This window comes from Pseudomonas sp. KH_040, from assembly GCF_057839305.1.
This window is the reverse complement of sequence record NZ_CM174487.1, coordinates 172,417-228,986: the sequence shown is the minus strand read 5'-3', so window position 1 is coordinate 228,986 and position 56,570 is coordinate 172,417. Positions and strand designations below refer to the sequence as shown.

Here is a 56,570-nt window from a genome sequence, read left to right as displayed (position 1 = left end):
TCTCCCGGAGGGAGAGGGGACTGACCGAGGTGTCTTTCGTCAAACATCGACCTGAAAAATCGGGTCGATTATGGATTCGACAAAGCTCTTTCACTTCGGTGTAACTCCTCAATATCCCCGGGTCGGTCCCCTCTCCCTATGGGCGGTCCGACGTTTCGGGAGGGCTAGGGTGAGGGCAACTCGTCAGGCCTCCACCGCCTCACCAGACACCGCAACTTCATCCCGACGAACAAACCGGTTCGCCCGCCCAAACGTGCCAAAATCATTAAACCGCACCCCCATCTCACGCATCACCTTATGCGCCACCGGCACGGTCATCTGGCGAATATAAAACGGCTCCTTCACGACAAAATGATGGATCCCGTGACTGCTGCCAAAGTTGAAGCAGAACGCCTGCAACGGCCACAGCCACCAAGGATTCAACACCTGACACTGCTGCAGCACATTACCCAGTTCAATATCGCCGTAGTAATGCATGTTCGAGCTGATGAAGTGCAGACAAAAGGTGCGCAACACATTCGGACCGATAATCACCACAGCAGCGATATCGATCACCTGCATCACCGACAACGTCGTCGCAGACCATTCAATCGGCGCCCCCAGCAGGTACGCAATGCCATTGGCCGCATGAAAACCGAGAAACACATACCACGCGCCCCAATGCACCAGCGCCAGCGGCGCGTAGACCTTCAACGTGCGCTTGATGATGCTGAACTTATGCGCCCAGGTCTTGGCCCGCAGCATGCGGATAAACGCCGACATCACGTTGTCGCCGACCATCAGCAAGCGCGCAAAACCCCACGGCTCGCCGTTGGTGATCGCGCGTTCTTCCATGTCGGTTTCAGTGCCGGAGACCTTGTGATGATTGAGGTGCAGATGCCGACGAATCCACGGATTGATCGTACTCGGCCGCGCCAGCCACACCAGGCCCATCATCAGGTTGTGCGGCACGCGCTGTTTGCGGAAATACATGCTGTGGATCAGGTCGTGCTCCAGCTCATGGGTCAGCGACGCGAAAAACGCATTGAGCAGCAGGCAAACCCACCACGCCATGTGGCCGCTGATGTACAGCGCCGCCGAACCCATCATCCCGATCAGGGCAAACGCCAGAATCCCCGCACCCAGCGCATCCTGATGCTTGAGAATCGGGTAGCGCTCGCGCAGTTCGACGCCTTTGGCCAGCACCACTTGGCGAATATGCGCTGATCGCTGGGCCGCATTGTGTCGCTGGGGACTTGCAGAAGTACCGTCCATGCTTCCATCCTCGGGTCTATGATGTTCGCATCGTGCCTCGCCAAGGCTTCATTTGCGGTAGCCAAGAACGCCAACCTGTTGACCGGAAGCGCCAATCAGCATGAAGGAACCGACCTCCCTCGCCAGCTGGACCCGTGCCTTGCGCAAGCAACTCGATGCGCTCGGGCTGGACAGCATTGCCCTGTGCCAGCAGGCCGGGCTCGATCCGAATTTGATGGACGACCCCAACGCGCGCTATCCACTGTCCGGCACTACGCGCCTGTGGGAAATTGCCGTGCAGGTGAGTGGCGACCCGGCGATTGGTCTGCGCGTGTCGCGGTTCGTCAGCCCGACCACGTTCCATGCGCTCGGTTATGCGCTGGTCGCCAGCGGCAGTTTGCGCGAGGTGTTCGAGCGCATCGTGCGCTATCACCCGGTGGTCAGCGATGCGCTGGAACTGGAACTGAGCCGCAGCGACGACCGCTATCAATTCCGTCTGAAGATTCCGTCAGGCAATCCGGCGCCAGCCTTCGAAGCCATCGACGCGTTCACCGCGATCTACGTGCGCACTTGCCGCAATCGCCTCGGCCGCGATTACGCGCCACTCGCCGTGTATCTGCGCCGTCCGGAACCAACCGATGTGCACCAATGGCACAAAGTCTTCCGCGCCCCGGTGCATTTCGGCTGTGCCGAGGATCGTCTGGAGTTCGCCCTCGCCGATTTCGACAGCCACCTCGACGACGCCAACCCGGAACTCGCTGAACACAATGAAGCCGTGCTCAAACGCACCATGGCTCAGCTCCAGCCGTTGACCTGGGAGCGCAAGGTGCGCGATGCCATTGAAGAACAACTGCCGGAAGGTGAACCCAGTGCAGAACGGATTGCCCAGGCGTTGCACCTGAGTTTGCGCAGCCTGCAAAGGCATCTGGCGGATGAGGGTTGTCGCTTCGACACATTGCTCAATGAGAGCCGCGAAAATCTGGCGCTGCTGCACCTGCGCGATCCGCAGTGTTCGTTGAGTGAGGTGAGTTATCTGCTCGGGTTTGCCGACACCAGTAGTTTCAGCCGTGCTTTCAAGCGCTGGACGGGGATGACGCCGGGGCAGTTTCGCGATGGCTTGCGCTGATCGTCAGCCTTTAGCCAGACTGCGTTCCATACCAGATGACCATTGTTCGATCATCGCAGCACCCATCGCGGCGAACGCCGGATGACTGGCGCCGTACTCCGCCATTTCGCCCATTGCCACCTGCATACCGTTAGCGACTTGCTGCAGTAATTCATTGCAACGCGCCTCCGTCAGATTGCAGGCCGTACGACCGAACCGCATCAGCATTTTGTGCTTGGGCCAAGCCTTCGAGCCACCCAAGAGCAACGCCATACTGTCGTTCTTTATGTAGACCGATGTGGTGATGATGTCGTATGCGGGCGCGAGTCTGATTGTCGATTCCTCGCCGCAGCTTTCGTAAAGCACGCCGAAGTTTTTGAGATGAGCGTCGCCGTTTTTCACGCCTGCGGACAAAGCCACAATCTTGAAAAATGCTTCCAGCGCCAGATTGAGCAATGCAGGCGAAACAAACGCTTTGATCTGCCGGGCCGCGCCTTCGTAAGAGCCGTCGTATTTGGCTTTCGACGGCCAACCGTTGAGTACGCAGAAGTCCTCAAAACCCAGGTAGCCCGTAGCGCTCAAATCAAAGCGCTCGATAACCAGAAACCTGCCATGTTCGCTGAGCTCGAAGTTCGGCACGTCTAGCCCGCAGTGTTGCGCGGCACGCATGCAGAAGTATTCGTTGGTCGCCAAATGCGGATATTCATCAGCCCGAAAAGCTTTGACCAAATGGGTCGATCCCCGATGCGTCAGACGATCAATCGCAGCCGCACTGTCACGTACCAGCACTTTAGGCTGCACCCCAGACACTCCGGAATACTGGCCATAGGTTTGCAACAGATCCTCGAACAAGCCTTGCGCACCATCGTGCACCAGCAGATCGGCCAGCGACGTTTCAGGCGGGCGATCCGTCATCGATGGGCTGGCAATGGATAACCGACCGAGCTGATAGGGGCCGACAATGGCCAGCAATGCAAAGTCATCGAAGCCGCGAACCGCTTTGCTGAAACGCCGAACCAACTCATCACGAAGGGCGCCTTCGGGCAGATTCATCTCGAAAACCGGATGAATGCCATGCTCCCAAAGATAACTCTCCAGCCGGGACGGCATTGTCAGTGACACGGCATTTCCAGCACTGGTTTCTTCGCGGTAACTGAAGACGCTGTCGACTCGATCTTGCCCGCGCGCCAACGTTCCCACCGCTTGCCCGCCGACACAGACATTTAATCGATCTGACGACTCAGTCATGGAAGTTGACCTTTTGCAGCGTATCGAGTGTCGGTCGACGAGACTGACGCGGAACCGCAGTCAGCTCATAGCCAAACCCGTTGAGGATCGCTTCGACTTTGCGCAGGCCGATTTCCGAAATGGTGTTGTTTTCGATCCCCGAAATCGTCGCGCGGCTCATTCCGTATTGCTGAGCCAGTGCCTGCTGGGTCATTTTGTTCGCCTTGCGCAGGGCTTTGATCAACTCGCCAAGCTGTTCCATAGGGCTTCCTGCATCAAATATGGTGCAAATTTAGATATATATTTTATTTGCATCGCATTTGATGCACTCAATGAACAAGATTAGCCTAGTTCCCAGTGATCACGAAGCAATCACTTGCTCACCACAAACGCCAGCTCAAAAACAGTGCCGTCAGCATCACTACTCACCCGCACCTGTCCCCCATGCAACTGCATGATCGACTGCACGATCGCCAGCCCCAAGCCACCCGAATCCCCCGGCTCTGCCCGTGAAGGATCGACGCGGTAGAAGCGGTCGAACAGTCTGCTCAGATGTTCATGCGCAATCGCCGGGCCATGGTTGTGCACTTGCAACCAGCACTCACCCGACTCGTCGCGGCGACGCAGACTGATCACCGATCCTTGATCGGCATGACGCACGGCATTGGCCAACAGATTGCCGAGCGCTCGTTGCAACAGTTGCTGATCGGCAAGCAGTTCACCGTGCAGTTGATTGTCCAGCCGCACGTCACGGTCATCCGCCAAGGCTTCAAAGTAATCACACAGCTCACCGCCAACGCTGTGCAAATCCAGGATTTGCAAATTCAGCGCCCGCTCGGCCTGCTCGGCACGGGCGAGGAACATCAGGTTTTCCGCCATGCGCTTGAGCCGTTCGAACTCTTCCATGTTCGAGGCCAGGACTTCCTGATACTCCGCCGTGCTGCGCGGATGATTCAGCGCCTGGCCGTTACTGGCGAGCAAGGTGTGCAACGGCGTGCGGATTTCGTGGGCGAGGTCGGCGGAGAACTGCGACAGGCGCTGCACGCTATCGTCCAGCCGCGCCAGCATGCCGTTGAGCGCCTGCACCGGTTCAAGCAGTTCAGTCGGCGTACCGGCGGCGGGCAAGCGCTGATCGAGGCTGCGCAGATCGATGCCGCGCACTGCTTCGCTCAACTGCCGCAACGGTCGCAAGCCCCGGCGCAGTAACAGCAAGCCCAGGGCAAAGGCGAGCAACGCGCCGAGGCCGACGGCCAGATACAAGCGCAAACGGTAACTGGCGAGCATCTGCTCGCGCTCGCTCAGCACCTTGCCGGCGATGACCGTCAGTGGCTCGCCGTTCGGCCCTTGCGCTGCACCTGATAACAGCGCCAGTGCAGCACCGTCCGGCGCTTGCCACGTCAGCACGTCGCGGCGCCGCGGCGCTTGCTCGCGGGGGATTGCGTTGAGCGTCGGCAGATCGCGTTGACGGGGATTGATTGCGATCACGCTGGAACCATCGGCGCGGCGCACCAGCAACAGACTGTCGAGATTGCCGAGCATGTTCTGATACAGCCGTGGCCGTGCCTGCAAAGCGTCGAGGCTGTCGCTGTCGGCGAGCAACGCGCGCACTTGCTCCAGTCGTCCAAGCAAAGCGAGGTCGTCGCGGTAGGCGATTTCCGAGGCCAGCGAGCGGTAGAGAAACACGCCAATCGCGCTCAGTACCAAGGCGCAAACAATGGCGAACGCCAGCGCCAGTCGCCAGGCGATCGACTTAGAGCGCATCGTCCGGCGCTTCCAGTTGATAACCGACACCGCGCACGGTGTGGATAAGTTTCGGCATGTACGGATCATCGACTTTCGAACGCAAACGCCGCACGGCGACTTCGACCATGTTGGTGTCGCTGTCAAAATTCAGGTTCCATACCTGTGAGGCGATCAGCGTGCGCGACAGCACTTCGCCCTGACGGCTGGCGAGCAATTGCAACAAGGCGAACTCCTTGTTGGTCAGGGCAATGCGCTGGCCGCCGCGACTGACACGGCGGCGCAACACATCGATTTCCAGATCGGCGATGGTGTACGACTCGGCTTCGCGCATCGGCCCGCGCCGTAGCAACGTGCGTACCCGTGCGAGCAGTTCGGCGAAGGCGAAGGGCTTGAGCAAGTAATCGTCAGCGCCCAGTTCGAGGCCGCGCACGCGGTCTTCAATGGCGTCCTTGGCGGTCAGGAACAATACCGGCGTGGCGCCGCGCTGGCGGATCAGCTGCAGCAATTGCCAGCCGTTGAGCCCGGGGAGCATCACGTCGAGGATGATCAGGTCATATTCCTGTTGCTCGATAAAGTAACGGCCATCGAGGCCATTGAGCGCCACGTCCACGGCAAAACCCGACTCGCCCAAGCCTTTGGCGAGGAAATTCGCGGTTTTGGCTTCATCTTCTACGACCAGCAAACGCATGGCACACCTCGATTGATCAGGCGTACAGGCTAGGCGCCTTCGCCGGCGTTGCCCATTACAAACTTGTAATCAGACTGACGAGGTTCTGACGAAGGACGGCGATTAAGGTGACGGCCTTCGCTTTTGGAGCCTGTCCATGACCGTCAAATACCTTGTAGCCAGCCTGGCCCTCGGCCTCAGTGCCAGCGTGTTCGCAAGCCCGGAACTGCCGCGTCACGCCGATCTCGACCTGAAAACCGCACGGCTGCTCGCCGACACGGCAATGGCCAACTGCACCGGCACGGTGTCGGTGCTCGATCGGGGCGGCAATCTGTTGGTGACCCTGCGCGGCGACGGTGTCGGCCCGCACAACACCGCCGCCAGCCAACGCAAGGCCTACACCGCGCTGTCGACCAAAACCGCCACGCGGCTATTTGCCGAACGCGCTCGCAGCAATCCGCAAACCGCCAACCTCAACACTCTCGACGAATTGTTGTTGCTCGGCGGCGGTATTCCGCTGTTCGCGGCTGATGAACTGGTCGGTGCGATGGGGGTGGCCGGTTCCGGCGGCGGTGAGCAAGACGAAAACTGTGCGATCAAGGCGGCCGAAAAAACCGGTCTAGCCGCTACCCGTTCCCAATAAGGAGTTCCATCCATGACGACTTTGCGCATGACTTTCGCCGCGCTCGGCCTGAGCGCTTTTTCCAGCCTGGCCCTGGCTGCCGGCAACCCGCTGAGCGTGCACGTGCTCAACCTGGAAAACGGCCTGCCGTCGCCGGGCATCAACGTGACCCTGGAGAAACATGTCGGTCAGGACTGGCAGCCGCTGGCTCAGGGCACCACCAATGAACAAGGGCGGATTGCCGAACTGTTCCCGGCCAAGCAGCCTTTTGAAGCGGGTGAATACCGGGTGGTGTTCAAGACTGGCGAGTACTTCAAGAAGGTCAAGCACGACACGTTCTTCCCGGAGATTCCGGTGATTTTTGAAGTGAAGCAGACCGATCAGCACTATCACATCCCGCTGCTGCTGAGCCCGTACGGTTTCTCGACCTATCGCGGTTCGTAAAATCAACACAGATCCCCTGTAGGAGTGAGCCTGCTCGCGATAGCGGTATGTCAGTCACCCATTGGCTAACTGATAGATGGCTATCGCGAGCAGGCTCACTCCTACAGGTCTGTGCTTTGCTCCAGATATCACGAACACCAAAAAAACCTGTGGGAGCCTGGCTTGCCAGCGATGGCGTCCGTACAGCAGACATCGATGTCGGCTGATGCACCGCTATCGCTGGCAAGCCAGCTCCCACAGGGGCTGGGGTGCATTGTCAGATCGTGGCCAGGGCGCGCAATCGCGCGGGGTCGAGGATTTCGATCTCGCCATACCCAAGCCCGATAATCCCCTGCCCCTGCATATCCTTGAGGATCTGGTTGGTGGTCTGCCGCGACAGCGACAGCATCGATGCCAACTGCTCCTGCGGCAGTTGCAGTACACGACGCGGCGCGTCGAGTTCGCCGTAGCCCTCGGCGATCATCAGCAAGCGATGGGCCAGACGCGCCGGCGCTGGCAGCAGGCTCAGTTGTTCGAGGTTGATGAAGGCCAGGCGCAGTTTGTGGCTCATCAGCAGCGCCAGATGCCGCCAATACACCGGATGTTCGTCGAGCAGTTTCAGCAACGTCGCCTGCGGAATATTCAGCAACGTGCACGGCCCGACTGCGTAGGCGTCATGGGTACGCGGCTGACCATCGAACAGGCAGATCTCGCCGAACCAGTGCGGCGCTTCCACCAGACTCAACAACGCCTCCTTGCCCTGCTCGCTCACCGCACCGATGCGCACGGCGCCATCGAGCACTGCGTACAAACCGCACGGCGCATCACCACGCTGAAACAAGCGCTGCCCCGCCGTCAGCCGCCGCTCTCGCGCTGCCGCCAGCAAGCTATCCTGAAAAGACACCGGCAGATGACTGAACCACTGGCCACTCATCAGCCGCGAACGTATTTGCATAAACACTCCTGGATTGTCGCCTGCCTGACAGAGCGAACCCTGATCCCGAGGGATGATGCGATCAACCCTACCGGAGGAACAACAATGAAAAGCCTCGTCGACCACCTCAGTCAATACGCCGCCTACCACCGTGATCCGCGCAACATCGCCAGCCACTTTATCGGCATTCCGCTGATTGTGGTGGCGGTGGCGGTTTTGTTGTCGCGTCCGCAATGGTCGCTGGGTGGCTTGTGGATATCTCCAGCCGTTGTCGTGGCGCTGGCCTCGGCGTGGTTTTACCTGCGCCTGGAAGTGAAGCTCGGGGTGTTTATGACCGTGCTGATGGGTTTATCCGTCTGGGCCGGGCATGTGTTGGCGCAGCAGAGCACCATGGTCTGGCTGAGCAGCGGCCTGGCGATGTTTGTGGTGGGCTGGGTGATCCAGTTTGTCGGGCATCACTATGAAGGGCGCAAACCGGCGTTTGTCGATGACGTCAGCGGGCTGATTGTCGGGCCGTTGTTTGTGGTGGCCGAGTTGGCGTTCATGCTCGGGATGCGGCATGAATTGAAAGAGCAGATCGAAGCGCGGGCGGGGGTGGTGCAGGTCAATCCGAACAAAAAAGCGGCGGCTTAGGCCGCTTGAAAGATCGCAGCCTACGGCAGCTCCTACAGTGGGTTTGGTCGATCACAAAATGTGTGACCAACCGAAACCCCTGTAGGAGCTGCCGCAGGCTGCGATCTTTTGGTCTTAGAGGCCTGCGACTTTCTGCCAGACCTTCGGCTTGAAGAACAGGGTCTCACCCTTGGCCAAGCCGATCAGGCTGTCGTGGTCTTTCACCACTTCGGCCTCGATCAAATCCGTCTGGCCCTCAACCTTGAGCGTCACCCGCGTGGTCGCGCCCAACGGGCGGATGTCACGGACTTCAGCCGCATGGTGATCCTCCAGCTCATGCCTGGACAACGACACTTCATGCGGGCGGAACAGCACGTGATTGTCGTCGCTCAACAGCAAGCGGTTCGAATCGCCGAGGAAGTGATAAACGAAATCGCTGGCCGGGTTTTCGTAAACGTCGCCCGGTGAGCCGATCTGCTCGATCACGCCCTTGTTCATCACCACGATACGGTCGGCGACTTCCATCGCCTCTTCCTGGTCGTGGGTCACGAACACCGAGGTCAGGTTGATGTCTTCGTGCAACCGCGCCAGCCAGCGGCGCAGCTCTTTACGCACCTTGGCATCGAGGGCGCCGAACGGCTCATCGAGCAGAAGCACTTTTGGCTCGACCGCCAAGGCACGGGCCAAAGCGATACGTTGACGCTGACCACCGGACAACTGCTCCGGATAACGATCCGACAGCCAATCCAGCTGCACCATGTTCAGCAGTTCATGCACCTTGACCGCGATCTGGCTTTCGTTCGGACGCTGGTTTTTCGGTTTCATGCGCAGACCGAACGCGACGTTATCGAACACGGTCATGTGGCGGAACAACGCGTAATGCTGGAACACGAAACCGACGTTGCGATCACGCACGTCGTGGCCGGAGACGTCTTCTCCGTGGAACACAATATTGCCGTTATCCGGGGTTTCCAGGCCGGCAATAATGCGCAGCAAGGTGGTCTTGCCGCAGCCCGACGGGCCGAGCAGCGCGACCAGCTCACCGCTGTGGATGTCCAGGCTGATGTTGTCCAGCGCCTTGAAGGCATTGAAATTCTTGCTGACGTTACGCACTTCGATCGACATGAATTATTCCTCCGCGGCGCTGGCGCGCAGGCGGTTGATACGGTTTTCGCTCCACTGCTTGAGCAGCAGGATGAAGAGCGCCAGGATCAGCAACAGGCTCGCCACGGCGAACGCGGCCACGTGGTTGTATTCGTTGTAGAGGATCTCGACGTGCAGCGGCAAGGTGTTGGTCACCCCGCGAATGTGCCCGGAGACCACCGACACCGCACCGAACTCACCCATGGCCCGCGCGGTACACAGCACCACGCCATAGATCAGGCCCCACTTGATGTTCGGCACGGTGACATGCCAGAACATCTGCCAGCCATTGGCGCCGAGCAGACGCGCGGCTTCCTCTTCCTGCGTGCCTTGTTCCTGCATCAACGGAATCAGTTCACGAGCGACGAACGGCACGGTGACGAAAATCGTCGCCAGCACGATGCCCGGCAGGGCGAAGACGATCTGGATGTCGTGATCCTGCAGCCACGGCCCGAACAAGCCTTGTGCGCCGAACATCAGCACGTAGACCAGACCGGCGATCACCGGCGATACCGAGAACGGCAGGTCGATCAGCGTCACCAGCATGCTCTTGCCACGGAACGAGTATTTGCTCACGCACCACGCCGCACTGACGCCGAATACCAGGTTCAGCGGTACCGAAATCAGCACGGCGAACACGGTGAGTTTCAGTGCCGAAAGCGCGTCCGGCTCAAAGATCGCGGTGAAGAAAGCGCCGAGGCCATTCTTCAAACCCTGCGATACGACGATGAACAACGGCAGCAGCAGAAACAGGAAAAAGATCAGCCAGCCCAGGCCGATCAGGATTCTGCGCGAAGTGGCGCTGCCACGGCGTGCAGCGTTGGCCGAAGAGGCGGCCGCAATAGACGATTGGGACATGTTCGCGCCTCCTTATGGGGTTTCGATGCGCCGCTGCAGCAAGTTGATCAGCAGCAACAGGACGAAGGAAACCACCAGCATCAATACGCCGATGGCGGTGGCGCCGGTGTAATCGTATTGGTCGAGTTTGACCATGATCAGCAGCGGCAGGATCTCGGTTTTCATCGGCATGTTGCCGGCGATGAAAATCACCGAGCCGTACTCGCCGACGCCACGCGCGAACGCCAGGGCAAAACCGGTCAGCCAGGCGGGCAGGAGTGCCGGAACCAGAATGTGGCGAAACACCTGCCATGGCTTCGCACCGAGGCACGCGGCGGCTTCTTCGACTTCACGGGGAATGTCGGCCAGCACCGGCTGCACCGTGCGCACCACGAACGGTAGGGTGACGAAGGTCAGCGCCAGAGTGATACCGAGCGGGGTGTAGGCGATTTTGAAACCGAGGTCAGCGGCGAATTGGCCGACCAGACCGGCCGGCGCATACAGCGCGGTCAGCGCGATACCGGCCACCGCTGTCGGCAGGGCGAACGGCAGATCGATCATCGCGTCGATCACCTTGCGCCCCGGGAAGGTGTAGCGCACTAGCACCCAGGCCAGCAGCGTGCCGATGATGCCGTTGATGATCGCCGCACACAGCGCGGTGCCGAAGCTCAGCTTCAACGCGGCCAGCACCCGTGGTGCGGAAATGATCGTCCAGAACTGATCCCAGGTAAGTTGCGCGGCGTGGACGAACATCGCCGCCAGCGGGATAAGCACAATCAGGCTGAGGTACACCAAGGTGTAGCCCAGCGTCAGCCCGAAGCCGGGTATGACGGGGGAGATACGACGCGACATAAAAGTCCTTGGTTAAAAAACGCGCGAAGCCCCGAAGGTAAATCCGGGGCTTGTTTATGGCTATGAAAACTTACTGCGCCTGATAAATCTGGTCGAACACGCCACCGTCGTTGAAGAATTTCGGTTGCGCGGCTTTCCAGCCGCCGAAGTCCTTGTCGATGGTCACCAGTTCCAGTTTCGGGAACTGCTGGGCGTACTTGGCAGCCACGTCCTTGTCACGGGGACGGTAGAAGTTTTTCGCGGCAATTTCCTGACCAGCCGGGCTGTACAGGTGCTTCAGATAAGCTTCGGCGATCTGCTCGTTACCCTTCTTCTCGGCGTTCTTGTCAACCACGGCCACCGGTGGCTCGGCGAGGATCGACAGCGAAGGTACGACGATGTCGAACTTGTCGGCGCCGCCATCTTCTTTCAGCGCCAGGAACGCTTCGTTTTCCCAGGCCAGCAACACGTCACCCTGACCGTTGTTGACGAAGGTGATGGTCGAACCGCGCGCACCGGTGTCGAGGATCGGCACGTGCTTGAACAGGGTCTGCACATATTCTTTGGCTTTGGCTTCGTCACCGCCGTTGGCTTTCAGGCCGTAGGCCCATGCGGCGAGGAAGTTCCAGCGTGCGCCGCCAGAGGTTTTTGGATTAGGGGTGATTACCGAGACGTCGTTCTTGACCAGATCGCCCCAGTCCTTGATGCCTTTCGGGTTGCCCTTGCGCACCAGGAAGACGATGGTCGAGGTGTACGGCGTGCTCGCTTCCGGCAGACGCTTCTGCCAGTCGGCAGGCAGGGTCTTGCCGAGTTTGGCGATTTCGTCGATGTCACCGGCCAGGGCCAGGGTCACGACGTCAGCGCGCAGACCGTCGATCACCGCACGGCCCTGTTTGCCCGAACCGCCGTGGGATTGCTGGATTTTCACCGTGTCGCCAGCGTGGTCTTTCTGCCAGAACTTGATGAATTCAGCGTTGTAGTCCTGATACAGCTCGCGCGTCGGGTCATACGACACATTGAGCAGTTCGTAATCCTTGGCAACCGCGGAACCGGCAAACACAGCACTGGCCAGGGCGGCCAAAGCGTAACGGCGAATCGACGACATGGTGAAAGCTCCTGGAATTCTGGGTGGTGGCTTTTTCTTATGAATATCTGGAATCGGGTGTGCCGGCTAAAGATCGCAGCCTTCGGCAGCTCCTACACACAGCCCCCTGTAGGAGCTGCCGCAGGCTGCGATCTTTTGATCTTCAACTCAGCCCGGTTGTTTACCCGGTTGCTGCAAACGGAATTTCTCTTTGCGTTCGATCTGTACGACTTGCGCGTTGTGCACAGTGATCTCCACCGCGCCGAAACGCAGATCGCGCAGGGCGCTCTGGATTTCACGCAAAATGGTGCTTTCGTCCTGACCGTCAACGCTGCGAAGGGATGCGCTCATGGTGCTGCTCCTTTGAATGGGATTTGCCTGGCAGTGGGCGGCACTGCGTTCGGCGTGGAAGCAATATAAGAGAGGCGCGGATATTCTTAAAAAGACTATTTAAGAATGTTTATATAACCAGAAAACATTATGTGGCACGGCAAGGGTTTGCGCGTTGGTGGAGCAAAAGATCGCAGCCTTCGGCAGCTCCTACAGGGATCGGTGCAGGAGCTGCCGAAGGCTCGGGCCGCGATCGGACGATCTTTTGATCTTTTAACCAATCACCGGTGTTCTTGCCCAATCAATCTCCTGCGCTTGAACCGGCCGCCCAAACCAATACCCCTGCCCCAGATCACATTCCTGCTCCAGCAAAAACGCCGCCTGCTCAACCTGCTCGATACCCTCGGCATGCACCTGCATGCCCATGCTCCGGGCCAGCGCGATGATCACCCGCACGATCGCTGCGTCATCCTCGTCCCAAGGCAAGCCGGCAACAAAACCCTGATCGATTTTCAGCTTCTGCACCGGCAAGCGCTTGAGCCGCAACAGCGATGAATACCCGGTACCAAAATCATCGATGGCCAGACGAATACCCAATTCACGCAAACGATGCATCTGCTCCAGCGCCACTTCCGGATCGTCCATTACCGCGCTTTCAGTGACTTCAAGCTCCAGATACGCCGGATCCAGCCCGGTGTCGTGCAGCACCTGCGCCACCTGCTGGTACAACTCGCGCCGGGCGAACAACCGCGACGAAACATTGACCGCGACAAACGACAGCACCACCCCGGCCTGTTGCCACTCACACATCTGCCGACACGCCTGCTGCATCACCCACGCGTCGATTTCGGCAATCAGCCCGGTGCGCTCGGCAATCGGGATGAATTCCGCCGGCGACACCAGACCGCGCTGCGGATGCTGCCAACGCACCAAGGCTTCAACACCGATCAAGCGACTGGTCTTCAAGTCATGTACAGGCTGGTAGAACACCCGCAATTCCCGTTGCTCCAGCGCCCGGCGCAGTTCGAAAGCGATTTCCACCCGTTGCTGGGCGTGGGCGGTGAGTTCTTCGGTGTACAAGGCGTACCCGTTGCGGCCGCTGCTCTTGGCCTTGAACAACGCCGCGTCGGCATTGCGCAACAGTTGTTCGGCGCTCAACGCGTCACTGGGGAACAGGCTGATGCCGAGGCTGCCGTTGATGAACAACTGATTGCCGTCAATGCTGAACGGCTCCTTCAGTGCATCGAGAATCCGTTGCGCCAGCGCTGCGGCCTGCACCGGCTGTGGACAACTTTCCGCCAGTACGGCGAACTCATCACCACCGAGACGCGCCAGCGTAATGCCGGGGCCGAACAGCGCCTGCAAGCGCGCTGCCACGGCCTTGAGCAAGCGATCGCCGATGTTATGGCCGAGGCTGTCGTTGATCATTTTGAAGTGATCGAGATCAAGCATCAGCAGTGCACAACCGCGCTTGTGGTTTTGCGCCGAGGCCAGTGCCTGTTCAGCGCGATCGCTGAACAGCAGCCGATTGGGCAGATCGGTCAGCGGATCGTGGTGCGCGAGGTGTTTGAGCTCATGCTCGGAATCCTTGATCGCACTAATGTCTGAAAACACCGCGACGTAATGGCTGCGCCGGCCCTGATCATCGTGAATGACCCGAATGGTCTGCCACTGTGGATAAATCTCGCCGCTTTTTCGGCGGTTCCAGATTTCGCCGCTCCATTCGCCCTGCGATTCCAGAGTGGCAAACATCGCCTGATAAAATCCCGGCGGATGATGGCCCGACTTGAACAGGCTCGGCTGCTGCCCGAGGACTTCTTCACGCTGATAACCGGTGATCTCGATGAACGCACGATTGACGTGCACGATCAGCCCCTGATGGTTGGTCACCAGCACCCCTTCGCGGGTGCAATCGAAGACCGCCGCCGCTTGACGCAGGCGTTCGCGGTCGGCGTGGCGTTCGCGCAAACGCGCACCTATTCCGAGAAACTCGCACAATCGCGCCCGCGCCAGGAAAATCAGCCCGGCGCTGAACGCCGCGAAGACGTAACCGTTGATCAGTTGCCATCGGGCAAGATCGACGGAGTTATCGAAGAAATTGTTTAATAAATGATCAGTGCCCTGCAGCCAGACAGCAGCAAGCACGAGATAAAGCAGCGCTGCACGCAAAGCATCGCGGTAAGTGGCAGGCATTCGACTGTCCATGTCCCTACAAAAAGGTTGGAATTATAGGTCAAGAAACATCCAGCGACTCTTATCTGAAAGGGCGACTGGTTTTATCTGTGTGCTTGGTGATAATGCAACGGCTGTTTTTATCTTTATCGAGGGCCCTATAGCCTATGTGGTACGAAGGTTTTCTTGGCTTGTCGGCCTGGTCTCTGGTCGCAGTCACCCTGCTGATGACCCACGTGACAATTGTCGCCGTCACGGTCTATCTGCACCGCTACTCGGCCCATCGCTCGCTGGAGCTGAATGCTGGCCTGAAGCACTTTTTCCGTTTCTGGTTGTGGCTGACCACGGCGCAGAACACCCGCGAGTGGACCGCCATCCACCGTAAACATCACGCCAAGTGCGAAACCGAAGACGACCCGCACAGCCCGGTCATCAAAGGCCTTTCCACCGTGCTGCGCACCGGCGCCGAGCTGTATCGCGCCGAAGCGCAAAACCCGGAAACCCTGCGCATCTACGGCAAGAACTGCCCCGAAGACTGGATCGAGCGCAACGTCTACAGCCGCTACCCGCTGTTGGGCGTGGCGATCATGGGCGTCATCGACCTGCTGCTGTTCGGCACCATCGGCATCACCATCTGGGCGATCCAGATGATGTGGATCCCGGTGTGGGCCGCCGGCGTGATCAACGGTCTGGGCCATGCGGTCGGCTATCGCAACTTCGAATGCCGCGACGCAGCCACCAATCTGGTGCCGTGGGGCATCCTGATCGGCGGCGAAGAACTGCATAACAACCATCACACCTACCCTAACTCGGCCAAGCTGTCGGTGAAGAAGTGGGAGTTCGACCTCGGTTGGGCGTGGATCAAAGTCTTCAGCTTCCTGCGTCTGGCCAAGGTTCAGCGCGTGGCGCCGATCGCCCACCGCGTCGAAGGCAAGGGCAATCTGGACATGGACACCGCCATGGCCATCCTCAACAACCGCTTCCAGATCATGGCCCAGTACCGCAAATTGGTGATCGGCCCGCTGGTCAAGCAAGAGCTGGCCAAGGTCGATCATTCGGTGCGTCATCAGTTCCACCGCGCCAAGCGTCTGCTGTCGCGGGAAACCAGCCTGCTGGAAGATCGTCATCACTTGCGCATCCAGACCATGCTCGAGCACAGCCAGGCGCTGAAGGTAATTTACGAGAAACGCTTGGCCCTGCAGCAGATCTGGGTCAAGACCAGCGCAAATGGCCACGACATGCTCGCCGCCATCAAAGAGTGGATTCACGAGGCCGAAGCCAGCGGTATCCAGTCCCTGCGTGAATTCGCCGACCAGTTGAAAACCTACTCGCTGCGCCCTGCAGCCGCCTGAGACCGTTGATCGGTGCACCCGGCTCCCGGGTGCACCCTTCGGAACTTCGCTAAAAATCGCCTATCTCAAAGACACTTCGCCATCCCGGCGGGCTGTACTGTGGCCGTTGTCGAATTGCGGCACGCCTTTGAGATCTGTGCCGATGGTCAATAACAATCAAAAAGACTCATCCTTACCGAAGTGGCCCGAGGCTGCACAAACGCTCATGGCGTTGATGCATGCCCAAGGCGAAGTCGCCCGTTTGAGCGAACGCGAACAGCTGTTCAGCTCCTTATTGGTCAGCGTCAACGCTGTGCTCTGGGCCTTCAACTGGGAAACCCGGCAGGTGCTGTATGTCAGCCCCGCCTATGAACGGATTTTCGGCCGCTCCGCCGGCCTCCTCCTCGCCGACTACAACCAATGGCGCGACAGCATCTACCCCGACGATCTGGAATACGCCGAACGCAGCCTCGCCGAAGTCCTGCACAGAGGCGCGGTGGAAGATCGCGAATACCGGATCATCGCCGCCGACGGCCAGGTGCGCTGGCTCAGCGATAAGTGCTTCATCAACCGTCAGGACGAGCCGGGGCAACCGGTGATCATCGTCGGCATCGCCGAAGACATCACCGACAAGAAGCAGATGGAAACCGAGTTGCACCGTCTGGCGACCACCGACGTGCTGACCCAAAGCAGCAATCGCCGGCACTTCTTCGAGTGCGCCAATCGCGAGTTCGAAGTAGCGAAGGTGCAGGGCGCACAAATGGCCTTTCTGCTGCTGGATATCGATGATTTCAAAATGATCAATGACACCTACGGCCACCCGGAGGGCGATAATGTTCTGCAGCGGATTGCCGAGTGCGGACGCGGCTCGTTGCGCCGGGGCGATCTGTTCGGGCGGATTGGCGGCGAAGAGTTTGCCGCAGTGTTTCCCGGTTGTGCGCCGGACATGGCCATGCAGGTGGCCGAGCGGCTGCAGCAGGAGATTCAGCGTTTGAGCTTCAGCCATGACGGCCAGACGTTCGGCATCACCGTGAGCCAGGGGCTGACCAGCCTTACCGGGGAAGACGAAAACCTCGACAGCCTGTTCGCCCGCGCGGATGCGGCGATGTATGAGGCCAAGCGACAGGGCAAGAACCGCATCATTTCTGCCTGACCCGTATCTCAGCTACACAGAGATCCATTGCGGGGTTTGCGTAAGTCAGGTTATTTGCGCATCCGCATCAACTCCGGCAGCCCGATCTTTAGCAACCGCGCCGTGCGGCTCTTCGCCAACTCCTCAACGCCCTCATGCTCGGTCAAGCGGGCCATCTGCGCCGCCATGTTCATCACCAGCGCCTCACGGGAATACACCCCGCCGCCGAGCTGGTACACCGACGCAATCAGCTCACGCAGCTCCAGCGGCAATCGCCAGCGGGTGCGCAACGCCGAACCATAAGCCGCGCCAAACTCCGCCAGCGCCTCGCCGACCTCCTCCCACTCATCCAGCGCACCGCCGGCCTGCTGCCACTCCTGCAGACAACGCAGCAACGCCAGATCACCCAGGCGATGGAGCATACCCGCGCAGTAACAGCGCTCCTGATCGAGATCGAGTAAGCGTGCCAAGGTGCGCGCGTATTCAGCGGTGTGCAGAGACAAGCCCCAGTAACGCTCGGCGTAGTCCGCCAGACAAGGATCGCTGAGCTTGGCGCTGCGCTTGAGTGCCAGCCCCAGAATCAGGTTCATGCTCTGCCCGGTGCCCAGGCGATGCAGGGCTTGAGCGAGCGTTTGAACCGGTGCACCGTGGTGCTGCGCCGCGCTGTTGGCCGCAGCGATCAGCACTGCAGTGATTTGTGGGTCGGTTTTGATCTCATCTTCCAACAGTTTCAGATCGAGGCCATTGGGATTGAGGCTGCGCTTTACCGCCACCTGCACATCGGTCATCAACGGCGCGCCGTCGGCCTGCTCGCGGCGGCGTTCAAGGAATATCGACAAGGTCATGCCCGGTGCCAATGCCGGCACCTCACAGAACACCTCTTCACCGGCATTCAGCAGTAAACCCTGCAAACGCTCGGTCAGGCTTTCCATGTTCAGTGGTTTGGTCAGGTAGGCCGTGGGCGCCAACGGAATCGCTTCACGCACACTGGCGCTGTCGTTGCGGCTGCTCATCAGGATGAACGGCAACGGTGGGTTGCGTTTGCGCTGACGCACGCTGCGCAGCACGCTCAAACCGTCGATGCCGGGCAACTCCCAATCGACGATCGCCAGGTCATACGGCACTTCACTGAGCAATGACAGGGCTTGCTGCCCGTCGGCGCACAAGTCTATCCGCGCATCGCAACGCACGTTCAGAAGCACTTGTTTGAGCAGGTCCCGGGACCACGGATCGGCCTCGGCAATCAGCACTCGGGGTACGGCGGGTAAATCAACGGCAGTCATGCGCGCTCTCCCTTGCAATGCCTGAACCTTAGCCAATGCTGGCCTTTCGATACAGCGCAAAAGCAATTGATATGTTCACGGGGCGAAAAAAAACCCGCCGAAGCGGGTTTTTTTGTCTATCCGATCACACAGTGCGCGGCTTACAGCTCCGAGAAGCACTCTTCGATGATCGCCAGACCTTTGTCCAGTTGCTCGTCCGGCGAAGTCAGCGGTACGAGGACGCGCAGAACGTTGCCGTAGGTGCCGCAGGACAGCAGGATCAGGCCCTTGTCGCGCGCCTTGGCCACCACCGACGCTACAGCAGCAGCGTTCGGCTTGTGGCTGTCGCCGTTTTCGAATAACTCGACCGCGATCATCGCGCCCAGCGCACGAACTTCGCCGATGACCGGGTACTTGGCCTGGATAGCTTTCAGGCCAGTGACCAGACGCTCGCCGACAGCCTTGCAGCGGTCCAGCAGTTGCTCTTCTTCGAACACTTCCATTACGGCCAGGGCCGCGGCGCAAGCGATCGGGCTACCAGCGTAGGTGCCGCCCAGGCCGCCTGGTGCGATGGCGTCCATGTATTCGGCCTTGCCGCAAACACCGGCCAGCGGGAAGCCGCCAGCGATGGATTTGGCGAAGGTGGTCAGGTCGGCAGCAACGCCCATCTGCTCCATGGCGAAGAACGTACCGGTACGGCCAGCGCCGGTTTGTACTTCGTCAGCGATCAGCAGAATGCCGTGCTGGTCGCACAGGGCGCGCAGGCGCTTCATGAATTCTTTCGGCGCGACGTAGAAACCACCTTCACCCTGAACAGGTTCGATGATGATCGCGGCGATGTCTTTCGGCTCAGCGTCGTTCTTGAAGATGCGCTCGATGGAAGCGATCGAGTCGTCGATGCTCACGCCGTGCAGTTCGTTCGGGTACAGCGCGCGGAAGATGCCGCCAGGCATCAGGCCCATGCCGGCCGAGTACGGCACGACTTTACCGGTCAGGCCCAGGGTCATCATGGTGCGACCGTGGTAAGCGCCGGTGAAAGCGATCACGCCAGCGCGGCCAGTGGCGGCACGGGCGATTTTTACGGCGTTTTCCACGGCTTCGGAACCGGTGGTGACCAGCAGGGTTTTCTTGGCGAAATCACCTGGCACCTTGGCGTTGATTTTTTCGCACAGCTCAACGTACGGCTCGTAAGCCAGCACCTGGAAGCAAGTGTGGGTCAGCTTGTTCAGCTGTTCGGTCACGGCGGCGATGATTTTCGGGTGTACGTGGCCGGTGTTCAGTACCGCGATGCCGCCAGCGAAGTCGATGAACTCACGACCTTCAACGTCAGTCACGGTAGCGTTCTTCGCGGACTCAGCGAAGATCGGGTGAATCTGGCCAACACCACGTGGAACAGCTGCGGTACGACGGGCCATCAGTTCAGCGTTAGTCTTGCTCATTACAGTCCTCATTCGCCGCTCATCGGGCGGCGTGGTTCAAGGATTAAGCGGGAGAAATCGACGGTGGCAGCATGCGATGATCGACTGCCACGGCGTTCCTGGCCGCAGAGAAAATTCCGGTTTGAAACGACGCAAAGGGACAGCGCTCTCGTGCCCTTTGCGTTTGCAGCGATCCTTGTCCGAGGTTAGATGCCCAGGCAGAGGTATTTGATTTCCAGGTAATCTTCGATGCCGTACTTGGAGCCTTCACGGCCCAGGCCCGAGGCCTTGATGCCGCCGAACGGCGCGACTTCGTTGGAGATCAGCCCGGTGTTGACGCCGACCATGCCGTATTCCAGCGCTTCAGCGACGCGGAACACACGACCGAGGTCGCGAGCATAGAAGTACGAAGCCAGACCGAACTCGGTGTCATTGGACATCGCGATCACTTCGGCTTCATCTTTGAAGCGGAACAGCGGCGCCAGCGGACCGAAGGTTTCTTCCTTGGCTACGGCGGCGTTTTTCGGCACGTTGGTGAGGATGGTCGGCTCGAAGAAGTTGCCTTCCATCGCCTTGCCGCCAGCCAGCACGGTGGCACCTTTGGCTACAGCGTCAGCGATGTGCTCTTGCACCTTGGCCACGGCTTTTTCGTCGATCAGTGGGCCAGTGGTGGTGCCGTCTTCCAGACCGTTGCCGATCTTCAGTTTCGCCACAGCCACTTTCAGCTTCTCGGCGAACGCGTCGTAGACCGAATCCTGGATGTACAGACGGTTGGCGCAGACGCAGGTCTGGCCGTTGTTGCGGTACTTGGAAATGATCGCGCCTTCGACGGCCTTATCCAGGTCCGCGTCGTCGAACACGATGAACGGCGCGTTGCCGCCCAGTTCCAGCGAGACTTTCTTGATGTCCTTGGCACATTCCGACATCAGTTGACGACCGATTTCGGTCGAACCGGTGAAGGACAGTTTGCGCACGATCGGGTTGCTGGTCAGCTCGCTGCCGATATCGCCGGCGCTGCCGGACACTACGCTGAACACGCCCGCAGGAATGCCCGCGCGCTGAGCCAGTTCGGCCAGGGCGAATGCGGAGAATGGAGTTTGCGAAGCAGGCTTGAGCACCATGGTGCAACCGGCAGCCAGCGCTGGACCGGCCTTGCGGGTGATCATCGCCGCCGGGAAGTTCCACGGGGTGATGGCCGCAGTAACGCCGATTGGCTGCTTGATAACGATCAGACGCTTGTCTGGCTGGTGACCCGGAATCACGTCACCGTAGATGCGCTTGGCTTCTTCGGCGAACCATTCGATGAACGAAGCGGCGTAAACGATTTCGCCTTTGGCTTCGGCCAGCGGCTTGCCCTGCTCGAGCGTCATCAGGCGAGCGAGGTCGTCCTGGTTCTCGATGATCAGTTCGAACCAGCGACGCAGCTTGTTCGCACGATCCTTGGCGGTCAGTGCACGCCAGGCCGGCAGCGCTTTGTCAGCGGCTTCAATGGCACGGCGGGTTTCGGCAGCGCCCATCTTCGGCACGGTGCCGAGGATTTCGCCGGTGGCCGGGTTATTGACCTTGATCGTCTGACCGTTGTCCGCATCGACCCAAGCGCCATCAATGAAGGCTTGCTGGCGGAACAACTGGGTGTCTTTAAGCTGCATGTCGGCTTTCCTTAACAGCACCGCGGCCTGCGCGGAGCAAATTATGATTGTAGAAAGGCGCCTCGCAAGGCTGCCGTCAGGGAAATCAGTGACCGGGTGTGGCGCATCGACAGTGCACGATTCGAAACACCGGCGCCTCAACGCCCGGTCAACGAGCGTTTGAAATCTCAAACGGATCGTAGGATCAAAGGGGTTAAAGGACAATAGGTCGTTCGAAAAAAAGAACAAAAACGCCGCGTTTGTGGAATTTTTCAGATCAACGAGCCAAAAGCCCTCGCGGCAACAGAACCATAGATCAGTCCCGTGAAAGCGCCAAGCGAGGGTTTTGCAGGACGTTACCGCTTTATGGAATGCAGCGATTTGCGCCGACACGCGCACTGACAATCCGTGCCAAAACCCAGCATGGACGCCCCGAGCCGACCTAGGTATGATGTCGCCCGCTGCACCAGTAGCTCAGCTGGATAGAGTACTGCCCTCCGAAGGCAGGGGTCGTGGGTTCGAATCCCGCCTGGTGCGCCATTGATTTAAACGAGAAAGCCCCGGACTGTGATGGTCCGGGGCTTTTTTGTGAGCGATGCAAAAAGGGCTGGAACGACGTCACTCCGTCGTCCAGTCAAACTCATCGTAATCATCGTCGTCTTCCTCCTCAACCTCCTCAAAAACGTCGTCTTCATCAACGACATCTTCTTGCGACTGGTTAAGCAGAAATTCCTTACGTGCCTCAGTAATCGCGCGCCGCATCTCTTCACCCTTGTCCGGGCAGTTGAGGAGTTGGGCGATGCGGTCAATTTTTGCTGCCACGTTGTCCTCCAGCGCATTGGCAATAGCCCGATAGTGCGCGTTTTTGCAGGGTAATGCCAAATGGCTGGGGGATCAGGCGGTCATTTTTTCTGCAACTGTTCGAGTCGGGCGTCGAGATCGGCGTTCGGGTAGCGTTTGTGCAGGTTGTTGAACAGGCTGTCGGCGGCTTGTGACTGGCCGGCTTCGCGCAGGCGCAGGACTTCGCGCAGTTGTGCGTCGAGGCCATTGGCCGGGGCGGTGGCGCGTTTGCTGAGTCTGGTTTCATCGGCGCTGATCGCTTGATCTTGCATCGGCGCGGCCATTTCCATCATCGGCACAGGTGCCGGCATGGCGCCGGCCGGGGCGGACAATCGGTGCAACTGCGCTGAGTCCGTTTCGGTCATGGGTACAGCAAGCCTAGGGGCGGGGGCGAAGTCGAATTGCGCTTGCGGCTCGGGGGCGCGCTGGACCAGTGACAACATCAGGGCGACGCCAACAAGACTGGCGAATGCGACTTGCCAACGTGGTTTGCGGCAGACATCCAGCCAGCGTTGCCACACGGTTGGTTTCGGCGCCGGGGTTTGACGCTGCGCAGCGTTGAGGATCAACGCATCAATGTGCGCTGGCGGTTCGGCATTGTGCTGTTCGCGTACATGCTTGATCAGCGGATCTTCGGGTGTCTGGCGGGCGTCAGTCATGTCAGTACCTCCTCGGCCAGCAGCCGACGCAGTTTTTGCTGGGCGTAGCGCAAACGGCTTTTAACGGTTTCCAGCGGTGCTTCGGTGAGGCTGGCGATTTGTGCCAGGTCGAGGTCGCCGTGGGCGCGCAGCAGGAACACTTCGCGCTGGTCGGCGGGCAGGGTTTGCAGGGCGCTGTCCAGGCGTTGGCTGTCGCGGCTGAGAGTGAACAGTTGTTCGGGATCATTCGCCTCATCGCTGACCGCGTGATTTTGCTCGTCATAGCTGTCGTGCAGCGGTTGTCGGGCGCCGTGTTTGCGCCAATGATCGATCAAGCGATTGCGGGCAATCTGGAACAGCCATGTACGAAATGTCGCCCGGCCTTGCGGCTGACTGGTGCTGCGGATCAGGCTCAGCCAGGTCTCCTGAAATACTTCGTCGGCCAGTTCCGGTTTGCCGCTCAACCCGAGCAGAAACCGGTACAGGCCTTGGCGATGGCGCGCGTACAAAATCTCGAAAGCGGCGCCGTCGCCCTCGCGATAACGCGCCAGCAGCGATTCATCGCTGCTGGCGGTTGAGCTGTCTGCCGAGGCAAACAGCTGGCTGATGAAGCCTTTCAGACGACTCACTTATTCAATCCGTCGTTCAGTGGCCAGCGCGTTCGAAGCACTCGATGTGCGCAGACTTTGCGCCAATTCGACCAGTTGCACGAACTCGTTGCGCAGACCGAAGCGATCATCGCCACGAGCGCCACGGGCCAGTGCTTCGGTGTCTTTCAGGCTGAAGTCGCCGGTATAGCGACCATCCTTAAGCTGTTGGGAAAACGCAGCAACGGCAGCGGCAAAGCGCAAGTCTTCGCTGGCCGGTGCAACCTGATTGGTAATCGGCCGTTCGATCAGCAGACTTTTCCCACCTTCGGGCTGTTGATAACGCACACGCAGCATTGCCAATTCTCCGCTCTTTGTCGAAACAGCGGCGTCAGATTTGCCGTAACGCAGCGGCTCCAGCCAGCCTTTCTCACCCGCCGGAACAATTTCGTACAGCGCGGTCACCGTGTGTCCTGCGCCGATTTCGCCGGCATCGACTTTGTCATTGCTGAAATCCTCACGCTTCAACGCACGGTTTTCGTAGCCGAGCAGTCGATATTCACTGACCTGTGCCGGGTTGAATTCCACCTGCAGTTTGACGTTTTGCGCCACCACGGCGAGGGTCGAACTCAACTGATCCACCAGCACTTTGCGCGCCTCGCGCAGATTATCAATGTAGGCGTAGTTACCGTCGCCGGCGTCGGCCAGTTGTTCCATCAAGTGCTCATTGTAGTTATCCACACCAAAACCCAGGGTCGTCAGCGAAATTCCGCTTTGGCGTTTATCCACAGCCATTTGCTTGAGGCTGTCGAAGTCGCTGACGCCGACATTGAAGTCGCCATCGGTGGCCAAGAGGATGCGGTTGATGCCTTTGGGGATGAAAGCTTGCTGTGCCATTTGGTAGGCCAATTCGATACCGGAAGCACCAGCGGTCGAACCGCCGGCAGTCAATTGTTCAATGGCTGTACGAATTTTCGCTTTCTCCCGTCCGGAAGTAGGCTCCAGCACCACTCTCGATTCGCCGGCATACACCACCAAAGACACGCGATCTTGATCGCGCAACTGATCGACCAACAATTTCAGCGTGCTTTTGACCATCGGCAGGCCTTCGCGGCGATCCATCGAGCCGGACACGTCGACCAGAAATACCAGATTGGCCGGGGCCAGTTCCGCCACGGCTCGGTCGGAGGCCTTGATGCCGATGCGCAGCAAGCGCGTGTGCGGGTTCCACGGTGAAGCGGCCAGTTCGGTGGTCACGCCGAAGGGCGAGCCATCACTGGGCAGCGCGTAGTCGTAGGGGAAGTAATTGACCAGTTCCTCCAGCCTCACCGCGCCTTCCGGCGGCAGTCGGCCCTGATTGAGCAAGCGGCGGACGTTGGCATAAGCGCCCGTATCGACGTCGGCACTGAAAGTCGAAACCGGCGTCTCGGCGACGCTGTGGATCGGGTTATCAGCCAACGTCTGATACTGCTCGCGCTGCTCGTCGCGATAGCTCTGTGGATAACTTTCACTCAACGGCATCGGCGCGCTGCCCGCATTGGGCATCCTGTACAGCGCGCGTTTGGCCATTGAGCTGTCAGCCATCACGGCTTCCTGTTGAACCAGCACCTCAGGCTGCGCAGGCGCTGGCACAGCAGCGGAATCGGGCGTGGACGAAGCACCGCAACCGGCGAGCGCCAGCAGCACAGCAACCGCAACAGGACGCAAAAAAGGAAGAGACATGGGGGCTGACCTCGGGATGAAATTGAGCATTCATCCACTGAGACGGGCAGCCCTTTCAGTTCGGGTTAAACGCCGCTAAAAATATTTTCAGCGGTGATAACGCCGCACCGCACTGCTGTTACGCAGCACATGGCCTTTGATTTTTTCCATCAGTTCGGCGCGAGTCAAACCGGCCGGCAAGGCGTCCGGGGCCAGATCCAGCGCGTAGATCTGGATAATGTAATGGTGCGCGCTGTCGCCCACTGGCGGGCACGGCCCCATGTAATGGGTGTTGCCCTTGCTGTTGGTGCCACCGACACCTTCGAACGCGGATTTGGCGCCGACGCCCGCCGCGATCTGGTGCGTGGTGGCTTTGATGCCGTAATGAATCCAGTGATCGACGCCCAGGCCTTTCTGGCCGTCCGGATCGTGCATGACGATCGCGTAACTCTGGGTGCCGGCAGGTCCTGCGTTCCAGCTCAGCGCCGGCGACTGGTTCTTGCCGCCGCAACCGGGCGCATCGCTGGCCGCTGCCGAGGTGAACAGGCGGTTATCGGAAACACCCGGGATGTTCAGGGTGAAACGCTCCTGGGCCTGCGCCGGAAACTGCACGCAAAGGGTGACAGCAAGGGCCGCCAGCCAGGGGTTGAGAGAGGTCAATCGGGTCATTCCGGGAGCACCTTGTGCAGTGGGGCCGTCGTCGGCTTGCAAACTATAGCTGTACCGTTCGTGCCGTGGCAGTGGCAAATGGCTGAACCTCGCACTACGACGCAAACTCACAAGAGAAATGCCTGCGAGGAAGTCGAACATGTCCCTGCACCGCGTCGCCCGTTTCGCCGATGTCCCTGAAGACCGTGGCCTGCAAGTTGAAATCGGCGACTGCAAGATTGTGCTGTTGCGCGCGAACGGCCAGTTACGTGCGTTTCAGGGCGAATGCCCACATGCCAGCGCGCCGCTGGCTGACGGAGCGTTGTGTCACGGACGCCTTATCTGCCCGTGGCACAAGGCTGCGTTTCGGGCGGAGGATGGCGCGTTATGCGAGCCACCGGCCCTCGACAGCCTCAAGCGATATCCACTGGAGCTGCGTGGCGAAGAGGTTTGGGTCGACGATCAACCGTTGCCCGACCCTCATACGCCTCCGGCGGATGATTCGCGTACGTTTGTGATTGTCGGCGCCGGCGCAGCAGGTACGGCATGCGCGGCGGCGTTGCGGGAGAAGGGTTTCGGTGGCCGTATCGTGATGATCGATCGCGAGCCGGAGGCGGGTTACGACCGTACGGTGCTGAGCAAATTTGTCCTCGCCGGGGACATGCCCCCGCGAGAAATACCGCCGTTGCGTGAAGATGACTTCTATAAAGAGCAGCGCATTGAACGCCAACGAGGTGAAATCAGCTCAATCAATGCCTCGGCCAAATCCCTTCACCTCGAAGACGGCCAGTCGCTGCGTTACGACGCGGCGGTGCTCGCCACTGGCGGCGAGCCCAATCCGCTGGATTTACCCGGCGCAGATCTTCCACAGGTATTCGTGCTGCGCTCAAAAGCTCAGGCAGAACGGATCATGAACACTGCCAGACCGGAACAACGTGCAGTGATCATCGGCGACAGCTTCATCGCCCTCGAATGCGCCTCGGCCCTGCGCCAATACGGTCTCGACGTCACGGTGCTGGCTCGGCACGCAATTCCTTTCGCTGCCCAGTTCGGTGAGGCTGTGGGCAAGGCGATCCGCGCGCTGCACGAACAGAACGGCGTGAAATTCATTACCGAGCACGCAGCCACCGAAATCATCGGCGATGGCAAAGTCGAGACAGTATTGCTGGACAATGGCCTGCGTCTTTCGGCGGATCTGGTGCTGGCCGGGGTCGGCGTGCATCCGGCCACCGAAGCCTTTGCGTCACTGCCGAGGGAAAAAGATCAGTCATTGCGCGTCGATGACGGCATGCGTGTCACCGAAGGCCTGTGGGCGATCGGCGACATCGCCACCTTCCCGCTCCACGGCCAGCCGCAACGCATCAAGCACTGGCGCCTGGCTCAGCAACACGCACGAATCGCCGCTGCCAACATGCTCGGTGGCGACGAACATTACCTCAACGTGCCGTTCTTCTGGACTTGGCACTTCGGCAAGAACTACGACTACCTCGGCCACGCCGAACATTGGGATGAAGTGCAGTTTCATGGCGAGCCCGAACAACCGCCGTTCATTGGCCTGTTCGGTAGAAACGGTGTACTGGTCGCCGCTGTGGCTTGCGAGAAGGAACGGGCGATGGCGCTGCTGGCCGAGCGCATGAAGCAACCTCTGCCAATGGAAGAGGCTTGGGAACTGATCCGCGCTTAGCGGCCGATTGATCGTTCCCACGCTCCTGCGTGGGAATGCAGCCCGTGACGCTCCGCGTCACTGGACGCGGAGCGTCCCAAGAGGCATTCCCACGCAGAGCGTGGGAACGATCAAAGCCGGGTAAGGGGTTCGCGATTATCGTCATCCTCGGCATGCAGAAAGATCACCCGTGGATGCTCCAGCGGTGCCAGCGGCGGTGGCAATTCTTCCTGCTGCACCGGCCAGAAATGCGTCACCACATGGCTGATGTCGCCTTCCTGATCGTTGTGAATGGTCATCACCCCGGGCGTGCGCAGTTTCTGCAAGCGGTCATCGCAAAGCTTGAAACTCTTGCTCAAGCCTTCATCGTCGATCACCGGCGACGGCAAGCGGCGCTGGGCAAAACTGCGACTTTTGCGCTGCTGATAACGCGCCCAGGAAATCAGAATCACCGCGTTGACCAAGGCAATCCACAGATAAATCTGCAGGGTGCCCAGCGCGTCGAACGCCGAGTGATCGATGCGAGGCCCACCCGCATAGGTTTCAATCAATGGCCATAGCCCACGGATCAGCAAGAACAACAGCCCCACCCACGCCACTACGGTAAGCACCACATCGACCACGACCAGAAAAGGCCGTTGGCGGGTCCGGATGATTTTCATTTGATGACCTCCTCTTCGTCGTCGCCGATCGGTTTGATGCCCCGATCAGGACTGACCCAACGCGCGCGTTTCTGATGTTGGCCGAACAGCACTTTCGGGAAGCTGACCAGCGTCGTCAGCAAACTGACAAACCAGAACGCGATCGGGTACCAGACCACCCAGAACATGGTCTTGCCCAAACCTGGCTCGTAGCGACGGTCGATGATGATGCTGACGGCGAACTGCACCAGACAGACGAACGCCAGCAACAGCCCGGTGAACGCCGGTGGCATCAAGTGATCCACCGCGATGGCCTCCGGCATGACCACGAACTTGCCGACGCCCCAGAAAATTACCGACAGCAGGAAGGTGAATGCCCAACCGGTCGACAGGCAGTATTCAAACAGCAGCGGCCACAGATAACGATGGCGGTACTGCCAGATGCCACGGATGTTTTTGAACAGCACTTCGGCGCCGCCCTGCGCCCAGCGCAAACGCTGCTTCCACAAACCACCGAGGGTTTCCGGCATCAGGATCCAGCACAGCGCGCGCGGCTCGTAGAAGATGCTCCAGTGATCGAGTTGCAGCTTCCAGCTGATGTCGATGTCTTCAGTGATCATGTCCGGGCTCCAGTAACCGACGCGGTTCAGCGCGCTACGGCGGAACGCGACGATTACGCCGGAGACGGTAAAGATCCGCCCGAACACCCGTTGCGTGCGTTTAATGAGCCCGATGATCGAGGAGAACTCGCCGACCTGCACCCGCCCGACCAGCGTCGAACGCGTACGAATCCGTGGGTTGCCGGTCACTGCGCCGAGGCGTGCGTTATCCAGCATCGGTGCAACCAGATACGCCGCGGTGTTCGGCGCCAGCAGTGCGTCACCGTCGATGCACACCAGATATTCACTGCGCGCCGCGATGGCACCCATGCGCAATGCGACGGCTTTGCCCTGGTTTTCCGCCAGATGCAGCACGCGCAAACGTGGATCTTCCTTGGCCAGCGCATCCAGCACTTCGGCGGTGTTGTCCTTGGAGCCGTCGTTGATCGCGATGACTTCGATGTTCGGGTAGTGCTGGGCCAGCGCCGCGTGGATGGTGTCGGCGGCGTTGTCACCTTCGTTGTAGCAAGGGATCAGAATCGAGATCAGCGGCTCGCCTTCCAGTGGCGGCGGTAGCGTGTCGTCCTGCCACGGCCAGTGGCGCTCCCAGTGCAGCCAGAAATACAGGCCGCCGGCAATCCACAACCCGGACATGAACAGCGGGTAGAAGAACACGAAGTCCATCAGGAACTGCCCGGTCACCAGGAAGATCAGGCCCAGCGGCACGCCGAGGACGAGCGCCAGAACAAGCAGGGCTAACAGTCTATCCAGCATGTTATGGATTCCATTTGTTGGAGAGCGCAGGCCTTACGGTTTTCAGGTCCGGCAGGTTGTCGAGGAAGTTGTCCGGGTAGTAGCCGAAACTGGTCGCGCCTTGGCGCTTGAGGCGGCTCATCCAGTCCGCCAGATGCGCGCCGTCGATATCGGCCTGATCCTTTTTCGTCCAATCGCGGGCCTGCAATTCGAACACCGTGCGGTTCAGGGCTCCGGGGCGCTTGCTGACGGTTTGCACCAAGGTTTCCAGCCACGGGCCGGACTCGGCCTGGGTCTGTTTTTCCATGAGCGGCATGGCCATCGGTGCGGTCCAGTCGTAGGTTTGCAGGAAGTCGTCGAGGTTCTGTGCGTACCAGGCTTCGCTCTCGGGATTGAGCATCGGCTCGGCGAAAATATTGCGCGCGGTCATAACCTGCGGGCCACGGATGGCGCGGACTTTGGCGGTCAACTCGTTGGTGAAATCGATGAGGTATCTGCTCTTGAACCGCGTCCAGCGCTGCATCGCTGCCGGGTCATCGCGCAACGCGGCAATCGAGCCGGGCAAACCTTGGGCAGCGTATGCTTTCAAGGCTTCAGGGCTGGCGTCTTCGAAATCCGAAAGCAGCGCATCGTCGTGATAGAGGATGCCGTCGACCGAGGTCAGGCGCGCCACGTCCTCGTATATTTCACCGATAATCCGCCGCACCTCGGGATCGAACGGCGAAAGGCGTGTGTACTGATCCGGATCGACAGCGGTTGTACCGGTTTTCGGGTCCCAGCGGGTGACACGTGGCAGTTTCGAATCGAGGCCGAAACTCAGCACCGGCATCCACGCAAACACCTTCACATTGGCGCGAGTGCGCAGCTGCCAGGCAACGCGGTCGAAAATGTCGGCACGTACCGGCAAGTGACGGTTGGGGAAGTACAGCGAGTGCACCAGACCATCGCCCTGCGGATCGGCAAAGGCTTGCAGGAACACCGTGTTGGCGCCCATGTCGGCCATGCGCTGCACCAGTTTGCCGAGGTTGATGTCCTGTTGCGCCGGGTCGGGGTCGTAGACGTTGTCCAGATCAACGTGCACCACACGCATGACGAAATCCGACTGCACGTCGACGATGCTATTGGAGAAAACCTCGCCATCGGGATCGGAGGAAACCAGGAAGCGCGGGCTGCTCATCAGGTTGTCGAGGGCATCGAGACCGTCGTCGAGGGTCAGGGCCATTTCGTAGCCCTGCTCGCCCACCACGGTCAGCGAAGTACCGTCCGCCGCACCATACGGCCAGACCCAGACCCGCGGCTTCTTGCCGGTGACCTTGCGGATTTTTTCCGAGATATTGTTTACGTCAACACGAATCCGAGCCTGAAAATCGGCCTCGGATTCATAGCGTTTGGTCACTGGATCGTAGCGCCGGGTCGCCGCGGCAGGCTGCATGTTGCCTTGCGGATTGGCCAGAATCCCTTTGTGGTTGGCGTCGGTGTGCGCGGCGATTTCCACCAGACCCGATTGCGAGATTTCACGCACCTGATCCCAGGTCAGGAAGTCGGAACGCGCACGCGGGGCGCCAGCAAAATCCACCGGTTGATTGCGCGGCGTGTCGATCCAGACGCCGACCGGGGCCAGCAAGGCGTGCCAGTTGTAGGCGCGCAGCACCGGCAGCACGCGGGTATAGAAGCTCGCATAACCGTCGTCGAAGCTGAGCAGAATCGCCTTCGCCGGCAGCTCCGGGCCGCCCTTGCGCGCAGCCATGATCTGGTCGACGGTGACCGGTCTGTAGCCGTTCTCACGCAGCCAGGCGAGCTGTTCGATCATGCGCTCGGTGCGCACCGCGACCACCGCCTGATCGGGATCACGGTCTTCAACATCGTGATAGGCGATGCCGAGCACGTGGTTTTTCGGCCACGGTTTTTCGCTGGCCGCCAGCGGACGCTCGGACGGCGGCGCGAAGGCCGGAGCTTGCTGGGCGCAGGCGCTGATCAGCAGCGCTCCCAGCAGAAGGATGAAACGCGAAATCAAAGGCATCTTCAAACTCTTCTAGAAGCGGAAAGTGAGGTCGACGAGCAGACGCAGATCGGTCTCCCGATCCCCGTCGTAGGGCCGGTTGATCACACTGAGCAAACCGCCCACCTCGAATACGTCGTTCCAGGCATAACGCTGGCCGTAACCGAGCAAGGCCATGCCGCCAGTGCCGTGATCACGTTGGCTGTACGTCCCCGCGCCGGCCTGGAACTGCTGGCTCCAAGAGGTTTCGTAGCGGTGGTAGAGCACGTGATTGACGTTGACCAGCGGCATCACGCTGAAATCGGATTTGGGGTTGAAGTACGGCACGTCATCGGACTTGGAGTTGTGGCTGGTGCCGACTTCCAGTCCTGCATCGACCTGCACGTTCGGCGCGCTGTAGACGCCCTCACGGCCGGTAAGCAAGGCTTCGACGCGGTTGTTGCCGTCACTGAAGTGCGATGGGCTGACCGACAGACGCCACTCGCGACTTTCATTGGCGCGCCAGCGGATGAAACCGCTGCCGCCATTGGCCTTGATGTCGCTGTTGAGCGCGCGCAATGGCGTCTCGGCCGACAGGTATTCGAGGCTGCCGCCGTACTGCCAGTGGTCATTGATGTCGCGGGCGATCGCCAGACGCGCGCCCTGTTTGTCGCCGAACCCGTAAGAGTGGTTGGAGACTTCCGCTTCAAGGGTCATGTCGCGGGTGCGCCGCTCCAGGCCAACGCGCTGGAAGCGGTGGTGCCCGGTGCCTTCGGCGAAGTCGCCGGTGGCATAACCGGCCCCGGCGAACACTCGCCAGTCTTCATTGATCGGCGGGCTGTACAGGGTGGTCTGGATGCCGAAATCGCGGCTACCGCTGACGGCTCCGGCATCGCCGCTGCCGCCACCATTGGCCTTGCCGCCGTAGGCTTCGACGCGCAGTTCGGACATGTCATGCACTTCGCGCTCGCGCGCTGCTCGCTGGACCTGACGGTTATCAGGAAAACGCGCGACCACGTCATCGGTCAGCGCATCCATCTGCCGCCATTCCTGCAGCGTCATCGCCGTGCGCGCCTGCGCGACTTCCAGGCCCATGCCGCGCGGCACCATGCTCTCGGTTTCCTTGAGCTGGAGTTCCGCACGGCGCGGCCATTGCCGCGCCAGATACAGGTCGGCCTGGGCCAGACGCAAGCCGACATTGCCGGGGGCCTGATCGACCAGCGTCTGCAAGCGTTCTTCGCTGTGGGGCAAATCGGAACCATAGGTCCCGGCCTGCGCAGCCAACTGCTGGGCGTCCATCCATTCATGGTTGGGGTTGCCGATGGGCAAACCTTTGAGTTCGACACGCGGACGCTGAGACTTGGCGGCGTCCTCGGCGACTTTGCGCGCTTCATCGGCGCGATCGCTTTCCAACAACGCGTAGTACAGCGCGGTGCTGTCTTCGAGGCGATCACCGACATCGGCGTCCGGCGCCGAAAGCACCTGGCGATACAAGCCCGTGGCGATTTCCGGTTCACGCTGATCCAGATACGACGCCGCCACCCAGCGCAGGGCGTAAGTCGGAATCTTCACGCCTTCGGCTTGCAGCTTCTGGTACTCAGTGATGACGTCTGCCGTGCGTACCCGGGCCTTGAGCGCACCCATGCGGTCGATGCGCCAGCGGGTCACGTCATCCTGAGCGCTGGCGTCCGGCGTCCAGGTAGCGATCAGCTTGTCGTAGTCGGCCAGCGCGCGATCGGCGATGACGTAGCGTTCTTTTTCGCTGCGGGTGGCGAGTTCGGCGAGGCGCACGCGCTCGGCAGCCAGATCGCCTTCGAGGCGACGCAACGTGAGCGGATCAATCAGACCCGGACGTTGATTGGCCAGACGCAACGCCGGTTCCGGCAGACGCGCCTTTTGCAGGGCGACCACGTATTCACGAGCGACGTCCGGTTTGTTGCCGGCGCGTTTGAAGGCTTGATCGTATTCGAACAGGGCGTCGTACTGTTTGCCGGCGCGGGTCAACGCGTAGCCCAGCGCCAGACGGCGGGAAGGATCATCAGGTTTGGCCGCTACCAGCGCTTTGGCGCGGGTCACCGCTTCGTCGGGCTTACCGGCATCAGCCTGAGTCAGGGCCAGGCCCAGTTGCAGATCGGCGTTATCCGGCTCCAGCGCCAGAGCCTTGTTGTAGACCTGAGTGGCTTGATCCCAGCGCTTGAGGTTGCGGTAGGCGCGCGCAGTGGCGGTCAGCGCCTGAACCGGCAGCACGCGGTCGCGGCCCTGGGTTTCATAGACCTGCACCACTTCGGCGTCGAGTCCGGCCCAACTGGCGATTTGCAGGTGATCGCTGATCTGCCCGGTGGTCGACTGGCCGGGTGGCACCTGACGCAAAACCGTTAGCGCCGGCGTGGTTTGCCCGGCACGGGCGTCGCGCACCATCTGATCGTAGGGTGTGTCGGCAAACGCCAGCGCCGGCCAGAGCAACTGGCTGCACAGCGCGACTCGAAACAAAGGGCGTAAACCACGATGTAATACAGGAACATCAATACGCGGCATTCGTCAGCATCCTTACATGGCCAGCCGGGTCGCAATGCCCTCCTTGCCCTTTCGTAACGGTGGCCGCCCATGCACATGCAACGGCCAAGCTTAGTCAGGCAGTCTTGCACGCAAGCGTGGACCAGTATCCGGAACACAATAATTGTTCAGAATCGTGCTCCGGAAACGCCAAAAACCCGAACGCCAGACAGCAAAACGCCCGGCGTCTGTTCAACACAGAGGCCGGGCGTTGCTATTAAGAGCGCAGGATTACTGCACTTGCGTGACGCCTGCGAACTTGCTCATCAGGAAGCCGACGAACTGCTCAACGGTCATCTTCTGGCCGTTGAATTCGACCTGATTGGCGGCGTAATGCAGCTTGGTCACGACGTTGGTGCCGTCGACGACGGCCAACTGCGAACCGACGGCCATGCCGGCGAACATGTCGGCCGCTTCCTTGGATTGATCGACGATGGCTTTGGCATCGGTCTGACCGTCGAGTTGCGCCTGCACGCTGAGCAGATCGACCAGCATTGGCTTGGACACCTGGATATTCAGGTCGAGCAACGCGATCAGTTGTTTGCCCAACTGATCCGGCGGCAGATCCATCGATTGCGGCTTGGTCAGGTCGATCACCAGATTGGCCTTGCTCTCACCGTTGGCGGTATTGAACGAGAGGTTTTCCAGCGCAAACTGTGGGCCGGCAGCCAGCAGTTTTTGCAGATCGGCTTTGACTTGCGCGCTTTCAGCTTCGGTCAGATTCAGCTCAGGTGCCGGCAGGCCAGCGGCGGCGGCTTCAGCGGCGGCTTTTTCGTAAGGCTGCAATTTGGTCTGGTAAATCTGCATCAGCGACATGGTCGACGGGATGTCGAGGTTTTTCAGGCTCATGGCCATATTGGCCGAGCCGATTTTCTTGTCATTGAGGCTGACTTCGCCAACCTTATAGTCCGCACGGCCGGACGCATTGCTGCCGTTTTCTTCGGTGAGGTTCTTCATTTCGAAGTTCTTCACGCCGAGCACCGATTGCTTGGTGCCGAAGGTGGTTTTGCTGTTGGTCAGCACCAGGGTGTTTTCCCCGGTGTAGTAGCCATAGCTGCTCTTGGCGAGGTTGCTGGCCAGGGTTAGACCGTTGAGTTCGACCTGCACCGGCGCCTGATCTTCAGCCACCGTAACCAGTTTCAGGTTGTCCATGTAGCCGTCCGCCTTGACCTTCTGCGCTTTGGCGTTGGCGGAGATGTTCATGGTCAGGCCGGAGAACTTCAGGCTCGACTGCTCATCCAGTGCGGTTTCGAACGGCAGCAGGTCGAGGGTGCTGGTGGTGGATTCGTCGTAGCCGAGGCTGGTCACGCCTTTGAGCGGCGCGGCGCCCTTGGTGGCGGCGAACCACTTCTCGGTGGCCGGACTTTTTTCCAGCTCGTAGTTGCTGGTGGCCATCACCGGCAGCCATTTCAGCGAAACCAGACGCGAGAATGGCAGCGGGCCATGTTCGATGTGGTCGACGAACAGCAGTTCGACCGGCGCATCACCGAACATCTCGCCTTCACCTTTGAGGCGGTAGTGCGCGGTGCTGGTGAAGGTGTGGCGCTCCAGCGACACCAGTTCCAGCGACGCGGTGCCGTTGGAGCCGGCCATCGCGGTTTGCAGCTCTTGGTTGGCGTTGGTGACGGCGTTGTTCAGCACGCCTTCGATCTTGGTCCCGGTGTACCAGGCCCCGCCTGCACTGATCGCGCCGATGGCAACAACAATTCCGAGAAGCACGCCTGCTGATTTATTCATGAATGACCTGATCGATTTCCGTGGCTGTGAGTGTGGTCGTCTTCCCTGAACCCGTGACCGGGTCGCGGCTCGACTGCGCTGAATTCAGCGGTGGAGATTAGCACCGGGCGCGTGAGCTGGCCCAATGTTTAAAGGTTAAAGAGTGTCTATGGACACTCGGGAAAGCAAAAAGATCGCAGCCTGCGGCAGCTCCTACAGAGAAACGCGTTCCAATGTAGGAGCTGCCGCAGGCTGCGATCTTTCGCTGCTCAGGAATACTGAACCTCAATCTCATCCAGTTGATGATCAAAGCTTTTCAGCCGGGCGGTCCAGGTGTACACCAGCACTTCAAAATCCCGATCGATCACCGCCCCGCCCGGCCCGTCCGCGCGCGGATCGCAGAAATCCAGTTGATAACGCTCGCGGGCCATGGCTGTAGCGACATCGGACAATTCCCGGGCATTGTTGAGCCAGTGCCAGCCCTCGCCATCAATCTGCTTGTCGAGTTCCAGACACTGCTTTTTCAACGCTTCGAGACTTTTTTCCAGCGGCGTGCCGGTGAGTTCGCCCATGACTTCGGCGAAGGTGCGCCCCGGTTGCCAGTAACTGCCCCAGAAATACCGGTCGAACACGGTTTCGACCCGGCGCAGGGCGACTTTGGTATCCCAGATCAGCACCAGGGTCTTGCCCTGTTCGAGCTGCCGTTTCTTGACCCGCTGCACCTGGAGCGACGCCCAGGCGACCACGACGATTGCCATGACCGCAATCAGCGCGACGGCGCTGTCGAGGAAGACCATGGCCTTGTCGATCTGGTGGGCCAGCATGATGCCGTAGAAATAAGTGGCCGAGAGCAGCACCAGCGCTGCGAGGGCGCACCAGAAGCCGAGAGCGTAAGGGTTTTTCATTATTGGTTTCCCCTAGACCAGCGCTAGCAATGTGCGCTGAAGGGGCGCTTTGCACGGGGCGCCCCTTCAACACTTCAAAGCATAGCAACGGCCTCAGGGTTTGCTGGGGCTTGGAGCGTGCGTTCGTCCGCTTTCCCAGCCGCCGCCCAAGGCGAGGAACAAATCGATCTGGCTCATGGCGACCTGGGTGTTGGCGGCGGCCAGTTGCGCGGTGACATCGGTGTAGGTGCGCGTTGCTTGCAGATCAGCGAGGAACGACTCGCGACCGGCCTGGAAGAAGCGGTGGGTCTGATCCGCTGCGAGTTTCGCCGATTGCTCGGCATCGGCCAGCGCATCGCGACGTTGCAGCAGTGCGCTGTACTGAGCCAGACCGGTCTGGGTTTCGCGAATGGCGTTGAGCACCACGCCGTCGAAATGCGCCAAGGCGCCTTGGGTCGCCGCTTCTGCCTCGCGGATTCGCGCACGAGCGCCGTTGGTCGGCACTTTCCAGCTCAGCGACGGGCCAAAGCCCCAGCGGTTGGTCGACGGATCACCCAAGTCATCGATGAGACCAACAGTGCCGATGGTCGCGCCGATACTGATGTCCGGATACAACTCGCCCGTGGCGACGCCGATCCCGGCGGTCGAAGCAGCCAGTCGTCGTTCGGCCTGACGAATGTCCGGGCGACGTTTGAGCAGCGCGGCGCCATCGCCGACTGGCACCAATTGGGCGATTTTCGGCAACTCGGCGCAGGTCGCGGTGCCGGCGGGCAACTGATCAACCGGTTTCGCCAGCAGCATCGACAGACGGAACAACCCGGCCTGACGCGCCGCTTCATAGCGCGGCAGGTCGGCGCGCAGGGATTTGAATTGAGTTTGCGAGCGGGTGACCTGGGTTTCGTCGCCACGTCCGGCGTCACGCAGACGCTGGATCAGCGTGGTGCTTTGCGATTGCAGGTCCAGGGAATGCTCGGCGATTTCCCGTTCTTCATTGGCCGCGCAGACTTGGGTGTAAGCACGAACCACGTCCGCCACCAAAGTGATCCGCGCCGTGTCTGCCGCGGCCTGGGTCGCGTCGGCATTGGCCTTCGCGCCTTCGATGCCACGCTGCAAGGTGCCCCACAGATCGAACTGATAAGAAGCACTGATGCCGATGTCGCCGACGTTATCGACCGGGACTTTTTCCGGCAGCAAGAATGCCTGACCAGACTCTTGCAAACGCTGCGCGCCCATCTTCACACCTGCGCTCCAGCCGCCCGCTGCTTCGGCCTCATCGACCTGAGCTCGAGCCCGTTGCAGGTTCGCCGCCGCGACGCGCAAATCGGTGTTGGAGGCCATGGCCTGCTGCACCAGTTGATCCAGCCGCGCATCCTTATAAAGACGCCACCAATCCGCCGGCACCGGCGCCGAGACGACCGGTTTTCCGGCAACCGCCAGTTCGCCCTGAAAATCCTTGCGCTGAACCGCCGCATCCTCCGGCACCTGATAGTCCGGCCCGACCATCTGACAGGCCGAGAGCATCACGCCCAACCCGGCGATCATCAGCGCCCGGCTCATTGCACGGGCTCCTGCTTGCGGTCGTCGCGTGGCTGATCGTCGATGATCGAAACAGTGGCGGTACGCCCGGCGATCATGCGGAAATCTTCAGGCACATCGTCAAAGGCAATCCGCACCGGAATCCGCTGCGCCAGCCGCACCCAGCTGAACGCCGGGTTGACGTTGGGCAACAGGTTGCTGCCGCTGGTACGGTCGCGGTCTTCGATACCGGCGACGATGCTTTCAACATGCCCGCGCAGTTTGGCGCGGTCGCCGATTACGCGAATATCCACCGACTGGCCGACATGAATGCCGTCGAGTTTGGTCTCTTCGAAATAGCCGTCGATGTGGAACGAATTGCTATCGACCACCGACAACACCGGACGCCCGGCGGTGACGAATTCCTGCGGACGCGGCGCGCGGTCGTTGACGTAGCCGTCCACCGGGCTGCGGATTACCGAGCGGTCGAGGTTGAGCTGCGCACTGTCCACAGTGACCATGGCTTCGGCCAGTGCCGATTGCGCGCGGGCGACCTTCGACTGGCTTTCTTCCAGTTGCTCGGCCGGCACCAGGTTACCGAGGCCACGGTTACGCTTGGCTTCGCGCTGGGCTTGAGCGAGGGTTTCTTCGCGATCAGCGACGGCCGCCTTGGCCTGACGCAGGGCCAGTTTGAAACGGTCTTGGTCGATGCTGAACAGCACTTGGCCGCGCTTGATCAACTGGTTGTCTTTCACTTCAACCTGTTGGATCAACCCGGAGACGTCCGGGGCGATCTGGATGATGTCGGCGCGAATGTGGCCGTCACGGGTCCATGGCGCAAACATGTAATACATCACCATGCGCCAGACGAGGACAACGGCAAAAGTCACGATCAGCAGGGTCAGTACCACGCGACCGATGGTCAAAAACGGTTTTTTCATGTCATCAGGTATCGACTGAGTGAGTCCACGCCGTACAGCAGTACCGCGTAGAGAGCCACGTTGAACAATGCCCGGTGCCAGACCAGACGGTAAAAGTGCACGCGCGTAAGCACGGCATGCACCAGCAAAAACAGCACATAAGTGATGCCCATCAACACCAGCAGGGTCGGCAGGAAAATGCCGCTGATGTCCAGATCACCGATCATAGGGGCGCTCCATCAGGCAGCGGTTCTTCGGAGTCGGCACTGGAGACGAATTCGACGCCGGGCAACAACGCCAGACGCAAACCGCTCAAGGCGTGCAACAGGTTCAGACGGGTTTCATCGTCGCCGTGTCCATTGAGTGCGCGACGAGTGCGATCCAGGGTCATCAGCAACGGGGCCGGCGCCGGCAAGCGTTCGCCGGCCTTGAGGCAGGCGCGGAAATACTCGCCGACTTCACTGACCACTTGCTGCAACAGCGCGTTCGGCGCGCCGGTCACCCGTGGGGTGTAGGCGAGCAAATCGAGCAGGTTCAGGCCGACACGCACTTCGCGCATGGCGATGCCGGTGTCCTGGCCGGTGAGGGCCAGACGCGGCAGGTGCTGCATCAGTCGATCAAGCAACTGCACGCCCAATTTGCGGTGCTCGGCAAGGTTGGCCGGCTCGGTCATGCGGACGATGTCTTTCCAGCTGAAGCGGGTCAGGCGCTTGGCCGCCAGTTCGGCGCCGAACGGACGCGCCACCAGCGTCCAGATAAACGCGAACAACAGCCCTAACGGACCCGCCAGGTTGGAGTTCACGAAGGCAAAAAAGTCCGCGTCGTAAGCGCCCTGAATACTGATGAACGAGGAGGTGTTGACCAGCGTCAGCAGCATGCCGAGGAAAAACCGCGGCTGTACAGTCAATGTGCCGACGCAGATGAACGGGATGGAAAACGCCAGCACCAGCATCGGGAAATCATGCAAGTTGGGCAGAATCAAAAACAGATAAAGGCTGGCGAACAACACCGACATGCCGGTCCAGAAAAAGAACCGGTAAATCTGCGGTGCCGGGTCGTCCATCGAGGCGAAGAAGCTACAGGCCACCGCGGCGAGAATCACCGCGCTGCCGCCGTCCGGCCAGCCGAGCAGAATCCACAGCACCGAGGCGGTGATGATCGCCAGAACGGTCGAGGCCGCCGAGTAGAGCATCAGCCCACGATCAATGAACGGCGTCAGACGACCGAGGCGCCAGTGACGGTAGACCGCGCGCCAGCTGTCCTGGCGCTCGCAGAGAATCGCGTCCTGCAGACTGCGGCAGTCCTGCCATAAATCGATGAATTCGCCGAGGCGATAAATCGAGTTGGAGAACAGCAGTTGTTTGCGGTCTTGCAGTGCTTCGACGCTCGGTTGCAGGGCTTCGAGCTGATCTTTCAGCGCTTGCCAGCGGTCGAGATCGGCGTCTTGATGAGCGAGCCATTCGCGGGTTGCGGCCAGCAGCGGTGCGAACTTTTCTACCAGCTCTGGTGTGCGCCGCTCTAGGGCGTAGAGCGAATCTTCCAGCGCATCGATCACTGGCAACAGATGAATCATCCGCCCGCGCAGTTCTTTGGTGTTGCGCACGGTTTGCGGTAGTGCGCCTTCGTGGGGCAACTGGCCGATCATCAATTCGAGACTGTTGAAGTTGGCAACCATGGCCATGCGCAGCGCAGTGACTTCTTCGGGCTGCACGTCGCGGCTGAGGAATTTCAGGCTATAGGTCGTTGCGTCGGCGAACCACTTGCTCACGGCATCGTTGAACACCGGCGCCAAACGACGCGGCCAGAACATCGCGCCGACCACGGCGGCAACGGCGATGCCGAGGAAAATCTCTTCGGTGCGCGCCTCTGCTACGTCCCACACCGCCAGCGGGTTATCCACCACCGGCAAGGCGATCAGCGGCAGGGTGTAACCGGCGAGCATCAATGCGTAGTTGTTGGCCGTGCGCAGTTGCAGGGACAGGAACAGCAAAATGCCCGTCCACAGCGCGATGACCACCACCAGTACATACGGGCTCTGCACGAACATCGGCACGAAAAAAACCGCCGCCGCGGCACCGAGAAAAGTCCCGATGGCGCGGTACAAGGCCTTGGAACTGGTCGGGCCGAGAAACGGGCTGGAGACGATATACACCGTGGCCATCGCCCAATACGGACGCGGCATTTGCATGAGCAAGGCGATGTACAGCGCGATCATCGACGCTGCGAAAGTCCGCACCCCGTAGAACCAGTCGCGGGCCGGCGGAATGCCAGAGAAAAAACCGTTCAAGAATTGATCACCACAGGCGGATGGGCCGCCTCAAAAGCTCTGAGTACCCGAAGCGTAGCTTCCAGATCGCTTTGCTCGATGCCTTCGAGCACCTCGTGACGCAAGCGCACCAGTTCGATCTCGACCGCTTGCACCAGTTCACGACCGGTGTCGGTCAGGCTCAGGCATTTGGCCCGGCGATCCTGGGCATCTTCAGTGCGGCAGACGTAGCCGGAATGGCACAACTGATCGAGCAGACGCACCAGCGACGGACTCTCCATCCCGGCCGCCTGCGCCACCTGCACCTGGCGCACGCCCTCGCCCAAACGGCCGATCATCAACAGCGGCACGGCGCAGGCTTCGGAGATTCCGTAGTTGACCAGCGTGGTCTGGCAGATCTTCCGCCAATGCCTGGCGGCCACCACCATGGCACTGCTGATGTTCATCTGGAGAGCGTCGAGTTCGTTCGGCACGGGGAAATGCACACTGTTAGTTTGCTAACTATCAATATCGCATTGGAGGGGAATTTCAGTCAAGTTTTGAAACAAATTGCTCCACTGGTCGCTCGCACAAACTGAAGCTTTCTAATTCATGTTATGACGATGTATATACCTCGTCAGTACCGAGAACCTTGAAGGAATCTGCAGATGTCAAAACAAGCCGTTTTTACAATGAAGCTTGAACCAGAGCTGCGTGAGCAGTTCATGGCGGAGGCAGAGGCCTCCCATCGCCCTGCTTCGCAGATCATGCGAGAAATGATGCGTCAGTTTGTTCGCACACAACAGGAAGCCCGAGAGTACGAAGCCTTCCTGCAACGAAAAGTCGACCTTGCAAGAGAATCGATGGCAGCCGGTGAAGGTGTGTCCAACGAGGAAGTTGAAGCACAATTCGCCGCCAGGCGCAGGCAGGTAGAAAATCAAGGATGAAGATTATCTGGAGTAAAAATGCCGTACAGGATCGCGAAAAAATCTGGGACTACCTTCACGCAAAAAATCCAGGCGCAGCGCTCGACATGGATCGCCGCTTCACCGAAGCGGCTTCGCGCCTATCCCAGAACCCCAAGATTGGCCCGGTCGGCATCATTGCTGGCACTCGCGAATTAATTCCCCATCCCAGCTACCGTCTTGTCTACCAGTCAGATCAGGATGTGATCTGGATTATGGCGCTGGTTCATACAGCACGGGCCTGGCCTTTTCCAACGTAGCGATTACCCCGCTCTCCCCTTGCGCAACATCACATTCAACTGATCCACCACCTCCGCCCAATCGGCGTCATCCAGAATCTCGTCACGCAAAAACTCCGCTTGGCTCTTCGTCCAGAAAAACGCATCAGCCAAATGCAAGTCGGGTTTGAGCGGGGAATGGGTGGCGATGAATTTGTCGATGTCGACCGGTTCGTCGGGGAGGCCGAGTTGTTTGAATAGTGATGGGAGGCTGTGTGTTGGGCTTTCCATTGATCAACTCCTTCAAAAATGGGCTGTGTGGAAGATTATTCGCGAGCAGGCTCGCTCCCACAGGGGAATGCGATCAACCTGTGGGAGCGAGCCTGCTCGCGAAGGCCTCAGTGCCGGCACCACAAAACCTAATCACTCAACTCCCGCACCTCGGCATGCGGCACCATTTTCAGAAACTCCGGCATGCTCATGTGCAGCAGGTAATTGTGGTTGCCCGCCTCCAGATAAATATCCTTTTGCCGCGTCAGCAACGGGTCGATGACCATGTCCAGGCCATAAGAGCCACCCAGCGGCGGTACCGCGCCGCGTTCGCAGTCGTCGAAGATGTGCGCCAGATTGCTTTCGCGGGTCAGTTGCCATTCGCCGCTGGTGCGTACCTTGCTCAGGTCCAGATGACGACTGGCCGGCAGCACGGCCATCAGGTAGTGCCCGTGGTGGTCGTCGAGGATGATCGATTTGGCCACGCGCTCGGCGGGCACCCCGGCGACTCGTGCGGTTTCCAGGCTGCTGGACGAGTGTCGGTGGGCGACGATGTCGTATTCGCAGTGCGCCCGGTTCAGGCTGCTCTGTACTTTTCTTGCCATGCGCATGATGCACCTCGGTGTTGCGCTGAACGGTGGTTGCCGTGTCTTTGAGTCTAGTTCGGCGGGTGTCTGGCGCAGGGAAATCCGCTCATCGGACATATCTGCACATTGATCAAAATTCATACAGGACAACCCTCAACTAGACTGAAAGAACCAGCCCATGACGCTCGCGGAGGGTCACGTGAACAGCCGATGTTGTGCGTTTGCCTTGCTCCTGCTGATCAGCGGTTCAGCCCTCGCCGCCGACACTTCACTGCCGCCGATGAGTCCGGTCGGCTTGTGGCTGATCACCTTGGGTATCGTGTTCCTGATCGCTGAAGCTGCACTGCCCAATTACGGCGTCATTGGCCTGGGCGGCATCATCATGTTCGTCATCGGCGCGCTGATTCTGAGCAACGCCGAGTTGCCGGTGCCGATGATGATCGGCCTTGGCCTGATCAGCGCTCTGTTGTTGATTGCGCTGCTGATTCGCGCCCTGAAAACCCGCCCCCGGCACGCGGTCAGTGGCGATGCCGGCCTGCTCGGCAGTGTCACCGCGATCACCACGGTGCATCCGGGCGATGCCCGTAATGGCTGGGTGCAACTGCAAGGTGAGCGCTGGCAAGTGCTCAGCGCGACACCGCTGCACACCGGGCAGTCGGTGCGCGTGGTGGCGCGCAAGGGATTGTTGCTGCAAGTGGCCGCGACTGACGCGGCACCGCTCGGAGAGTGATCATGGGTCTGCAAATCGGTTTTGTTGCGCTGCTGCTGTTGGTGATTGTTCTCGCCGGCTCGACGTTCCGCATCCTTCGTGAATACGAGCGCGGCGTGGTGTTTCAGCTCGGACGTTTCTGGCAAGTCAAAGGCCCGGGGCTGATCCTGCTGATTCCGGTGGTGCAGCAGATGGTTCGGGTTGACCTGCGCACTGTGGTCCTCGACGTACCGCCGCAGGATGTGATCACCCGCGACAACGTCTCGGTCAAGGTCAACGCCGTGCTGTATTTCCGCGTGCTCGATCCGCAGAAGGCGATTATTCAGGTTGAGAATTATCTTTCTGCCACCAGCCAACTGGCGCAAACCACCTTGCGCGCGGTGCTTGGCAAGCATGAACTGGATGAGCTGCTGGCCGAGCGCGAGCAGTTGAACATCGACATCCAGCAGGTACTCGACGCGCAGACCGACGCCTGGGGGATCAAGGTCGCCAACGTCGAGATCAAACATGTCGACCTCAACGAATCGATGGTCCGCGCCATCGCCAAACAGGCGGAAGCCGAGCGCGAACGTCGGGCCAAGGTGATTCACGCCGAAGGCGAACTGCAAGCCTCGGAAAAACTCATGCAAGCAGCGGAAATGCTCGGTCGCCAGCCTGGCGCAATGCAGTTGCGCTATATGCAGACCTTGAGTTCGATTGCCGGGGACAAGAGTTCGACGATTGTCTTTCCGTTGCCGATCGAATTGCTCAAGGGCATGGCGGATTTGTCGGGAAAATCCTGACCCGCCTATTTACCCGCAGGTTTGGGCACGAACAAGCGTGCTTGCATCCCGCCCGCGTGTACTTCAGCGCTGGCCTGCCAGGTCGCAGGTAGCGGTGAGAACTCTTGTGGCTCATCGACGGTTCCGACCAGCCAGACCCGGCCTCCGGCTGGCAGCTCGGTCAGGCTGTTCAGATAGACATCACTCGTTACCAGCGTGCCGAACCCGTACTCATTTGGCCGCGTCGATTGGCCATCGGCGTTCGGTGGAGTGAAGAGGCGCACCTGCGCCCCGGTGCGATCGTAGTAGACGTAGCTCAGATACCAGAGCATGTCGCTGGTGACGATGCGGTCACCGGGAAGGAAATGCTGGTTGACGTACTTCACGACCGTGTCGAGTTGATCATGCGTGTCGACCGTGGCGTTGTTGTTTACGCCGACCAGTTCCACGGCGATCAGCGACACCAGCACTGCCAATGCCAACATCCGCACGCGGCTGTACAAACGGTCGATGGCCAACGCCGTCAGCATCGGCAAGCCAAGGGCATACGCCGTCAGATAACGCTCAATGAATACCGGCGTAATGAACGACACCAGATACACCAGCAATAGCGGCAGCCCGGTGTACAGCGCCAGCAGAACACTGCCGCGCGACACACTGCGATCGCGCATCACCGCGATGACTGCCAGCCCCAGCATCGCCAGCGGCAACGCCGCGAAAATCAGCCACGGCAAACTTTCACCGTCATCCTGAATCAACCATGACCAGATCATCGACGGCAGCGAACTCAACGTAACGGCAGGCTCCCAACCGACATCGCCACCGGCCTCAAGCTGCTGCATGTGCTGCGTCAAATCAAGCAGGTTGGGCAGCCAAGGCAGATACAAAATAACGATGGTCAGGTTCGCCAGCCACCAGTTCCAGCGCTGGATGTGCCGGAACCGGTAACCACGCTGTACGCGGATCGCGATCAGATAAAGCCAGTGACACAGCGCCGCGAGCACGGCGAAATAGTGGGTGTAGAGCGCCGCGCTCATCAGCAGCAGGTAATACACCAGATAGCGCTGGCGTTGCGGGCGGCGGATCCAGTAGACCAGCGCCAGGCTCGCGGCGAGCAGCAGCGCCCCGAGCAGCGCGTACATGCGCACTTCCTGGCTGTAGCGCACCGCGGTCGGCAACAGCGCCAGCAACACACCGGCGATGAACGCTGCGCGACGGGTGGCCAGGCGATCCACCAGCCACACGCCCAGCCCCACCGCCGCAATGCCGGCCAGCGCACTGAAAGAGCGGACCGCCAGAATGCCGTCCCCGAACAATTCGACCCAGCCATGCAGCAGCATGAAGTACAGCGGCGGATGCACATCGAATGCCGCGTGCTGCCAAATTTCACTCAGCGAATAGCGCCCCAGCAGCAGACTGGAACCTTCATCGCCCCAGATCGCTGCCGCGGTCAGGTCATAAAAACGCACGAATGCGGCCAGCGCCAGGATCGGCCATAGCCAGTGATTTTTTATCCAGCGCACCCAGCGCAAGCTGCCGAACCAGGAGCCGGGCGCGGCAAACGGATCTTGCGTGTCGCCCATTGGCGTGACTCTGTTCGCCGCCATTGCTGCCTCTTGCCGCGCCGCAGCGCCACGAGAGTATGACGCGCCAACCTGCCCATCACTTTAGGTCAGCCACGGCAGAACCGTCGATGTCGGTTTGTGCTTTCACGACGCCCGGCGTCATTGCCGCCATTTACCCTTCCGGGTAAACCGACTGCCATCCCCCGCCCAACGCCTTGTACAACCCGACCATCGCCAGCGAAACGCCGGTGGAACTCTCCACCCACTGTTCCTGCGTTGCCAGCAGCGCGCTTTGCACGGTGAGGACGTTGACGAAATCGACCACACCTTCGACGTATTGCTGTTGCGCGGTGCGCAGGGCGATCTGGTTCTGGCGGACGGCTTCGGCGAGGCTGTCGCGGCGGCGCTGGCTGGCGTTGTAGACGGTCAGTTGATCGTCGATTTCATGCCAGGCACGCAGCACGGTTTGCTGGTAGCCGATCGCCGCTTCCTGTTGTTGCGCTTCGCGCAGTTGCAGCATGCCGCGCAGGCGTCCGCCATCGAACAGCGGCAGACTGAATTGCGGGCCGATGCCGAAGGCGCGTGAACCCCACGAGCCAAAGTCGCTGAGTTGCATGGCTTGCGAGCCGAGGTTGCCCGACAGGGTGATGCGCGGATAGAAGTCGCCTTTGGCTACACCGATATTGGCGGTAGCAGCATGCAGGCGCGCTTCGGCCTGACGGATGTCCGGGCGGCGTTCGGCAAGTTGTGACGGCAGACCGATGGCGACTTGCAGCGGCGACTGCGGCACGGCGGCGTCTGTGGATAACTCCTTAGCCAATGCCTGTGGCGGTTCGCCCATCAGGAGGCTGATCGCGTTGATCAACTGCGATTGACGTTGCTCCAGCGCCGGCAATCGCGATTCGATCGCGGCGACTTGCGCGGCGGCTTCGGCGACGTCGAGGTCAGTCGCCACACCGTCGGCCAGACGCAGTTGCGAGAGCTTCAGGCTATGGCGGGCGACGTCGAGGTTCTGCTCGGTGACGGCGCGGGTGTTTTGTACACCGCGCAGCTGAATGTAGTTTTGCGCCGTGTCAGCGAGTACGGCCAATAACACCCCGCGACGGTCGTTTTCGGCGACTTCGAGGTTTGCATCGGCGGCTTCGGTTTCGCGACGTACGCGGCCCCAGAAATCCAGTTCCCATGAGGCGGAGAAACCGGCGTCCCACAGGTTGAAGGCGGAATCGCCGTTGTGTCCGGACGGGTCGTTCAGGCCCTCGCTGCTGTTGCGTTTGCGCGCGTAACTGCCCGTGGCGGCGGTGCTCGGATAACGGTCAGCGGTGATCACCTGGCGGGCGGCGCGGCTTTGCTGCAGACGGCTGCTGGCCAGTTGCAGGTCGAGGTTGCTCTGCACCGCACGCTGAGTGAGTGCGGAGAGTTGCGCGTCGTGGAAGACCTCCCACCATCGTTCGTTGAGGGGTTCGCTGACAGCTTGGCTGGGGGCTGACTTGGCCGGCTTAGTCCAGTCGGCGATTTGTGTGGCTTCGGGTTTCTGGAAGTCTGGGCCGACGGTGCAGGCGGTGAGGCTTGCTGTCACCAAGGCGCTGAAAATGAGTGGCTGCCACTGACCCCATCGCTGGCAAGCCAGCTCCCACAGGGATTGTGCAGGTTGTCCAAATTGTTCAGCCCCACCGACGGAACCTGTGGGAGCTGGCTTGCCAGCGATGAGGCCAGTTGAATTACCACCCATCATCGCTGGGTCACCTCACGCACGGATTTCTCTGAACTGCGCGTATCAATACTCGCCTCCACCGACATCCCCACGCGCAACCGCTCGGCGAGCGGCTGACCCGGTTCCAGCATGATCTTCACCGGAATCCGCTGCACCACCTTGGTGAAATTACCCGTGGCGTTATCCGGTTTCACCGCCGCAAAGGTCACGCCTGTGGCTGGCGCAATACTTTCCACGCGACCGCTCAAGGCTTCACCACCAAGGCTGTCGACGCGCACCTGCACCTCTTGCCCCGGCTGCACATCCGTCAGTTGCGTCTCCTGAAAATTCGCCACGACATAAGCCCGCTGCAACGGCACAACCGCGAGCAGCTTGCTGCCCGGCGTCACATAGGCGCCGACGCGCACGGCGCGCTCGCCGATCATGCCATCCTGCGGCGCGGTGATGCGCGTGTAGGAGAGTTCGAAACTGGCGATTTCCAGTGCCGCTTGCGCGTGTTTCAGACTGCCTTCGGCGGCGTCACGTTGAGCGGTGAGGATGTCGACTTGCTTGCGCTCTGCCGCCAGCTTCGCCGTGGCGGTGTCGAGATGAGCCGTGGCCTGATCGATGCGCGTGCGCGCCTGTTGCGCGTTTTGCACGGTGCCGGCTCCAACGCCCGCCAAGTGGTTATAGCGATTCAATTCCTGCTGGGCGAACGCCATTTCCGCCTTGGCCGAGACTACCGAGGCTTGCGCCTGAGCGATCACCGAAGTCTGGCGCTCCAGCGTCGCCTTGGCGTTCTGCAACTGCGCCCGCGCCACCAGAGTTTGCGCATCCGCCGCTTCAGCCGACGCACGCAAATCGCGATCATCGATCAGCGCCAGCAACTGCCCGGCTTTGACCTGCTGGTTGTCCTCCACCAAGACTTCCTTGATGAACCCGGCCACGCGCGGCACGACGAGCGTGTAGTCGGCGGAGACAAAGGCGTCGTTGGTGTTTTGCTGAGTACGTTTGCCAAACACGCCGGGCAGCGCCAGGTAAACCAGCACGCCGACCGCCAGTGCGGCGGCGATGGCCACCGCGAGTTTTTGCTTTGCTTGAGTCGTCATAAAAACCTTCTGTTTCAGTACAGCGATCAGGTCGGCGCGCGCGGCGGAAAGATCCGCGTCGGCAGCCAGAAAATCAGCAGGATCAACGCCACCGCGACGCCGGCCATGCACACATAGAGATCGGAAGAAGTCAGCACCACGGCCTGTTCGTGCAGGCGATGGGCGAGGCCGGGATCGCTGCGGTCGGCCAGCGGCGAATTGCCGAGGCTGTCGACCAGCATGGTCGAATGGAAATGCAGGCGCGCGGTGGTCAGCGCTTCGATCACCCCGGTAGCGACCACGGCCGCCAAGCCTTTCACCGTGTTGAACCACGCGGAGGCGAACGGCCCGTCCTGCGGCTGAATGCTGCCGGTGGACAACATCAACAGCGGCAACACCGACATCGGCTGACCGAAGATCTGCAGCCATTGCAGGACGTAGAAATTGTCGCGAATCCATTCTGAAGTCAGCAGCGATCCGCCCAGGCAGGACAGCGTCAACATGCTCAAACCCATGCCAAGCACCCAGCGGCAATCGACCCAGCGCAGGTTGCACAACGCTGCCACCAACGGCAGCGCAATCAGTTGCGGCAAAGCGGCGATCAGCATGATCGGTGCGGTCTGCGCCGGGCGATAACCCTGCACCTGCGCCAGATAACTCGACGGAATCAACACCACCGCCTGCAGAACTATCAGCACACCGGCCAAGGTCATCAAGGCGAACGACAGGTTGCGGATACCGAGCATCTGCAATTTGAAAAACGGAATCGGCTGCGACCACTCGTTGATCAGAAACGCCACCAGCAGCAGCGAACCGGCGCCGAGCAATCCGCAGATCAGGCTCGACTCGAACCAGTCCAGCCGATTACCTTGCAGCAAACCGATCACCAGCATGCAGATCGCTGGAAAACCCAGCAGCAGGCCTTTCCAGTTGAACGACTTGAGGCGTTCCAGGCGCATTGGATCCTGCGGGATGCCCCATGCGACCATCGCCATGGCGATCAGACAAGGCACGATGATTTGCCAGAACGTCCACTGCCAGCCGACGTATTCGGTCCACAAACCGGCCAGCGGCGTGCCGAGGCCGGGGCCGAATGTCGCCGTCAGTGCGTAGCCGGCCAGACCGTAGAGTTTGATATTCGCCGGCAAAAAGCGCAGGGCGACGGTCATCAGCATCGGCGGCAATGCGCCACCTGCCAGACCTTGCAGGATGCGCATCAGCAGCAGACTTTCGTAGTTCGGCGCGAATGGACACAGCACGCCGAGCAAGGTGAACAGACCGATCGCGCAAAGGGTGAAGCGGCGCAGCGAGAAGGTCACCGAACACCACGGCGCGAAGGCCATGGCCGCGACCGAGGTGGCGGTGTAGCTGGCGACCAGCCAGGTGCCTTCGTCGTAACCGATGTGCAACCCGCCACGGATGTCAGCCAGGGCCACCTTGGTGACCATCTCGTTGAGGCCCGACACCAGCACCGCCAGCAGCACGCCGACCAGGCCGATGATGATCCGCGCCCCGAACACCGGTGGCGCGGCCGCCGTCGCCGGGCTGGCCGCAGCGATGGGCACCGCAGCCGACAGGGATGTCATGAATACACACTCCGGAGGGAAAAATACCGGAGCATCTTAGTCGGGCTTGGCAATGACGAAAATTGACTTATTGGCAGGTTATAAGTGCGCCAGACACAACCCTAAAGATCAAAAGATCGCAGCCTTCGGCAGCTCCTACAGGGATATGCATTCCAATGTAGGAGCTGCCGAAGGCTGCGATCTTTTGATCTTTAGGGTTGTGCAGCCAGCCAGGTTTCGTCGCAACAGGCCTTGAGGGTTTCGCGCAGCCAGCGGTGCGCGGGGTCCTTGTCGAATCGAGGGTGCCAGGCTTGAGTCAGCATCAACGTCGGCAACGGGATTGGCAGGTCGAATGAGCGCAGTTTCAAACCGAGCCGGCGCACACTCAGCAGAGCTTCTTTGGGAACCGGCAGGATCAGGTCGGAATCAGGCAACGCAAACATCGCCGCATGGAAACTCGGCGCGATCACCGCGACGCGCCGCTCCAGACCCAGCGCATTCAGCGCGGTATCAATCGGGCCGCGAGCGATGCCGCGGCGCGACATGCTGATGTGGGAAAACCCGGCATAGCGCTCGGCAGTGATTTCACCGGCGAGCAAGGGATGATCTTCTCGCACCAGTCCCACGAAGTGCGTCGAAAACAGATTCTGCACTTTGACTTCAGGAGTGACAGGGCGGGTATTACTGACGCTCAAATCGATGCGCCCTTCACGCAGGGCTTCATCGTCGCCATCGCCTTCCGGGACGAAGCGCAACTCACAGTGCGGCGCCAGTTGATCGAGGGTGTCGAACAGCTTGCCGCCGTAGACGCCGATGAAGAAGTCATTGGCGCGGATGCTGAAGCGCCGGCGCAGCGTGCCCAGTTCCACCGAGTCGGCCGAGCGGAACAGCAGCGCGGCCTGCTCGACCACATCGCGCACCTGCTCGCGCAACTCCAGCGCTTTGGGGGTTGGCACCAAGCCACGTCCAGCACGCACGAGGATCGGATCACCGATCGCTTCGCGGATCCGCGTCAGGGTTCGGCTCATGGCGGCCGGGCTGAGGTTCATCCGCCGCGCGGCGCCGACCACACTGCCCTCGTCGAGCAAGGCGTCGAGGGCGACCAGAAGGTTCATGTCCGGGAGTTGCATGCTGAGCACTCTTGGCTGATCTGGATTGATCTGGGCGCAATGCTAGCAAACATCCTTTAGGTATGGAGGCGCCGGACAGGACGCCATCGCTGGCAAGCCAGCTCCCACAGTGGTTGAGGCGTTCACAACATCTGAAAACACCAAAAAACCTGTGGGAGCTGGCTTGCCAGCGAAGGGGCCAGCCGTCACGCCAGAAATTACCGCTGCATCCCCCAACGCTTAACAGTCACCCGCTCCAGCGTATCGAACACCAGATTCTCCACCAGCAAGCCGATCAGAATCACCACCGCCAACCCGGCAAACACCTTGTCGGTATACAGCTCATTACGATTCTGAAAGATGTACCAACCCAGCCCGCCCTTGCCACTGGTCGCACCAAAAACCAATTCAGCGGCAATCAACGTGCGCCAGGCAAACGCCCAGCCGATCTTCAACCCGGCGAGAATCGACGGCAGCGCTGCCGGAATCAGGATGAACAGCACCAGCCGCAAACCCTTCAAACCGTAATTGCGCCCAGCCATGCGCAGTGTCTCGGAAACGCCGAGAAACCCGGCATAGGTGTTCAGCGCCAACGCCCACAACACCGAATGCACCAGCACGAAAATCAGACTGTTCTGCCCCAGGCCAAACCACAGCAGCGCCAACGGCAGCAGGGCAATCGCCGGCAGCGGATTGAACATCGAGGTCATCGTGCTCAGCAGATCACGGCCCAATTGCGTCGACACCGCAAGGGTGGTCAGGGCAAATGCCAGAACGATGCCGATCAGATAACCCTTGATCAGCACCACCAGCGATATCCACACTTTGGCCAATAACTCACCACTTAGCAGCCCGTCGAACAACGCATGACTGGTCTGCAGGAAACTCGGCAGCATCAGGTCGTTGTTCTGAATCCGCGCGACCACTTCCCACACGACTGCGAGCACAATCAGGATCAGGCCTTTACGCAGCCAGCCCTGTTGCCACAGCCGCGTGCCGAGCGACAACTCCCGCTCGACCGGCACTTCAGTCAGCGGCTCCAGAACAATTTCAAACTCTTCACGCACAGATGATGAATGGCTCATCGGGTAATCCTCCTGGCCGCTCAATAGGCAATGCGAATGTCATTGAAGTCGTGGTCACGCTCGGTTTCCGGCGACTGGCCTTCATCGAACAACAAACGATGAATGCGCCGCGCCGATTCCTGAAACGCCACGCCACCGAGGCTGTGCAGATCGTATTGATGGCTGTGCACTTCGGCGCGCACTCGGCCGGGATGCGGCGACAGCAGCAGGATGCGATTACCGACCACCAGCGCCTCTTCAATCGAGTGGGTGACGAACAGCAGAGTGAAGCGCACCTCTTCCCAGAGCAGCAGCAACTCTTCCTGCATCTTGCGGCGGGTCAGCGCATCGAGTGCGGCGAACGGTTCGTCCATCAAGAGGATTTTCGGCTGCATCGCCAGCGCCCGGGCAATCGCCACGCGCGCCTTCATGCCGCCGGACAAAGTGTGCGGATAAGCATCGGCGAACGCCGCGAGGCCGACCTTTTCCAGATAGTGCAGCGCACGCTCTTCGGCTTCTTTTTTCTTCAGGGTGCGTGATGCAAGCAGCGGAAACATCACGTTCTGTTTGACGGTTTTCCACGGCGGCAGTTGATCGAATTCCTGAAACACTACGATGCGGTCCGGCCCCGGCGCGTCGACGCGCTGGCCTTGCAGACGGATCTCGCCTTCGCACGGTTGAATGAACCCGGCGACCGCCTTCAGCAACGTGGATTTGCCGCAACCGGACGGGCCGAGCAGCACGTAGCGATCGGCCGGGTCGATTTCAAAACTGACCTGGTGGGTGGCGCGCACCACGCGTTGCGGCGTGCGGTATTCGAGGCTGACATGATCGACGGCGAGCAGCGCTTCGCTGCGGGCGATCAGGTTGCTGGCCGCGTGGCCTTGCAAGGGGGCGTTCATGATTTGATCAGTCTCCGGCGAATCAGAAAGGCGCGTCGCCCTGAATGGTCGTGCGGTACAGCTTGCGGCGCAGGTGCGCCGGGCAGCCGGCGGCGAGATGGATCAGCGAACGGTTGTCCCAGAACACCAGATCGTGGGGCTGCCACTGATGGCGGTAGATGTTCTGCGGCAGCACGCTGTGGGCGTACAGCTCGCTCAGCAACTGCTGGCTCTCGTCCTCCGGCAGACCGACGATGCGTGTGGTGAAACCTTCGCTGACGAACAACGCCTTGCGGCCGTTTTCCGGGTGCGTACGCACCACCGGGTGCACCACTTCCGCGACCTGGGCCAGTTGCTCCGGGGTCAGGGTCGGGCGCCAGTTGCCTTCGAATTTGGTTTCGCTGTAGCGCGCCGTGTAGGAATGCGCAGCGCTGCGGCCTTCGACCGCTTTGCGCAATGCCTCGGGCAAGCTGTCCCAGGCTTTGTGCATATCGGCGAACAGGGTGTCGCCACCCTCGGACGGCAACTCCTGCGCGTGGAGCATCGAACCGAGGCTCGGCAGCTCTTTATAAGAGAGGTCGGAGTGCCAGAACTTGCCGGCATCGCCGAGCCCGATGTTCTGGCCGTTTTCGATGATGTTGGAAACGATGAGGATTTCCGGGTGGTCGGCGAGCAGGAACTGCTTGAGCACATGGATCTGCAACACGCCGAAGCGGCGGCTGAAGTCGATTTGCTGTTGCGGGGTGATTTGCTGGTCGCGGAACACCACGACGTGGTGATCCAGGTGCGCGCGATGAATGCGCGCAAAGTCCTGATCATTGATCGGCCGGCTGAGGTCAAGGCCAATGATCTCGGCGCCGACGGCACCGCTGAACGGGCGGATTTCAAAGGATTGCGGCGCGGCGGTCGCGGCGCTTGGGGAAGCAGTAGCTGCGGACATCTTTCCATCTCCCACGCACGGCGCGCTCACGGGCGCGCTCGTCGATCAGACACTCACGCTGGATTGCGTGTTGGTTCAGGTCGTGCGGCGCGCCGATTGGTCGGCAGGTACGCAGGGGGATGACTTTATAGCTATAAGAATCGGAAATTAAATACCGTTAATGAATAACGATATGGCGATTGGTGCGGAATGGACTGAGTGGTGAGTGACGGTTTTTGTCACTTCCTGACAGAGATGTGGTGTTTGGGCTGCCGCTATCGCGAGCAGGCTCACTCCTACAGGGATCGCATTCCTCTGGAGAAATGCGGTTACTGTAGGAGTGAGCCTGCTCGCGATAGCGGCCGTCAGCAGCGCTGAAGATCTAGCGCTCGTGCAACGCCTCTGCCCGCGCACGGATGATCGGTTTGAGCAGATAACTCAACACCGACTTCTTGCCGGTAATGATGTCCACCGACGCGACCATCCCCGGGATGATCAGCAACGGCTTTTCATCGGTACCCAAGTGGCTGCGCTCAGTACGCACCTTGATGATGTAGTACGTGGTTTTCTTGTCTTCGTCGGTAATGGTGTCGGCACCAATCTGCTCAAGCTTGGCTTTGAGCCCGCCGTAAATGGTGTAGTCGTAGGCGGTGAACTTGACGATCGCTTCCTGCCCCGGATGCAGGAAGGCAATGTCTTGCGGGCGGATCTTGGCTTCGACCAGTAGTGTGTCGTCTAGCGGTACGATTTCGACCATGTCGCTGCCCGGCTGGATCACGCCGCCGATGGTGTTGACCAGCAACTTGTTGACGATGCCGCGCACCGGCGATGTCACCAGCGTGCGGCTGACGCGGTCTTCCAGCGCCTTGCCCGTCGCGCTGGCCTTGTTCAGGTCGGTGCGGGCTTCGTTGAGTTGGGTCAGCGCTTCGCTGCGGAATTTGCCGCGCGTTTCGTCGATCTTGCGCTGCACTTCCTTGATCGCCGATTCGGCACGCGGGATGGCCAACGTCGTTGCATCCAGCTGACCACGGGTTTCCACCTCGGCACGCTTCAGACGCAAGACCTCCACCGGGGACACCGCGCCCTGCGCCACCAGCGGCTCGGACATGTTGATTTCCTGGCGCTGCAAACCGAGCTGCTGACGATACTGCGCTTGCTTGGAGGCGAATTCGCGCAGCTCTTGCTGACGCTGAATCAACTGCTCCTGCAAACCACCGATCTCGTCGTGCAACTGCTGACGGCGGCTGATGTACAGCGACTCTTCGCTTTTCGCCTGACCGGGCACGGCTTTGAGCACGTCCTCGGGGAAATTCAGCGGACGGTCATCGACCTCGGCGCTGAGGCGTTCTACGCGCAGCAGCATCGACAGGCGATCGGCTTCGGTTTCACCGACGTTTGACGCAAATCGCGTGTCGTCTAGACGAATCAGCGGTGCACCGGCTTCGACAATCTGGCCTTCCTTGACGAACAGTTCGGAGATGATCCCGCCCTCAAGGTTCTGGATTTTCTGGATCTTCGACGACGGAATCGCTTTGCCGTCGCCCTTGGTCACTTCGTCGATCAC

General features: G+C 60.2%; 53 protein-coding genes and 1 tRNA gene (1 of these 54 running past the window's edge). 12 read left to right on the top strand and 42 right to left on the bottom strand.

The annotated features are described in order from the left end of the window. Window positions 1-183: 183 nt before the first annotated feature. On the bottom strand, window positions 184-1,254 hold the full coding sequence (locus AC3IUF_RS01010) for a fatty acid desaturase (protein WP_007917661.1): 1,071 nt from the start codon (window positions 1,252-1,254) through the stop codon (window positions 184-186). 100 nt (window positions 1,255-1,354) lie between these two features. Between AC3IUF_RS01010 and AC3IUF_RS01005 the strand changes: the two genes are divergently transcribed. Further along, on the top strand, window positions 1,355-2,359 hold the full coding sequence (locus AC3IUF_RS01005; protein WP_007917662.1) for an AraC family transcriptional regulator: 1,005 nt from the start codon (window positions 1,355-1,357) through the stop codon (window positions 2,357-2,359). Between the two features lie 3 nt (window positions 2,360-2,362). Here AC3IUF_RS01005 and AC3IUF_RS01000 read toward each other — a convergent pair whose 3' ends face one another. The 4 genes from AC3IUF_RS01000 to AC3IUF_RS00985 form a co-directional block, all read right to left on the bottom strand. After that, window positions 2,363-3,586: a type II toxin-antitoxin system HipA family toxin gene (locus AC3IUF_RS01000; RefSeq protein ID WP_007917665.1), complete on the bottom strand. Its 1,224-nt coding sequence runs from the start codon at window positions 3,584-3,586 to the stop codon at window positions 2,363-2,365. Continuing rightward, window positions 3,579-3,827, bottom strand: coding sequence for a helix-turn-helix domain-containing protein (locus tag AC3IUF_RS00995; RefSeq protein ID WP_007917667.1), 249 nt, complete (start codon window positions 3,825-3,827; stop codon window positions 3,579-3,581). Before AC3IUF_RS00995 ends, AC3IUF_RS01000 begins: the two co-directional genes overlap by 8 nt. 110 nt (window positions 3,828-3,937) lie before the next feature. After that, the gene (locus tag AC3IUF_RS00990) at window positions 3,938-5,326 is read right to left on the bottom strand and encodes a heavy metal sensor histidine kinase (RefSeq protein ID WP_489280116.1); all 1,389 of its coding nucleotides are present in this window, start codon (window positions 5,324-5,326) and stop codon (window positions 3,938-3,940) included. After that, complete coding sequence (locus AC3IUF_RS00985) at window positions 5,316-5,996, bottom strand: heavy metal response regulator transcription factor (protein ID WP_038367211.1); 681 nt, start codon at window positions 5,994-5,996, stop codon at window positions 5,316-5,318. Before AC3IUF_RS00985 ends, AC3IUF_RS00990 begins: the two co-directional genes overlap by 11 nt. A 136-nt stretch (window positions 5,997-6,132) precedes the next feature. On the opposite strand from AC3IUF_RS00985, the gene AC3IUF_RS00980 reads away from it, so the two are divergent. Together AC3IUF_RS00980 and uraH are read left to right on the top strand one after the other, a co-directional pair. Further along, the gene (locus AC3IUF_RS00980; protein ID WP_489280115.1) at window positions 6,133-6,618 is read left to right on the top strand and encodes a GlcG/HbpS family heme-binding protein; all 486 of its coding nucleotides are present in this window, start codon (window positions 6,133-6,135) and stop codon (window positions 6,616-6,618) included. 12 nt (window positions 6,619-6,630) lie between these two features. Further along, a complete protein-coding gene (gene uraH, locus AC3IUF_RS00975; protein ID WP_489280113.1) occupies window positions 6,631-7,041 on the top strand; it encodes a hydroxyisourate hydrolase in 411 nt (136 codons plus the stop codon). Window positions 7,042-7,297: 256 nt separating this feature from the next. Here the strand turns inward: uraH and AC3IUF_RS00970 are convergent, their stop codons facing one another. Then, entirely contained in the window at window positions 7,298-7,975 is a 678-nt protein-coding gene (locus AC3IUF_RS00970) for a Crp/Fnr family transcriptional regulator (RefSeq protein WP_489280112.1), read from the bottom strand. 84 nt (window positions 7,976-8,059) lie between these two features. Between AC3IUF_RS00970 and AC3IUF_RS00965 the strand changes: the two genes are divergently transcribed. Next, on the top strand, window positions 8,060-8,587 hold the full coding sequence (locus tag AC3IUF_RS00965; protein WP_489280110.1) for an Mpo1 family 2-hydroxy fatty acid dioxygenase: 528 nt from the start codon (window positions 8,060-8,062) through the stop codon (window positions 8,585-8,587). A 114-nt stretch (window positions 8,588-8,701) separates the two neighbouring features. On the opposite strand, the gene AC3IUF_RS00960 is transcribed toward AC3IUF_RS00965, so the two are convergent. The 6 genes from AC3IUF_RS00960 to dibA all read right to left on the bottom strand — a co-directional run bounded on the left by AC3IUF_RS00960 (window position 8,702) and on the right by dibA (window position 14,984). Further along, complete coding sequence (locus tag AC3IUF_RS00960; RefSeq protein ID WP_489280109.1) at window positions 8,702-9,691, bottom strand: sulfate/molybdate ABC transporter ATP-binding protein; 990 nt, start codon at window positions 9,689-9,691, stop codon at window positions 8,702-8,704. A 3-nt stretch (window positions 9,692-9,694) separates the two neighbouring features. Continuing rightward, window positions 9,695-10,567: a sulfate ABC transporter permease subunit CysW gene (gene cysW / locus AC3IUF_RS00955; protein WP_007917679.1), complete on the bottom strand. Its 873-nt coding sequence runs from the start codon at window positions 10,565-10,567 to the stop codon at window positions 9,695-9,697. 12 nt (window positions 10,568-10,579) lie between these two features. Further along, entirely contained in the window at window positions 10,580-11,398 is an 819-nt protein-coding gene (cysT, locus tag AC3IUF_RS00950) for a sulfate ABC transporter permease subunit CysT (RefSeq protein WP_007917680.1), read from the bottom strand. Between the two features lie 70 nt (window positions 11,399-11,468). Next, a complete protein-coding gene (locus AC3IUF_RS00945; protein ID WP_489280108.1) occupies window positions 11,469-12,482 on the bottom strand; it encodes a sulfate ABC transporter substrate-binding protein in 1,014 nt (337 codons plus the stop codon). A 147-nt stretch (window positions 12,483-12,629) separates the two neighbouring features. Continuing rightward, a complete protein-coding gene (oscA, locus tag AC3IUF_RS00940) occupies window positions 12,630-12,812 on the bottom strand; it encodes a sulfur starvation response protein OscA (RefSeq protein WP_007917682.1) in 183 nt (60 codons plus the stop codon). Between the two features lie 252 nt (window positions 12,813-13,064). After that, on the bottom strand, window positions 13,065-14,984 hold the full coding sequence (gene dibA, locus AC3IUF_RS00935) for a phosphodiesterase DibA (protein ID WP_489280106.1): 1,920 nt from the start codon (window positions 14,982-14,984) through the stop codon (window positions 13,065-13,067). 146 nt (window positions 14,985-15,130) lie between these two features. Here dibA and desA point away from each other — a divergent pair, with 146 nt between their 5' ends. Continuing rightward, window positions 15,131-16,315: a delta-9 fatty acid desaturase DesA gene (desA, locus tag AC3IUF_RS00930; protein ID WP_007917684.1), complete on the top strand. Its 1,185-nt coding sequence runs from the start codon at window positions 15,131-15,133 to the stop codon at window positions 16,313-16,315. Between the two features lie 142 nt (window positions 16,316-16,457). After that, a complete protein-coding gene (locus AC3IUF_RS00925; protein WP_007917685.1) occupies window positions 16,458-17,447 on the top strand; it encodes a GGDEF domain-containing protein in 990 nt (329 codons plus the stop codon). Window positions 17,448-17,497: 50 nt separating this feature from the next. Here the strand turns inward: AC3IUF_RS00925 and AC3IUF_RS00920 are convergent, their stop codons facing one another. From AC3IUF_RS00920 to gabD, 3 genes are all read right to left on the bottom strand, one after another. Continuing rightward, entirely contained in the window at window positions 17,498-18,709 is a 1,212-nt protein-coding gene (locus AC3IUF_RS00920) for a response regulator (RefSeq protein WP_007917686.1), read from the bottom strand. Between the two features lie 140 nt (window positions 18,710-18,849). Further along, window positions 18,850-20,127: a 4-aminobutyrate--2-oxoglutarate transaminase gene (gabT, locus tag AC3IUF_RS00915; protein WP_007917687.1), complete on the bottom strand. Its 1,278-nt coding sequence runs from the start codon at window positions 20,125-20,127 to the stop codon at window positions 18,850-18,852. 185 nt (window positions 20,128-20,312) lie between these two features. Beyond that, entirely contained in the window at window positions 20,313-21,755 is a 1,443-nt protein-coding gene (gabD, locus tag AC3IUF_RS00910) for an NADP-dependent succinate-semialdehyde dehydrogenase (protein WP_489280104.1), read from the bottom strand. Between the two features lie 442 nt (window positions 21,756-22,197). Here gabD and AC3IUF_RS00905 point away from each other — a divergent pair. Next, window positions 22,198-22,274, top strand: a tRNA-Arg gene (locus AC3IUF_RS00905). Between the two features lie 78 nt (window positions 22,275-22,352). On the opposite strand, the gene AC3IUF_RS00900 is transcribed toward AC3IUF_RS00905, so the two are convergent. From AC3IUF_RS00900 to AC3IUF_RS00880, 5 genes are all read right to left on the bottom strand, one after another. After that, a complete protein-coding gene (locus AC3IUF_RS00900; RefSeq protein ID WP_489280103.1) occupies window positions 22,353-22,616 on the bottom strand; it encodes a hypothetical protein in 264 nt (87 codons plus the stop codon). Between the two features lie 20 nt (window positions 22,617-22,636). Then, entirely contained in the window at window positions 22,637-23,233 is a 597-nt protein-coding gene (locus tag AC3IUF_RS00895) for a hypothetical protein (protein WP_489280102.1), read from the bottom strand. Further along, entirely contained in the window at window positions 23,230-23,811 is a 582-nt protein-coding gene (locus tag AC3IUF_RS00890; protein WP_489281585.1) for an RNA polymerase sigma factor, read from the bottom strand. Before AC3IUF_RS00890 ends, AC3IUF_RS00895 begins: the two co-directional genes overlap by 4 nt. 30 nt (window positions 23,812-23,841) lie before the next feature. Next, window positions 23,842-25,521: a vWA domain-containing protein gene (locus AC3IUF_RS00885; protein ID WP_489280101.1), complete on the bottom strand. Its 1,680-nt coding sequence runs from the start codon at window positions 25,519-25,521 to the stop codon at window positions 23,842-23,844. A gap of 87 nt (window positions 25,522-25,608) precedes the next feature. After that, window positions 25,609-26,169 (bottom strand): YbhB/YbcL family Raf kinase inhibitor-like protein, encoded by a 561-nt coding sequence (locus AC3IUF_RS00880; protein ID WP_007917693.1) that lies wholly within the window; start codon window positions 26,167-26,169, stop codon window positions 25,609-25,611. 139 nt (window positions 26,170-26,308) lie between these two features. Here AC3IUF_RS00880 and AC3IUF_RS00875 point away from each other — a divergent pair, with 139 nt between their 5' ends. Next, on the top strand, window positions 26,309-27,832 hold the full coding sequence (locus tag AC3IUF_RS00875; protein WP_489280100.1) for an FAD-dependent oxidoreductase: 1,524 nt from the start codon (window positions 26,309-26,311) through the stop codon (window positions 27,830-27,832). Between the two features lie 110 nt (window positions 27,833-27,942). Here AC3IUF_RS00875 and pgaD read toward each other — a convergent pair whose 3' ends face one another. From pgaD to AC3IUF_RS00820, 11 genes are all read right to left on the bottom strand, one after another. Beyond that, window positions 27,943-28,473 carry a poly-beta-1,6-N-acetyl-D-glucosamine biosynthesis protein PgaD gene (gene pgaD, locus AC3IUF_RS00870; protein WP_007917695.1) on the bottom strand — a complete coding sequence of 177 codons (531 nt, stop codon included), beginning with the start codon at window positions 28,471-28,473 and terminating at the stop codon, window positions 27,943-27,945. Further along, entirely contained in the window at window positions 28,470-29,825 is a 1,356-nt protein-coding gene (gene pgaC / locus AC3IUF_RS00865; protein WP_007917696.1) for a poly-beta-1,6-N-acetyl-D-glucosamine synthase, read from the bottom strand. Before pgaC ends, pgaD begins: the two co-directional genes overlap by 4 nt. Before the next feature lies 1 nt (window position 29,826). Further along, window positions 29,827-31,824 carry a poly-beta-1,6-N-acetyl-D-glucosamine N-deacetylase PgaB gene (pgaB, locus tag AC3IUF_RS00860; RefSeq protein WP_489280098.1) on the bottom strand — a complete coding sequence of 666 codons (1,998 nt, stop codon included), beginning with the start codon at window positions 31,822-31,824 and terminating at the stop codon, window positions 29,827-29,829. Between the two features lie 12 nt (window positions 31,825-31,836). Further along, window positions 31,837-34,317: a poly-beta-1,6 N-acetyl-D-glucosamine export porin PgaA gene (pgaA, locus tag AC3IUF_RS00855; RefSeq protein WP_095113889.1), complete on the bottom strand. Its 2,481-nt coding sequence runs from the start codon at window positions 34,315-34,317 to the stop codon at window positions 31,837-31,839. Between the two features lie 249 nt (window positions 34,318-34,566). After that, a complete protein-coding gene (locus AC3IUF_RS00850) occupies window positions 34,567-36,072 on the bottom strand; it encodes a YdgA family protein (protein WP_007917699.1) in 1,506 nt (501 codons plus the stop codon). 248 nt (window positions 36,073-36,320) lie between these two features. Further along, a complete protein-coding gene (locus tag AC3IUF_RS00845; protein WP_016987623.1) occupies window positions 36,321-36,956 on the bottom strand; it encodes a hypothetical protein in 636 nt (211 codons plus the stop codon). Between the two features lie 93 nt (window positions 36,957-37,049). Continuing rightward, a complete protein-coding gene (locus AC3IUF_RS00840) occupies window positions 37,050-38,492 on the bottom strand; it encodes an efflux transporter outer membrane subunit (protein ID WP_150692853.1) in 1,443 nt (480 codons plus the stop codon). Continuing rightward, window positions 38,489-39,391: an efflux RND transporter periplasmic adaptor subunit gene (locus AC3IUF_RS00835; RefSeq protein WP_007917702.1), complete on the bottom strand. Its 903-nt coding sequence runs from the start codon at window positions 39,389-39,391 to the stop codon at window positions 38,489-38,491. Before AC3IUF_RS00835 ends, AC3IUF_RS00840 begins: the two co-directional genes overlap by 4 nt. Further along, entirely contained in the window at window positions 39,388-39,597 is a 210-nt protein-coding gene (locus AC3IUF_RS00830) for a DUF1656 domain-containing protein (RefSeq protein ID WP_007917703.1), read from the bottom strand. Before AC3IUF_RS00830 ends, AC3IUF_RS00835 begins: the two co-directional genes overlap by 4 nt. Continuing rightward, window positions 39,594-41,657 carry an FUSC family protein gene (locus AC3IUF_RS00825; protein WP_007917704.1) on the bottom strand — a complete coding sequence of 688 codons (2,064 nt, stop codon included), beginning with the start codon at window positions 41,655-41,657 and terminating at the stop codon, window positions 39,594-39,596. Before AC3IUF_RS00825 ends, AC3IUF_RS00830 begins: the two co-directional genes overlap by 4 nt. Continuing rightward, window positions 41,654-42,082: a MarR family winged helix-turn-helix transcriptional regulator gene (locus tag AC3IUF_RS00820; protein ID WP_042704904.1), complete on the bottom strand. Its 429-nt coding sequence runs from the start codon at window positions 42,080-42,082 to the stop codon at window positions 41,654-41,656. Before AC3IUF_RS00820 ends, AC3IUF_RS00825 begins: the two co-directional genes overlap by 4 nt. 201 nt (window positions 42,083-42,283) lie before the next feature. On the opposite strand from AC3IUF_RS00820, the gene AC3IUF_RS00815 reads away from it, so the two are divergent. Together AC3IUF_RS00815 and AC3IUF_RS00810 are read left to right on the top strand one after the other, a co-directional pair. Beyond that, a complete protein-coding gene (locus AC3IUF_RS00815; protein WP_007917706.1) occupies window positions 42,284-42,562 on the top strand; it encodes a CopG family ribbon-helix-helix protein in 279 nt (92 codons plus the stop codon). Continuing rightward, window positions 42,559-42,840 (top strand): type II toxin-antitoxin system RelE/ParE family toxin, encoded by a 282-nt coding sequence (locus AC3IUF_RS00810; RefSeq protein ID WP_007917707.1) that lies wholly within the window; start codon window positions 42,559-42,561, stop codon window positions 42,838-42,840. The genes AC3IUF_RS00815 and AC3IUF_RS00810 overlap by 4 nt, the downstream gene beginning before the upstream one ends. 3 nt (window positions 42,841-42,843) lie before the next feature. Here the strand turns inward: AC3IUF_RS00810 and AC3IUF_RS00805 are convergent, their stop codons facing one another. Both AC3IUF_RS00805 and AC3IUF_RS00800 read right to left on the bottom strand, forming a co-directional pair. Beyond that, the gene (locus AC3IUF_RS00805) at window positions 42,844-43,089 is read right to left on the bottom strand and encodes a DUF2789 domain-containing protein (RefSeq protein ID WP_489280094.1); all 246 of its coding nucleotides are present in this window, start codon (window positions 43,087-43,089) and stop codon (window positions 42,844-42,846) included. Window positions 43,090-43,217: 128 nt separating this feature from the next. Continuing rightward, a complete protein-coding gene (locus tag AC3IUF_RS00800) occupies window positions 43,218-43,679 on the bottom strand; it encodes an aminoacyl-tRNA deacylase (protein WP_007917709.1) in 462 nt (153 codons plus the stop codon). Window positions 43,680-43,854: 175 nt separating this feature from the next. On the opposite strand from AC3IUF_RS00800, the gene AC3IUF_RS00795 reads away from it, so the two are divergent. Both AC3IUF_RS00795 and AC3IUF_RS00790 read left to right on the top strand, forming a co-directional pair. Continuing rightward, entirely contained in the window at window positions 43,855-44,385 is a 531-nt protein-coding gene (locus AC3IUF_RS00795; protein WP_176472361.1) for an NfeD family protein, read from the top strand. A 2-nt stretch (window positions 44,386-44,387) separates the two neighbouring features. Next, window positions 44,388-45,146, top strand: coding sequence for a slipin family protein (locus AC3IUF_RS00790; RefSeq protein WP_489280093.1), 759 nt, complete (start codon window positions 44,388-44,390; stop codon window positions 45,144-45,146). A gap of 5 nt (window positions 45,147-45,151) precedes the next feature. On the opposite strand, the gene AC3IUF_RS00785 is transcribed toward AC3IUF_RS00790, so the two are convergent. The 9 genes from AC3IUF_RS00785 to AC3IUF_RS00745 all read right to left on the bottom strand — a co-directional run. Continuing rightward, window positions 45,152-46,732: a glycosyltransferase family 39 protein gene (locus AC3IUF_RS00785; protein ID WP_489280092.1), complete on the bottom strand. Its 1,581-nt coding sequence runs from the start codon at window positions 46,730-46,732 to the stop codon at window positions 45,152-45,154. A gap of 130 nt (window positions 46,733-46,862) precedes the next feature. Further along, window positions 46,863-48,422 carry an efflux transporter outer membrane subunit gene (locus tag AC3IUF_RS00780; protein ID WP_489280091.1) on the bottom strand — a complete coding sequence of 520 codons (1,560 nt, stop codon included), beginning with the start codon at window positions 48,420-48,422 and terminating at the stop codon, window positions 46,863-46,865. Further along, window positions 48,419-49,489: an HlyD family secretion protein gene (locus AC3IUF_RS00775; RefSeq protein WP_489280089.1), complete on the bottom strand. Its 1,071-nt coding sequence runs from the start codon at window positions 49,487-49,489 to the stop codon at window positions 48,419-48,421. The genes AC3IUF_RS00780 and AC3IUF_RS00775 overlap by 4 nt, the downstream gene beginning before the upstream one ends. A gap of 26 nt (window positions 49,490-49,515) precedes the next feature. Beyond that, window positions 49,516-51,054 (bottom strand): MFS transporter, encoded by a 1,539-nt coding sequence (locus AC3IUF_RS00770; protein ID WP_489280087.1) that lies wholly within the window; start codon window positions 51,052-51,054, stop codon window positions 49,516-49,518. A 191-nt stretch (window positions 51,055-51,245) separates the two neighbouring features. Next, the gene (locus tag AC3IUF_RS00765) at window positions 51,246-52,163 is read right to left on the bottom strand and encodes a LysR family transcriptional regulator (RefSeq protein ID WP_489280085.1); all 918 of its coding nucleotides are present in this window, start codon (window positions 52,161-52,163) and stop codon (window positions 51,246-51,248) included. Window positions 52,164-52,360: 197 nt separating this feature from the next. Then, complete coding sequence (locus tag AC3IUF_RS00760; protein ID WP_007918317.1) at window positions 52,361-53,227, bottom strand: ABC transporter permease; 867 nt, start codon at window positions 53,225-53,227, stop codon at window positions 52,361-52,363. 20 nt (window positions 53,228-53,247) lie between these two features. After that, on the bottom strand, window positions 53,248-54,108 hold the full coding sequence (locus tag AC3IUF_RS00755; RefSeq protein WP_489280084.1) for an ABC transporter ATP-binding protein: 861 nt from the start codon (window positions 54,106-54,108) through the stop codon (window positions 53,248-53,250). A gap of 22 nt (window positions 54,109-54,130) precedes the next feature. After that, window positions 54,131-55,027: a TauD/TfdA dioxygenase family protein gene (locus AC3IUF_RS00750; RefSeq protein WP_489280082.1), complete on the bottom strand. Its 897-nt coding sequence runs from the start codon at window positions 55,025-55,027 to the stop codon at window positions 54,131-54,133. A gap of 361 nt (window positions 55,028-55,388) precedes the next feature. Then, window positions 55,389-56,570 carry the 3' portion of an HlyD family type I secretion periplasmic adaptor subunit gene (locus AC3IUF_RS00745; RefSeq protein WP_007918311.1) on the bottom strand. The gene runs 186 nt beyond the window's last position, so only the last 1,182 of its 1,368 coding nucleotides appear in the window; its start codon lies off the right edge, out of view; its stop codon occupies window positions 55,389-55,391.

Coding starts and splice junctions, on each gene's coding strand:
- AC3IUF_RS00770 (WP_489280087.1), bottom strand. CDS start 51,054: ATGACATCCCTGTCGGCTGCGGTGCCCATCGCTGCGGCCAGCCCGGCG.
- AC3IUF_RS00815 (WP_007917706.1), top strand. CDS start 42,284: ATGTCAAAACAAGCCGTTTTTACAATGAAGCTTGAACCAGAGCTGCGT.
- AC3IUF_RS00985 (WP_038367211.1), bottom strand. CDS start 5,996: ATGCGTTTGCTGGTCGTAGAAGATGAAGCCAAAACCGCGAATTTCCTC.
- AC3IUF_RS00850 (WP_007917699.1), bottom strand. CDS start 36,072: ATGAATAAATCAGCAGGCGTGCTTCTCGGAATTGTTGTTGCCATCGGC.
- AC3IUF_RS00895 (WP_489280102.1), bottom strand. CDS start 23,233: ATGACTGACGCCCGCCAGACACCCGAAGATCCGCTGATCAAGCATGTA.
- AC3IUF_RS00980 (WP_489280115.1), top strand. CDS start 6,133: ATGACCGTCAAATACCTTGTAGCCAGCCTGGCCCTCGGCCTCAGTGCC.
- cysW (WP_007917679.1), bottom strand. CDS start 10,567: ATGTCCCAATCGTCTATTGCGGCCGCCTCTTCGGCCAACGCTGCACGC.
- AC3IUF_RS01010 (WP_007917661.1), bottom strand. CDS start 1,254: ATGGACGGTACTTCTGCAAGTCCCCAGCGACACAATGCGGCCCAGCGA.
- pgaC (WP_007917696.1), bottom strand. CDS start 29,825: ATGCTGGATAGACTGTTAGCCCTGCTTGTTCTGGCGCTCGTCCTCGGC.
- AC3IUF_RS00785 (WP_489280092.1), bottom strand. CDS start 46,732: ATGGCGGCGAACAGAGTCACGCCAATGGGCGACACGCAAGATCCGTTT.
- dibA (WP_489280106.1), bottom strand. CDS start 14,984: ATGCCTGCCACTTACCGCGATGCTTTGCGTGCAGCGCTGCTTTATCTC.
- AC3IUF_RS00765 (WP_489280085.1), bottom strand. CDS start 52,163: ATGCAACTCCCGGACATGAACCTTCTGGTCGCCCTCGACGCCTTGCTC.
- desA (WP_007917684.1), top strand. CDS start 15,131: ATGTGGTACGAAGGTTTTCTTGGCTTGTCGGCCTGGTCTCTGGTCGCA.
- AC3IUF_RS00845 (WP_016987623.1), bottom strand. CDS start 36,956: ATGAAAAACCCTTACGCTCTCGGCTTCTGGTGCGCCCTCGCAGCGCTG.
- AC3IUF_RS01000 (WP_007917665.1), bottom strand. CDS start 3,586: ATGACTGAGTCGTCAGATCGATTAAATGTCTGTGTCGGCGGGCAAGCG.
- AC3IUF_RS00970 (WP_489280112.1), bottom strand. CDS start 7,975: ATGCAAATACGTTCGCGGCTGATGAGTGGCCAGTGGTTCAGTCATCTG.
- AC3IUF_RS00830 (WP_007917703.1), bottom strand. CDS start 39,597: ATGATCGGTGATCTGGACATCAGCGGCATTTTCCTGCCGACCCTGCTG.
- AC3IUF_RS00995 (WP_007917667.1), bottom strand. CDS start 3,827: ATGGAACAGCTTGGCGAGTTGATCAAAGCCCTGCGCAAGGCGAACAAA.
- AC3IUF_RS00840 (WP_150692853.1), bottom strand. CDS start 38,492: ATGAGCCGGGCGCTGATGATCGCCGGGTTGGGCGTGATGCTCTCGGCC.
- cysT (WP_007917680.1), bottom strand. CDS start 11,398: ATGTCGCGTCGTATCTCCCCCGTCATACCCGGCTTCGGGCTGACGCTG.
- oscA (WP_007917682.1), bottom strand. CDS start 12,812: ATGAGCGCATCCCTTCGCAGCGTTGACGGTCAGGACGAAAGCACCATT.
- pgaB (WP_489280098.1), bottom strand. CDS start 31,824: ATGCCTTTGATTTCGCGTTTCATCCTTCTGCTGGGAGCGCTGCTGATC.
- AC3IUF_RS00880 (WP_007917693.1), bottom strand. CDS start 26,169: ATGACCCGATTGACCTCTCTCAACCCCTGGCTGGCGGCCCTTGCTGTC.
- uraH (WP_489280113.1), top strand. CDS start 6,631: ATGACGACTTTGCGCATGACTTTCGCCGCGCTCGGCCTGAGCGCTTTT.
- AC3IUF_RS00965 (WP_489280110.1), top strand. CDS start 8,060: ATGAAAAGCCTCGTCGACCACCTCAGTCAATACGCCGCCTACCACCGT.
- pgaA (WP_095113889.1), bottom strand. CDS start 34,317: ATGCCGCGTATTGATGTTCCTGTATTACATCGTGGTTTACGCCCTTTG.
- AC3IUF_RS01005 (WP_007917662.1), top strand. CDS start 1,355: ATGAAGGAACCGACCTCCCTCGCCAGCTGGACCCGTGCCTTGCGCAAG.
- AC3IUF_RS00885 (WP_489280101.1), bottom strand. CDS start 25,521: ATGTCTCTTCCTTTTTTGCGTCCTGTTGCGGTTGCTGTGCTGCTGGCG.
- AC3IUF_RS00755 (WP_489280084.1), bottom strand. CDS start 54,108: ATGAACGCCCCCTTGCAAGGCCACGCGGCCAGCAACCTGATCGCCCGC.
- AC3IUF_RS00925 (WP_007917685.1), top strand. CDS start 16,458: ATGGTCAATAACAATCAAAAAGACTCATCCTTACCGAAGTGGCCCGAG.
- AC3IUF_RS00750 (WP_489280082.1), bottom strand. CDS start 55,027: ATGTCCGCAGCTACTGCTTCCCCAAGCGCCGCGACCGCCGCGCCGCAA.
- AC3IUF_RS00800 (WP_007917709.1), bottom strand. CDS start 43,679: ATGCGCATGGCAAGAAAAGTACAGAGCAGCCTGAACCGGGCGCACTGC.
- AC3IUF_RS00920 (WP_007917686.1), bottom strand. CDS start 18,709: ATGACTGCCGTTGATTTACCCGCCGTACCCCGAGTGCTGATTGCCGAG.
- AC3IUF_RS00945 (WP_489280108.1), bottom strand. CDS start 12,482: ATGTCGTCGATTCGCCGTTACGCTTTGGCCGCCCTGGCCAGTGCTGTG.
- AC3IUF_RS00780 (WP_489280091.1), bottom strand. CDS start 48,422: ATGATGGGTGGTAATTCAACTGGCCTCATCGCTGGCAAGCCAGCTCCC.
- AC3IUF_RS00805 (WP_489280094.1), bottom strand. CDS start 43,089: ATGGAAAGCCCAACACACAGCCTCCCATCACTATTCAAACAACTCGGC.
- AC3IUF_RS00790 (WP_489280093.1), top strand. CDS start 44,388: ATGGGTCTGCAAATCGGTTTTGTTGCGCTGCTGCTGTTGGTGATTGTT.
- gabD (WP_489280104.1), bottom strand. CDS start 21,755: ATGCAGCTTAAAGACACCCAGTTGTTCCGCCAGCAAGCCTTCATTGAT.
- AC3IUF_RS00875 (WP_489280100.1), top strand. CDS start 26,309: ATGTCCCTGCACCGCGTCGCCCGTTTCGCCGATGTCCCTGAAGACCGT.
- pgaD (WP_007917695.1), bottom strand. CDS start 28,473: ATGAAAATCATCCGGACCCGCCAACGGCCTTTTCTGGTCGTGGTCGAT.
- AC3IUF_RS00775 (WP_489280089.1), bottom strand. CDS start 49,489: ATGACGACTCAAGCAAAGCAAAAACTCGCGGTGGCCATCGCCGCCGCA.
- AC3IUF_RS00835 (WP_007917702.1), bottom strand. CDS start 39,391: ATGAAAAAACCGTTTTTGACCATCGGTCGCGTGGTACTGACCCTGCTG.
- gabT (WP_007917687.1), bottom strand. CDS start 20,127: ATGAGCAAGACTAACGCTGAACTGATGGCCCGTCGTACCGCAGCTGTT.
- AC3IUF_RS00820 (WP_042704904.1), bottom strand. CDS start 42,082: ATGAACATCAGCAGTGCCATGGTGGTGGCCGCCAGGCATTGGCGGAAG.
- AC3IUF_RS00990 (WP_489280116.1), bottom strand. CDS start 5,326: ATGCGCTCTAAGTCGATCGCCTGGCGACTGGCGCTGGCGTTCGCCATT.
- AC3IUF_RS00810 (WP_007917707.1), top strand. CDS start 42,559: ATGAAGATTATCTGGAGTAAAAATGCCGTACAGGATCGCGAAAAAATC.
- AC3IUF_RS00960 (WP_489280109.1), bottom strand. CDS start 9,691: ATGTCGATCGAAGTGCGTAACGTCAGCAAGAATTTCAATGCCTTCAAG.
- AC3IUF_RS00760 (WP_007918317.1), bottom strand. CDS start 53,227: ATGAGCCATTCATCATCTGTGCGTGAAGAGTTTGAAATTGTTCTGGAG.